Annotated in this window: 55 protein-coding genes and 5 pseudogenes; 34 read left to right on the top strand and 26 right to left on the bottom strand. The window is 39.4% G+C overall.

Annotated features, from left to right (window positions below; genetic code table 11):
* The first annotated feature begins 270 nt into the window (after window positions 1–270).
* The 5 genes from MN869_RS18835 to MN869_RS18815 are packed head-to-tail and all read left to right on the top strand — an operon-like array spanning window position 271 to window position 6,477.
* The gene (locus MN869_RS18835; protein WP_005202535.1) at window positions 271–1,524 is read left to right on the top strand and encodes an NRAMP family divalent metal transporter; all 1,254 of its coding nucleotides are present in this window, start codon (window positions 271–273) and stop codon (window positions 1,522–1,524) included.
* A gap of 35 nt (window positions 1,525–1,559) precedes the next feature.
* Window positions 1,560–2,324, top strand: a complete 765-nt coding sequence (locus MN869_RS18830; protein WP_005202537.1) for a 5-oxoprolinase subunit PxpA — start codon at window positions 1,560–1,562, stop codon at window positions 2,322–2,324.
* Window positions 2,325–2,326: 2 nt separating this feature from the next.
* Window positions 2,327–3,142, top strand: a complete 816-nt coding sequence (locus MN869_RS18825) for a putative hydro-lyase (RefSeq protein ID WP_085942817.1) — start codon at window positions 2,327–2,329, stop codon at window positions 3,140–3,142.
* 33 nt (window positions 3,143–3,175) lie between these two features.
* A complete protein-coding gene (locus MN869_RS18820; protein ID WP_005202541.1) occupies window positions 3,176–4,762 on the top strand; it encodes an urea amidolyase family protein in 1,587 nt (528 codons plus the stop codon).
* Window positions 4,759–6,477, top strand: coding sequence for a biotin carboxylase N-terminal domain-containing protein (locus MN869_RS18815; RefSeq protein WP_005202544.1), 1,719 nt, complete (start codon window positions 4,759–4,761; stop codon window positions 6,475–6,477). Before MN869_RS18820 ends, MN869_RS18815 begins: the two co-directional genes overlap by 4 nt.
* Before the next feature lie 84 nt (window positions 6,478–6,561).
* On the opposite strand, the gene pgaD is transcribed toward MN869_RS18815, so the two are convergent.
* Genes pgaD through pgaA form a run of 4 tightly spaced genes read right to left on the bottom strand, consistent with a single transcriptional unit; the run spans window position 6,562 to window position 12,552 of the window.
* Window positions 6,562–7,035: a poly-beta-1,6-N-acetyl-D-glucosamine biosynthesis protein PgaD gene (gene pgaD, locus MN869_RS18810; protein WP_005202546.1), complete on the bottom strand. Its 474-nt coding sequence runs from the start codon at window positions 7,033–7,035 to the stop codon at window positions 6,562–6,564.
* Window positions 7,032–8,276, bottom strand: coding sequence for a poly-beta-1,6-N-acetyl-D-glucosamine synthase (gene pgaC, locus MN869_RS18805; RefSeq protein ID WP_005314404.1), 1,245 nt, complete (start codon window positions 8,274–8,276; stop codon window positions 7,032–7,034). Before pgaC ends, pgaD begins: the two co-directional genes overlap by 4 nt.
* Complete coding sequence (gene pgaB, locus MN869_RS18800; RefSeq protein WP_005202549.1) at window positions 8,273–10,087, bottom strand: poly-beta-1,6-N-acetyl-D-glucosamine N-deacetylase PgaB; 1,815 nt, start codon at window positions 10,085–10,087, stop codon at window positions 8,273–8,275. The genes pgaC and pgaB overlap by 4 nt, the downstream gene beginning before the upstream one ends.
* The gene (gene pgaA, locus MN869_RS18795) at window positions 10,087–12,552 is read right to left on the bottom strand and encodes a poly-beta-1,6 N-acetyl-D-glucosamine export porin PgaA (RefSeq protein WP_005202550.1); all 2,466 of its coding nucleotides are present in this window, start codon (window positions 12,550–12,552) and stop codon (window positions 10,087–10,089) included. Before pgaA ends, pgaB begins: the two co-directional genes overlap by 1 nt.
* A gap of 1,534 nt (window positions 12,553–14,086) precedes the next feature.
* Here pgaA and MN869_RS18790 point away from each other — a divergent pair.
* From MN869_RS18790 to MN869_RS18780, 3 genes and pseudogenes are all read left to right on the top strand, one after another.
* Window positions 14,087–15,103, top strand: a complete 1,017-nt coding sequence (locus MN869_RS18790; RefSeq protein ID WP_005202556.1) for an AraC family transcriptional regulator — start codon at window positions 14,087–14,089, stop codon at window positions 15,101–15,103.
* Between the two features lie 524 nt (window positions 15,104–15,627).
* A pseudogene (locus MN869_RS18785) lies at window positions 15,628–17,973 on the top strand (TonB-dependent hemoglobin/transferrin/lactoferrin family receptor).
* Between the two features lie 224 nt (window positions 17,974–18,197).
* Window positions 18,198–18,482 carry a hypothetical protein gene (locus tag MN869_RS18780; protein WP_005202559.1) on the top strand — a complete coding sequence of 95 codons (285 nt, stop codon included), beginning with the start codon at window positions 18,198–18,200 and terminating at the stop codon, window positions 18,480–18,482.
* A 67-nt stretch (window positions 18,483–18,549) separates the two neighbouring features.
* Here MN869_RS18780 and MN869_RS18775 read toward each other — a convergent pair whose 3' ends face one another.
* Entirely contained in the window at window positions 18,550–19,476 is a 927-nt protein-coding gene (locus MN869_RS18775) for a LysR substrate-binding domain-containing protein (protein WP_005202560.1), read from the bottom strand.
* A gap of 118 nt (window positions 19,477–19,594) precedes the next feature.
* Between MN869_RS18775 and MN869_RS18770 the strand changes: the two genes are divergently transcribed.
* From MN869_RS18770 to MN869_RS18750, 5 genes are all read left to right on the top strand, one after another.
* Window positions 19,595–20,575, top strand: a complete 981-nt coding sequence (locus tag MN869_RS18770) for an MBL fold metallo-hydrolase (protein WP_026057490.1) — start codon at window positions 19,595–19,597, stop codon at window positions 20,573–20,575.
* 156 nt (window positions 20,576–20,731) lie between these two features.
* On the top strand, window positions 20,732–21,631 hold the full coding sequence (locus MN869_RS18765; protein WP_005202562.1) for a LysR family transcriptional regulator: 900 nt from the start codon (window positions 20,732–20,734) through the stop codon (window positions 21,629–21,631).
* A 144-nt stretch (window positions 21,632–21,775) separates the two neighbouring features.
* Entirely contained in the window at window positions 21,776–22,105 is a 330-nt protein-coding gene (locus MN869_RS18760; protein ID WP_005202563.1) for a hypothetical protein, read from the top strand.
* Between the two features lie 130 nt (window positions 22,106–22,235).
* A complete protein-coding gene (locus MN869_RS18755; protein WP_005202564.1) occupies window positions 22,236–22,859 on the top strand; it encodes a class I SAM-dependent methyltransferase in 624 nt (207 codons plus the stop codon).
* Between the two features lie 251 nt (window positions 22,860–23,110).
* A complete protein-coding gene (locus MN869_RS18750; RefSeq protein ID WP_005202565.1) occupies window positions 23,111–23,338 on the top strand; it encodes a hypothetical protein in 228 nt (75 codons plus the stop codon).
* Between the two features lie 191 nt (window positions 23,339–23,529).
* Here the strand turns inward: MN869_RS18750 and MN869_RS18745 are convergent, their stop codons facing one another.
* Window positions 23,530–23,760: a hypothetical protein gene (locus MN869_RS18745; RefSeq protein ID WP_004652770.1), complete on the bottom strand. Its 231-nt coding sequence runs from the start codon at window positions 23,758–23,760 to the stop codon at window positions 23,530–23,532.
* A gap of 293 nt (window positions 23,761–24,053) precedes the next feature.
* On the opposite strand from MN869_RS18745, the gene umuD reads away from it, so the two are divergent.
* Both umuD and MN869_RS18735 read left to right on the top strand, forming a co-directional pair.
* Entirely contained in the window at window positions 24,054–24,665 is a 612-nt protein-coding gene (gene umuD / locus MN869_RS18740; protein WP_005202567.1) for a translesion error-prone DNA polymerase V autoproteolytic subunit, read from the top strand.
* A 4-nt stretch (window positions 24,666–24,669) separates the two neighbouring features.
* Window positions 24,670–25,968, top strand: coding sequence for a Y-family DNA polymerase (locus MN869_RS18735; protein ID WP_005202568.1), 1,299 nt, complete (start codon window positions 24,670–24,672; stop codon window positions 25,966–25,968).
* 22 nt (window positions 25,969–25,990) lie between these two features.
* Here the strand turns inward: MN869_RS18735 and MN869_RS18730 are convergent, their stop codons facing one another.
* Complete coding sequence (locus tag MN869_RS18730; protein WP_005202569.1) at window positions 25,991–26,899, bottom strand: LysR family transcriptional regulator; 909 nt, start codon at window positions 26,897–26,899, stop codon at window positions 25,991–25,993.
* Window positions 26,900–26,997: 98 nt separating this feature from the next.
* Between MN869_RS18730 and MN869_RS18725 the strand changes: the two genes are divergently transcribed.
* On the top strand, window positions 26,998–27,594 hold the full coding sequence (locus tag MN869_RS18725) for an NAD(P)H-dependent oxidoreductase (RefSeq protein WP_005202570.1): 597 nt from the start codon (window positions 26,998–27,000) through the stop codon (window positions 27,592–27,594).
* 73 nt (window positions 27,595–27,667) lie between these two features.
* Here MN869_RS18725 and MN869_RS18720 read toward each other — a convergent pair.
* Window positions 27,668–28,303, bottom strand: a pseudogene (locus MN869_RS18720) (SDR family oxidoreductase).
* A 211-nt stretch (window positions 28,304–28,514) separates the two neighbouring features.
* Window positions 28,515–29,618 (bottom strand): MBL fold metallo-hydrolase, encoded by a 1,104-nt coding sequence (locus tag MN869_RS18715; protein ID WP_005202573.1) that lies wholly within the window; start codon window positions 29,616–29,618, stop codon window positions 28,515–28,517.
* A gap of 261 nt (window positions 29,619–29,879) precedes the next feature.
* On the opposite strand from MN869_RS18715, the gene MN869_RS18710 reads away from it, so the two are divergent.
* From MN869_RS18710 to MN869_RS18675, 8 genes are all read left to right on the top strand, one after another.
* A complete protein-coding gene (locus MN869_RS18710; protein WP_005202575.1) occupies window positions 29,880–30,527 on the top strand; it encodes a hypothetical protein in 648 nt (215 codons plus the stop codon).
* Window positions 30,528–30,544: 17 nt separating this feature from the next.
* On the top strand, window positions 30,545–31,510 hold the full coding sequence (locus MN869_RS18705; RefSeq protein ID WP_005202578.1) for a D-glycerate dehydrogenase: 966 nt from the start codon (window positions 30,545–30,547) through the stop codon (window positions 31,508–31,510).
* 111 nt (window positions 31,511–31,621) lie between these two features.
* Window positions 31,622–32,209 carry a 1-acyl-sn-glycerol-3-phosphate acyltransferase gene (locus MN869_RS18700; RefSeq protein WP_005202579.1) on the top strand — a complete coding sequence of 196 codons (588 nt, stop codon included), beginning with the start codon at window positions 31,622–31,624 and terminating at the stop codon, window positions 32,207–32,209.
* A gap of 125 nt (window positions 32,210–32,334) precedes the next feature.
* Window positions 32,335–33,777: a M48 family metalloprotease gene (locus MN869_RS18695; protein WP_026057491.1), complete on the top strand. Its 1,443-nt coding sequence runs from the start codon at window positions 32,335–32,337 to the stop codon at window positions 33,775–33,777.
* 59 nt (window positions 33,778–33,836) lie between these two features.
* Window positions 33,837–34,331, top strand: coding sequence for a GNAT family N-acetyltransferase (locus tag MN869_RS18690; protein ID WP_005202581.1), 495 nt, complete (start codon window positions 33,837–33,839; stop codon window positions 34,329–34,331).
* Window positions 34,332–34,393: 62 nt separating this feature from the next.
* A complete protein-coding gene (locus MN869_RS18685) occupies window positions 34,394–34,759 on the top strand; it encodes a GFA family protein (protein WP_005202582.1) in 366 nt (121 codons plus the stop codon).
* Window positions 34,760–34,799: 40 nt separating this feature from the next.
* Window positions 34,800–35,159 (top strand): hypothetical protein, encoded by a 360-nt coding sequence (locus MN869_RS18680; RefSeq protein WP_005202584.1) that lies wholly within the window; start codon window positions 34,800–34,802, stop codon window positions 35,157–35,159.
* A complete protein-coding gene (locus tag MN869_RS18675; RefSeq protein WP_005202585.1) occupies window positions 35,137–35,544 on the top strand; it encodes a hypothetical protein in 408 nt (135 codons plus the stop codon). Before MN869_RS18680 ends, MN869_RS18675 begins: the two co-directional genes overlap by 23 nt.
* Window positions 35,545–35,633: 89 nt before the next feature.
* Here MN869_RS18675 and MN869_RS18670 read toward each other — a convergent pair whose 3' ends face one another.
* Both MN869_RS18670 and rpsU read right to left on the bottom strand, forming a co-directional pair.
* On the bottom strand, window positions 35,634–36,080 hold the full coding sequence (locus tag MN869_RS18670) for a GatB/YqeY domain-containing protein (RefSeq protein WP_004808327.1): 447 nt from the start codon (window positions 36,078–36,080) through the stop codon (window positions 35,634–35,636).
* 29 nt (window positions 36,081–36,109) lie between these two features.
* Window positions 36,110–36,325, bottom strand: coding sequence for a 30S ribosomal protein S21 (gene rpsU / locus MN869_RS18665; protein WP_004652785.1), 216 nt, complete (start codon window positions 36,323–36,325; stop codon window positions 36,110–36,112).
* Between the two features lie 145 nt (window positions 36,326–36,470).
* On the opposite strand from rpsU, the gene tsaD reads away from it, so the two are divergent.
* The 3 genes from tsaD (at window position 36,471) to MN869_RS18650 (ending at window position 38,611) form a co-directional block, all read left to right on the top strand.
* Complete coding sequence (tsaD, locus tag MN869_RS18660; RefSeq protein WP_005202586.1) at window positions 36,471–37,478, top strand: tRNA (adenosine(37)-N6)-threonylcarbamoyltransferase complex transferase subunit TsaD; 1,008 nt, start codon at window positions 36,471–36,473, stop codon at window positions 37,476–37,478.
* A gap of 181 nt (window positions 37,479–37,659) precedes the next feature.
* On the top strand, window positions 37,660–38,163 hold the full coding sequence (locus tag MN869_RS18655) for a hypothetical protein (protein ID WP_005202589.1): 504 nt from the start codon (window positions 37,660–37,662) through the stop codon (window positions 38,161–38,163).
* Between the two features lie 124 nt (window positions 38,164–38,287).
* A complete protein-coding gene (locus tag MN869_RS18650; protein WP_005202590.1) occupies window positions 38,288–38,611 on the top strand; it encodes a hypothetical protein in 324 nt (107 codons plus the stop codon).
* Window positions 38,612–38,619: 8 nt separating this feature from the next.
* Here MN869_RS18650 and MN869_RS18645 read toward each other — a convergent pair whose 3' ends face one another.
* The 3 genes from MN869_RS18645 to MN869_RS18635 all read right to left on the bottom strand — a co-directional run bounded on the left by MN869_RS18645 (window position 38,620) and on the right by MN869_RS18635 (window position 40,810).
* A complete protein-coding gene (locus MN869_RS18645; RefSeq protein WP_005202591.1) occupies window positions 38,620–39,546 on the bottom strand; it encodes an EamA family transporter in 927 nt (308 codons plus the stop codon).
* Window positions 39,543–40,121 (bottom strand): TetR/AcrR family transcriptional regulator, encoded by a 579-nt coding sequence (locus tag MN869_RS18640; RefSeq protein WP_005202592.1) that lies wholly within the window; start codon window positions 40,119–40,121, stop codon window positions 39,543–39,545. Before MN869_RS18640 ends, MN869_RS18645 begins: the two co-directional genes overlap by 4 nt.
* Window positions 40,122–40,267: 146 nt before the next feature.
* On the bottom strand, window positions 40,268–40,810 hold the full coding sequence (locus MN869_RS18635) for an HPP family protein (protein WP_005183342.1): 543 nt from the start codon (window positions 40,808–40,810) through the stop codon (window positions 40,268–40,270).
* Window positions 40,811–40,901: 91 nt separating this feature from the next.
* Between MN869_RS18635 and MN869_RS18630 the strand changes: the two genes are divergently transcribed.
* Complete coding sequence (locus MN869_RS18630) at window positions 40,902–41,462, top strand: TetR/AcrR family transcriptional regulator (protein ID WP_005202593.1); 561 nt, start codon at window positions 40,902–40,904, stop codon at window positions 41,460–41,462.
* 64 nt (window positions 41,463–41,526) lie between these two features.
* On the opposite strand, the pseudogene MN869_RS18625 reads toward MN869_RS18630, so the two are convergent.
* The 5 genes and pseudogenes from MN869_RS18625 to MN869_RS18605 form a co-directional block, all read right to left on the bottom strand.
* Window positions 41,527–41,835: pseudogene (locus MN869_RS18625) on the bottom strand (DUF6670 family protein); the annotation flags it as partial.
* Between the two features lie 95 nt (window positions 41,836–41,930).
* On the bottom strand, window positions 41,931–42,692 hold the full coding sequence (locus MN869_RS18620; protein ID WP_243309060.1) for a hypothetical protein: 762 nt from the start codon (window positions 42,690–42,692) through the stop codon (window positions 41,931–41,933).
* Window positions 42,692–43,225, bottom strand: a complete 534-nt coding sequence (locus MN869_RS18615) for a putative phage tail protein (RefSeq protein WP_243309058.1) — start codon at window positions 43,223–43,225, stop codon at window positions 42,692–42,694. The genes MN869_RS18620 and MN869_RS18615 overlap by 1 nt, the downstream gene beginning before the upstream one ends.
* Window positions 43,225–43,404, bottom strand: a complete 180-nt coding sequence (locus tag MN869_RS18610) for a hypothetical protein (protein WP_243309056.1) — start codon at window positions 43,402–43,404, stop codon at window positions 43,225–43,227. Before MN869_RS18610 ends, MN869_RS18615 begins: the two co-directional genes overlap by 1 nt.
* Before the next feature lie 34 nt (window positions 43,405–43,438).
* Entirely contained in the window at window positions 43,439–44,191 is a 753-nt protein-coding gene (locus MN869_RS18605; protein ID WP_243309054.1) for a DNA adenine methylase, read from the bottom strand.
* A gap of 182 nt (window positions 44,192–44,373) precedes the next feature.
* On the opposite strand from MN869_RS18605, the gene MN869_RS18600 reads away from it, so the two are divergent.
* On the top strand, window positions 44,374–45,156 hold the full coding sequence (locus MN869_RS18600) for a hypothetical protein (RefSeq protein ID WP_243309053.1): 783 nt from the start codon (window positions 44,374–44,376) through the stop codon (window positions 45,154–45,156).
* On the opposite strand, the pseudogene MN869_RS18595 reads toward MN869_RS18600, so the two are convergent.
* From MN869_RS18595 to MN869_RS18565, 7 genes and pseudogenes are all read right to left on the bottom strand, one after another.
* A pseudogene (locus MN869_RS18595) lies at window positions 45,134–45,586 on the bottom strand (hypothetical protein); the annotation flags it as partial. The gene MN869_RS18600 and the pseudogene MN869_RS18595 overlap by 23 nt on opposite strands.
* A gap of 309 nt (window positions 45,587–45,895) precedes the next feature.
* The gene (locus MN869_RS18590) at window positions 45,896–46,198 is read right to left on the bottom strand and encodes a DUF2730 domain-containing protein (RefSeq protein ID WP_243309051.1); all 303 of its coding nucleotides are present in this window, start codon (window positions 46,196–46,198) and stop codon (window positions 45,896–45,898) included.
* Window positions 46,191–46,481, bottom strand: a complete 291-nt coding sequence (locus tag MN869_RS18585; protein ID WP_243309048.1) for a hypothetical protein — start codon at window positions 46,479–46,481, stop codon at window positions 46,191–46,193. Before MN869_RS18585 ends, MN869_RS18590 begins: the two co-directional genes overlap by 8 nt.
* Entirely contained in the window at window positions 46,478–46,978 is a 501-nt protein-coding gene (locus tag MN869_RS18580; protein WP_243309046.1) for a glycosyl hydrolase 108 family protein, read from the bottom strand. The genes MN869_RS18585 and MN869_RS18580 overlap by 4 nt, the downstream gene beginning before the upstream one ends.
* Window positions 46,979–47,057: 79 nt before the next feature.
* A complete protein-coding gene (locus MN869_RS18575; RefSeq protein WP_243309044.1) occupies window positions 47,058–47,519 on the bottom strand; it encodes a hypothetical protein in 462 nt (153 codons plus the stop codon).
* A gap of 50 nt (window positions 47,520–47,569) precedes the next feature.
* Window positions 47,570–47,953, bottom strand: a complete 384-nt coding sequence (locus tag MN869_RS18570) for a hypothetical protein (protein WP_243309043.1) — start codon at window positions 47,951–47,953, stop codon at window positions 47,570–47,572.
* A gap of 30 nt (window positions 47,954–47,983) precedes the next feature.
* The gene (locus MN869_RS18565) at window positions 47,984–48,448 is read right to left on the bottom strand and encodes a helix-turn-helix transcriptional regulator (protein WP_243309041.1); all 465 of its coding nucleotides are present in this window, start codon (window positions 48,446–48,448) and stop codon (window positions 47,984–47,986) included.
* A gap of 101 nt (window positions 48,449–48,549) precedes the next feature.
* Between MN869_RS18565 and MN869_RS18560 the strand changes: the two genes are divergently transcribed.
* The 5 genes and pseudogenes from MN869_RS18560 to MN869_RS18540 all read left to right on the top strand — a co-directional run.
* A complete protein-coding gene (locus MN869_RS18560) occupies window positions 48,550–48,783 on the top strand; it encodes a DNA-binding protein (protein ID WP_243309038.1) in 234 nt (77 codons plus the stop codon).
* 19 nt (window positions 48,784–48,802) lie between these two features.
* Entirely contained in the window at window positions 48,803–48,967 is a 165-nt protein-coding gene (locus tag MN869_RS18555; RefSeq protein ID WP_243309036.1) for a hypothetical protein, read from the top strand.
* The gene (locus MN869_RS18550; protein WP_032874621.1) at window positions 48,954–49,271 is read left to right on the top strand and encodes a helix-turn-helix domain-containing protein; all 318 of its coding nucleotides are present in this window, start codon (window positions 48,954–48,956) and stop codon (window positions 49,269–49,271) included. The genes MN869_RS18555 and MN869_RS18550 overlap by 14 nt, the downstream gene beginning before the upstream one ends.
* 905 nt (window positions 49,272–50,176) lie before the next feature.
* A pseudogene (locus MN869_RS18545) lies at window positions 50,177–50,557 on the top strand (regulatory protein GemA); the annotation flags it as partial.
* Window positions 50,558–50,569: 12 nt separating this feature from the next.
* Window positions 50,570–50,924: transcriptional regulator (locus MN869_RS18540; RefSeq protein WP_243309034.1), on the top strand; the 355-nt coding region annotated here is incomplete at its 3' end.

Here is a 50,924-nt window from a genome sequence, read left to right as displayed (position 1 = left end):
TGAACGGGAATAGTATCTATTTTTTGCTTTCATATAAGGAAGTTACCATACTTTTTAATATGCTTAACTTCCTAAGCCCCTAATTTTATATCTAAAAAGTCGTATTGTTCAGTTGGCTTGCATATGTTTTTATTTGAACGAGAAGATTTGATTACCCATCGCTGAGTGGGAGAACAGGGAATCTTTGTGATTTAAAAAGGGTTAAAGAAGATCGTTTATAAACAAAATGATGCTCTTGGATCAAGTCAAAAATCGCGTTATTGAGCTCAAATGGATGAGGAACGCATCAATATGTCTTTACTGAAATCTTCTTTGCTATCAGATCGCCAATGGGCCATTGTCGCCTCGATCTTTATGATGGCAACCTCTGCCATGGGACCCGGGTTTTTAACCCAAACTGCTGTATTTACAGTGAAACTAGGGGCTGCATTTGGTTTTGCCATTTTAGTTTCAATTTTGATTGATTATGTGGTACAGCAGAATATTTGGCGTGTAGTGACACTGACGCAAATGCGTGCATCCGATATTGCCAATAAGGCCTTACCAGGCAGTGGCTATTTACTTGCATTTCTGGTGATTCTAGGCGGTTTCTTCTTTAGTATCGGAAATATTGCAGGTGCTGCATTAGGTTTGAATGCATTGTTTGGTCTGGATATCAAATGGGGCGGTATCCTCAGTGGTGCATTGGCGATTTTGATTTTCGCTTCCAGAAAAGCCACGCTTGCGATGGATAAAAGCATGATCGTATTGGGATTGTTGAAAATCATCCTGATCATCATTGTGGCTGTGATTGTGATGCCGCCTGTTGGACAAGCGGTACAGCAAACCTTTGCGCCAGATCAGATTGACTTTGCCATTATTACCACCATTGTTGGTGGCACGGTGGGGGGCTATATCTGCTATGCAGGCGCGCATCGTCTACTCGATAAAGGTGCAGTTGGCCCTGAAAATATTGATGAAGTAGCAAAAGCTGCGACCAAGGGCATTGTCGTGGTTGGGATCATGCGCTATGTCTTATTTTTAGCCTTCTTGGGTGTGGTGGTGAGCGGTGCAAGCATAGATCTCGCTAGTCATAATGCCAATCCAGCGGCACAAGCATTCCAGTATGCTGCGGGCACATTTGGTTATAAATTATTTGGCCTGATCTTTTGGGCAGCGGGTATTAGTAGCACCATTGGTGCAGCCTATACCTCGGTTTCATTCTTTAGTGCATTTAAAAAGAATTTAACCCCAAAACAAAGCAACTATACCACCATCACTTTTATTGCCTTAGCCTTATTACTCTATGTGGTATTGGGGGCAACGCCAGCAGGTCTACTCATTTTTGTCGGTGGTTTTAATGGTTTAGTGTTGCCGATTGGCCTTACAATTTTTGTGTATGTTGCAGCTTGCCGTAGAGACTTGATGGGCAATTATAATTATCCAAAATGGTTAATTGTTTTAGGTGCACTCACCTGTGTATTGACGTGGTGGATGGGCTATATGTCATTTACGACCGTGTTTAACTATTTGACCAAACTTTAAGCCAGATAATCGTACAGCGAAAAAGGAATGATGCCATGTTTGTAGATTTAAACAGTGATTTGGGCGAAAGCTTTGGCTCATGGAAAATGGGCAATGATGACCAGATTTTACCTGTGGTGACCAGTGCTAATATCGCATGTGGTTTTCATGCAGGCGATCCTTTGGGGATTTTAAAAACGGTTGGTAAAGCCGTTGAATTGGGCGTCAAGATTGGGGCGCATGTGTCTTATCCCGATCTGGTTGGTTTTGGCCGCCGTAATATGGATGTGTCACGTGACGAACTGATTGCCGATGTGCTGTATCAAATTTCTGCACTGGATGGTTTGGCAAAAGTGGCAGGCTCAAAAGTGCAATATGTAAAACCGCATGGTGCACTCTACAACACCATTGCCCATGACCAAGCTCAGGCAGCCGCAGTGATTGATGCGATTAAAATGTACAATCCTGAACTGGTTTTAGTGGCTTTGGCGGGGTCGAACTTGGTCGAGCAGGCACGTGCTGCTGGTTTAAACGTGGTGTCTGAAGCATTTGCAGATCGTGCATATAACAGCGATGGCTCATTGGTATCTCGTCGTCTAGAAGGGGCGGTTTTACATGACTCGGCATTTGTTGCCAGTCGTGTAGTTTCAATGCTTAAAAATGGTGGGGTCGAGTCAATTGACGGTGTCTTTACCCCAATTCAAGCCGACACGATTTGCCTACATGGTGACACCGACGGTGCACTAGAAATGTCGGCAGCCATTAAAGCTGAGCTTGTGAAAAACAAGATTGAAATTCGCCCATTTGTAAACAAAGCATAAGGATGAGCACCATGTATAAGGATATTAAAGTCGATCCAGTTCAGCTTGAAGCCGCTTTAGATGCGCGTTTAAAAGTCCGTGCAGGTTTCGATAAACCGACAGCAGGGATGGCCGCGGGCATGACACAGGTGAATATGATTTCAGTGCCAAAAGCGTGGGCCTATGACTTTTTACTCTATGCGCATCGTAACCCGCAAAGCTGCCCAGTACTTGATGTGCTCGAAGAAGGTATCTATGCAACTCAGCTTGCAGCAGACTCAGACATTCGAACTGATTTCCCGCGCTATCGCATTTGGAAAGAGGGTGAAATGGTTGAAGAAGTGACTGATGCCAGCGAGATTTATAATGCCCATCCTGATTTGGTGACTTTCCTGATTGGTTGCAGTTTTTCGTTTGAAACCGCTTTGCAAGAAGCGGGGATTGAAGTTCGTCATATTCATGACAACACCAATGTGCCGATGTATCTCAGTAATATTCCATGCCAACCAGCAGGGCGTATTTCAGGCAATATGGTGGTTTCCATGCGACCAATTCCATCGCATCAAATTAGTGAAGCGGTAAAAATTACATCACGTATGCCAAGCGTGCATGGCGCACCTGTACATATTGGGCATCCTGAAAGCTTAGGAATTTTAGATGTAAATCAGCCTGACTTTGGCGATGCCTCTCGTATCGAAGCAGGTGAGATTCCTGTGTTTTGGGCATGTGGGGTAACACCGCAAGCCGCTGTTATGAACTCGAAAATTCCTTTTGCGATTAGTCATGCACCAGGTCATATGTTGATTACCGACATCCCTGACCGTGCTTGGATGGGCTAATTGGGCTAAAGAACCTTTAAAAAGGATAAGCAAATGCGTTTTTTATCGGTAAACGCCGATTGTTTTCTGATTGAGCTTGCGAGCCTCGAAGAAACATTGGCGTTGTACAATAAATTGCAACATACGCCATTGAATGGAATTAAAGACTTAGTCCCTGCTGCAAAAACAATTTTGGTTTTCTTTAATGAGATCGAAACTAATTTTAAAACGCTGGTTGCTTCAATTCAGAACCTCAAAATTGATGTTGGATTTGAGCGTAACAACCAAGAAGTGATTGTGCCGATTCGCTACGATGGCGAAGACCTTGCTCAGGTGGCAGAGTTGCAAGGGTTATCGATCTCGGATGTGATTAGAACGCATCAGCAAAGCATCTGGAATGTGGCTTTTATTGGTTTTGCGCCGGGCTTTGCCTATATGAGCAGTCCCGATCAACCATTTACCGATATCCCACGCTTAACGGTTCCGCGTAAAAAAATACCCTCAGGCTCTTTGGGTTTGGCTGGAAAATACTCTGGTATTTACCCCAAAGACAGCCCAGGTGGCTGGCAGTTGATTGGGAGCACATCGGAAAAAATGTGGGATTTAGAGCGTAAAAACCCTGCTTTGCTGTTACCAGGTATGACCGTACATTTTGAAGATGTCACGCATCGTCCAACCACAGTGACTGTACCACAGCAAATCACCCATACAGTTGAACCTCAACAATCGATACCGCTGTTTACGATCACTGCACCAAGTTTACAGATGCTGATTCAAGATGAAGGGCGCTTAAATCAGACCAAGATTGGTGTTGGAATGGCAGGTGCAATGGATTTATCTGCCATGCACAGTGCTAACCGTATTGTGGGGAATCCAACCGATACACCCGTTATTGAAGTTTTAAATGGTGGCTTAAAAGCCAAAATGCAGTCTGCGGGTGTTATTGCAATTGCAGGTGCTATTTCAAATATTCGTGTGAAATTTGCCGATGGTCAAAGCGCAGATTTTGCAAGCGATCAACCGATTGATCTGGACGCAGGCGATGAGTTTCAAATTCAGCCACCGACAGCAGGCTTACGAAACTATCTGGCAGTTCGTGGTGGTATCGATGTTCAGCCTGTACTGAATAGTGCTTCATTTGACAGTTTAGCGGTATTAGGGCCAGAGCCGTTAAAGCTCGGAGATACCATTTACCAAGGACAGATAAAGGCAGCCAACATTAGTGTCAATGAAGTAGGCAAAAGCGATTTGCCCAAAGCTGGCGAAGTGGTTGAGCTAGATATTGTGATGGGGCCGCGTACTGACTGGTTTGAACAAGATAGTATTGAACTGCTCTGTCAGCAAGAATGGTTGGTAACGAACGAAAGCAACCGAGTTGGGCTCAGATTGTCAGGTGAGCAGTCTCTAACTCGCAAAATTACACATGAACTGGAAAGTGAAGGCACATGTATTGGTGCTTTGCAGATTCCACCGAGTGGCCAACCTGTTTTGTTTATGAATGATCATCCTTTAACGGGCGGATATCCTGTTATTGGCTCTGTTGCTAAACACCATTGGGACTTGGTGGCACAGATTCCAGCAGGTTGTCACATCAAATTTAAAAAAATTGCCGAATTTACAGATTTTGAGAATGAAAGATGAAAAATGAAAAATTACTGATTGCCAATCGTGGTGAAATTGCCGTTCGTATTATCCATGCTTGCCGTGATATGGGAATTGCATCGGTCGCGTTATATGCTGATGACGACATTGGCAATATGCATGTGGAACTTGCAGATGAAGCATGGGGTTTGGCTGGTGCTAACGCCAGTGAAACCTATTTAAATATTGCTGCCATTATCGAGATTGCAAAGAAATCCAAGGCAACCATGGTGCATCCCGGTTATGGTTTTTTATCTGAACGTGCTGAGTTTGCCCAAGCCGTGATTGAGGCAGGTTTAAAATGGGTCGGGCCATCACCGAGTGCCATTGAAAAATTAGGCGATAAAATCGAAGCGCGTAAAATTGCGGCTTCAGTGGGCGCACCGTTGGTGCAGGGGACCCAAGACCCACTCAATAATGCAGAAGAAGCTTTGGATTTTGCTAAACAGTTTGGTTTACCAATTGCCATCAAAGCGGCATTTGGTGGTGGTGGCCGTGGCTTAAAAGTGGCATGGAAACTCGAAGAAGTTCAAGAGCTTTATGAGTCGGCAGTAAGGGAAGCAAAAGCTGCCTTTGGTCGTGGTGAATGTTTTGTTGAGCAATATCTAGATCAACCGCGCCATGTCGAAGCACAGGTGATAGCTGACCAACATGGCAATATTGTGGTACTTGGAACGCGTGATTGCTCGTTGCAACGTCGTAACCAAAAGTTAGTCGAAGAAGCGCCAGCGCCATTTATTAGCGATGAGATTTATCAGCAAATTTTAAGCTCGGCAAAAAACATTTGTCAGGCTGCAAACTATGTGGGTGCAGGAACAGTTGAATACTTACTGAGTCGTGACGGCAAGCTTTCATTCTTAGAAGTAAACACCCGTTTGCAAGTCGAGCATCCTGTTACTGAAGAAACAGCAAAATTTGATTTGGTGGTAGAACAAATCCGTGTCGCACAAGGGCATACCTTGTCGATTCAAGAAACTCCAAAAGCACAAGGCCATGCGATTGAGTTTCGTATCAATGCCGAAGACCCAGCACGTGGGTTCATTCCTGCATTTGGTGTGCTGAGCTTATTTGAAGCGCCGTTTGGTCATGGTGTACGCGTCGATACAGGGGTCCGAACTGGGTCATTGGTCTCCAGTCATTTTGACTCACTGATGGCAAAACTGATTGTGACGGGCCCAACCCGTGAAGTGGCAATTGCCCGTGCTAAACGTGCGTTAAAGCAATTTAGAATTGAAGGTGTAGCTTCGGTTTTAGACTTCCACCGTGCTGTACTCAATGAACCTGACTTTACCGATGAATTTAATGTACACACGCGTTGGATCGAAAATGACTTTAAACAAGATTTAAAGCCAACTAAACGTGGTATTCCAAACCATCAACAACCCATGTTGCTGAGCTATATTGAAATTGATGGCAAGTTACACCGTTTAGGTCTACCTGCGGGCATGTTTGCACAAGGCCCAGCAACCGCAATCCAAGCACAAACTGCCGAGCTTGAAGTGAGTGCAGAGCATTTACTGGCACCGATTAATGGTGTGATGAGTGCATGGAAAGTTACACAGGGTGAGCAGGTGACCGAAGGTCAGGTTGTCGCAATTATGGAAGCCATGAAAATGGAAGTGCCTGTGCTTGCACATCGAAGTGGGGTCATTCAAATCGTGGCAGAACAGGGAAACAGTTATCAGGTAGAATCGATTATTGGCATGATCGAATGATACTCGACACCAGTCGGTATGCTTGAAATTGAAGCGATGAAAAGAGGCAATTGATTGCCTCTTTTCATTTTCGTTCGTGAATATTTATCTCAGTTCATAGTCAGCTAAAATACCTTCCTGGTTATAGTGCAGTACAATGTTTTTTGAGCGTTGAATTTTGGATAGTTCATCCTTTGGAATCAAAAATCCCTCAGCAAGAATGGAATGGCTCACGTTAACCACTGTCGTTTTTTCCGTGTTTCGGTATCGCAACCAGTTATAGCTCGCCCATAACAACAAAGAGGCACAACAGATCATCACCATCAAGGCGAGCCAAAAGAAATTGTGGATCTGTACGCTCATCTGTTCTGCAAAAATATAGTTTTTGATCAGTTTACCTTGGTATAGCCATAAAAATATCGCCAATAACGGTAAAAATAGCAGTGTCCAGAGTGCCCAACCGATCCCTTGCAGCAAATAATGCGCGCCTTTGTTTTTTACATACCGATGTTGGTCGATATATTCAGGAATATCTAGCTGTGAAACATCCTCAATGATATTTAAATGTGATTTGTTCATTCGGCCTCACCTTTAAAACCACGATCTGGGCTGACCCATCTCGCTCTTTTGTTACGTGTAAATAAAGCTTTGGGAACAGCAAACACAGTTGTTGCTGCACCGAGCATCCAAAAAAACAGGGGATACCAAATCACCCAAAAGTAATTTCTAAGGAAACGGTTTCCGTCATATCGTTTGTCAATGAACAAGCTCACAAAAAATTGAATCAGACAGGTAATGGCTAGAATTACGCCGTACCACTGTGGAAATAATGATTTGATGTGCCATTCTGCGGATAGCGGAACAAACAACCCAAGGAAAAACAGGACAATGATCAGCAAAATGACATAGGCCCAGACCATGCTGATGATCGCTTCAAGCGCGACAGGCCACATTTTGAGTGCTGAAATCTTAAAGAGTTTGGGAAAATAGGTTTTAATGACTTCGACACCACCTTGAGCCCAGCGCAATCTTTGTTTCCACAGCCCCTTAAATGTTTCAGGCATATAGATGTAGCACAGCGCATTGGGAACATAGTGAATATCCCATTCAGCGAGCTGAAGTTTCCATGAGATATCAATGTCTTCAGTGATCTTATCTTCTGACCATAATCCTACTTGCATGAGTGCCGTTTTTCTAAAGCCTGCAATCACACCTGAGACTGTAAAAATACGTCCATAAGTCCGTTGGGCACGTTTAATTAAACCAATAATGGATGAAAACTCACCGACCTGTAGTTTTCCTAAAATACTGGAGCGATTTAAAATCCGAGGATTACCAGTCACGGCGCCGACCTGATTAAAAGCTGTGAGTTGATGCATCATCCAAATCGCAGCATGGGGATGCAGCAAGGCATCTCCATCAATACAAATCAAGTATTCATATTGGCTGACCATCATGCCTGAACGTAAGGCAAAAGCTTTGCCTTGATTTTCTGCCAGATGCACAACCCGTAAATCTGGATGTTCAAGCGCCAACTCATCTAAAATTTTTGCGGTATCGTCTGAACTGCCATCATTGACGGCAATAACTTCAAATTTTGGATATTGTGTTTGTAGTGCAAACCGTATGGTTTCTCGAACTTGAGCTTGTTCATTAAAACAAGGAATGATAATGCTGCATCCTTGTTCTGAAATCTCGGGTAATTGGTTTTGCTTATATTCGCGTTTAAAGTAGAACCATAAACCACCAACCATCCATGTCCATGCCATGACTAAGGGATAGATAAAGGCAAATAGGAAAAGAATTTCCATTAAGGTCATGGTTGTTCTCCATTTACGTGCTGCTGGATAAATGGATTGCGATAACTCATTGGACTGTCATTTAAACTGAGTGGTGTAAATAGTTGTTCATGTACCGCTTTTGCATTATCAAAACGGTAATTGCTTAAAACCAATTTTTGAATTCCATGTCTTTGTAAATTTAAATAGTGTTGCTGCAAGCGTTGTAGTTGCTTTGGCGAAGATGGATTGTGATTCACTAAAGTCACCATCAGTCTGGCTTTTTGTGAAGCAGTTAAATGACCCACTTGTTGTATAAATTTTTGATAGCTATTGATATTGTCTAGACTATCAATTTCAATATTCAATAAAGATACGAAGGGTAGATAGGTGTTAACAATTTGCTTTAGTCCCTGATCTGCTAAATCAGTCAGAGAGAGCTGTAAGATTAACTGGAAGGTATTACTTTGATTGAGATAAGGTGCGACAGCCACTTTTAGTTGTTGTGTTAATTCTACGATTTGAGCCTCTTTTTCCAGACAAGCTGTATTCACAACAGAGCTATAACGACAAGCCAGTTGCTGGTCTGTTTTTAAAATAATGCCATCCAGATTGGGATTATTTCGAATCAGATCTTTGCTTAAATCGATAACTAAATGCGCTTGTTCTGGGTCTGGGGCAATCGGCATCTGGGTATAAACTCGATGAAAAACCCGTGTTCGTGTCTGCCATTGGGTGCGGCTTAATATATCTTGAGCCAGTTTTAGATGAGTTGTTGGAAAGTAGCTCTGAGCATATGCAGCATTCTTTTGATCAGTGAATGCATTAACGATTAAAGTATTGGTTTTTAAGGCACTTAAATTATTTAATAAACTGCCTAACTGCTGATTAAACTGTGTATTGTCTTGTGAGAATTGAGCTAGGTCAAATTGTACAGCTCGAATAGGTTCATAATCTTGTAGTTGAGCGTATTCCATAAAACCAGTGAGTTGTTCACGTAGATTTTCAGCTGTTGGGTTATTTGAGATAATACCGCGTTGAAAGGTTGCGTCATTGCTGTCATTTAACTTTTCCGTCCCTAAACTAAAAGACAGAGGAAAACCTGCTTGATTGGCAATTTTAGTGACTTGTTGATTGACCGCACCATAGGGCCAAATGATTGCAAGCGGATCTATTCCTAATTTTTGCTGTAACACCTGCTTGGATTTCACCAGATCAGTGTAGATCCGTTGGCTATATTCTGACTCAGTTTCATAGCGTTTTTGAATCGGATCGTATTGTCGAGTCAAGGCGGCAGGCTTTTCATTTTTCTGCATATTGGCCAATAGGCCTTTATGCAAATCATGGCTATGGCTGGCAAACTCAACTAAACCTGATTTTTGGATATCTTGGAGTTGTTTCCAACTCATCAAATTATTTTGACCATAGGCTTCATAAGCTGCTTGAGTATTGCCTTCGGTCCAACTGGTCACCAAAGCAAAGACCACAGGGATTTGATATTGTTTTACTAAAGGATAAACATGGCTGTATCCGCTTAGGGCACCATCATCAAAACTAATTAAAACTGCATTTTTCGGTAATGGAACACCATGTTCCCGAGATGCCATAATTTGTTTGAGGGTAATTGGAGTCCATTCAGAACGTTTCAGCCATTCAAAAAACTGCACTAAGTTTTGGGTATTAATTGCATAGACATCTCGGTCGCCATTCTTCAAAACATCATCACGCACATCATGAAAGGTCAAACTGACAAAATGATGAGCGTCGAATTTAGCAGGTTCCGCTGCAACAAGATGAACTGGAAGCAGAACTGCACAAGCGGAGAGTATTTTAAAAATATTCAAAAAATTCATTAGAATCGCCCTCCAAAACCGAATAGGGCATAACTTTGTTTTTCATTGATGCCATCATAGGGATGTAGTTTCCAACCAACGCCATAATGCAATGCCCAGATCCGTGACAATTGCCATTCATGTCGATATTGCACATCAAAAATCGGTTTGGCAGCGTAATCCTGCTGCTGGAACAGTCCTGCATCAATAGAAATATTTTGATTAAAATGACGTTCATAACTTCGCCAAGTTAACCAGTCATGACTCATGTTAATCGCAAGGCTATAACTTTGTTTAGGGCTAAAATAAGCAACATTATCTAAACGATTTTTTCCTAGAAATGCAGAAAAGCCTGCTTGTGTGGTGTGATGAGCAGCTTGGAAAATACGTTGCTGGTAGTTTGCAAAAAAGTCTTGGCGTGTGTTGCCGTCACTGATCTTGGTATAGCTATATCCTGCATCGACTTGCCGGGATTCATGTTGTTGCCATCGAATTGCTGCGCCGTAAGACTGGCCATTTTCGTCTTGTTCAATGGCTTGTAACGGAATATTGGCTTGGGTGTTGATGGATAATGCGTACTGCCAATAATCATTGAGTTGGTGTGACCAATCTGCTCTTAGGCCTTGACGCTGACCCTCAGTATTTTGAGAGGCAAGCAGCACCAAATTTTTACCTTTGTCTTGCCATTGCAGGCCTAAACCAAAGCGTTGTTCTTGTAAATCACCATCGGCGTATTTTCCCCAAATATCTTGATGCTCAACCAAGAGGCGATAATTGTCTGTGAGCCAAGGTGAATATAAGGTGGTGTTGGATTCACGATCACCCGTTCCTTTGAGTGATTGGAGTAATTGGTTTTGCTCAGAGCGGCTACGTGAAAAGCGGCTTTCATGGCTCATACTGGCGTGATTACGATCATTCAATTCTTTACGACTTTTTATGACGCTGCTATCGTTTGGGTAGTCTTCAATAAGTGCTTGAGTTTGTTGCTGCCAAGCTTGGATATCGCCAAGTGCTTGAGTGTTTTGCATGACATTAATGCGTGTGTATTTTGATTGAGGTTGTAAACCATTTAAACGCTCAATCGTTTGTTGAGCTTGACGAGGTTTTTCGCGCCAACGTTGGATTTTGGCCAGGTCATTTAAAAATTGCGCATTATTCGGAGCTTTGGCTACGGTGTTATTTAGATATTGTTCTGATAAATCCAGGCGGTTGCGATAAGCCATATTTAAAGCCAGCAAAGACAAATATTCATTTCGATCTGCATGTACACTTTTGTCGACACCTTTCGCTTCACTGTATTCATATGTGGGAATCAGGTCATCAATGACGTGAATCAAGGTATTTGCATCTTTATATTTTTCTTGTTCGATTAATGCATAATAAAGTGATGTATACAGGCTGATATCGGGATAGTTTTTCTCCGTGAGCAAGCTGCGGTAGATTCTCTCGGCTTCGGCAGGTTGTTGATTTGCAAGGTATGTATTTGCAATCGCATGCCGTGTATAGGCAGGCATTTGTTCAACTGGTGGTACGGTGACTTGATTTAATAGGCTCAAAAGCTGTTGTGTTTTGCCTCGATAACTTAAGGCGTAGAGATAGTCATAATAGAAGCGATTAAACATGGCTTGATCAGCTGGAATCTGTTGCGCGATTTGTTCTGACTGCTTCAAGACTTGATCGAGTTGGGCAAAGCTTTTACGGTCACTTTCCGCACGGGAGGATAAATATTTCTGTTGTTTAATCGCTTCATTCACATGCTGTGAAAAGCCTCCGATTTTATTCTGCCAAATAAAATTCTGGTTTTTATCAGATAGGTGGTGCTTTGCAGAAAAAGCAGCTGTCATTTCATAGCTCCCCAGTGCCACCAAAATATTCAAATACTCATGTTGAATGGCTTCATTATTCGGTTGTTGGGTATAGGCCAACTGAATGGCTTGTAATGCATAAGTGTATTGTTGCAATAACCGATAAACATAAGCGGCTAAGACCAACTGTTCAGCATTCATTTGCGTTGTATCAAGATTCTTTAATTGCTGTGCTGCTTCAGTCGGTTGTTTATTTTCTGCAAATAGCGCCGCTTTAAGAATTGTGACCTGCATGCTGTTATGTATTTGATAAGGTTCAAATTTATCTAATAGTGCCAATGCTGCAGCAAATTGCTTTTGATCCCGTAAAAGTTTAACTGTTGCGAGTTGAGCATATTCTGGGAAGTGCCTTGGCTGAATACGTTGGGTTAAATCAGTTAGGGTCACTTGTGGCAGAGCTTGAATGCGTGAGGCAGATAATAAGTAGTCAGCTAGGATGTACTGTTGATCTGGGTACTGCCGCAATAAAGATTCAAGTGCTGTTAACCCTTGTATAGGTTGTCCATTCTTAATTTGCGAAACTGCTTTTTCTCTTAAAAAATCAGATGGATGTGCATGTGAAATATTAGACATAAAAAAAAATAACAGGCTGGCTGGAAAGAGAGTGTGAAAATTTTGCATAAAGTGTTTAAAGCGTATGTTAATTATCTTTTTTATTTTAATATGTGATTTAAATCACATATTGTTTTGCTTGTGTACGGCAATGTTGATTGGTTTTATTTAAATAAATATATATTAATCAGTATTTTATTTATTCATTGGTTTTCAAGATCTAGATTTTCACAGGGCTTTTATGTTTTTTCTGTCCATGCGTTTGTGTATTTTATGTTTTGTATTTGAGTCGTGTAGATTGAACAAAAAATATGAATAACTGAGTGGGAAAATAAGTTAAATAATAATATTTAAGATATATAGTTAAGTTTTAATAAATATATTTTTAAGTAAAATCATGTGATTGTATCATTTATTTGACATGTACATGTTTGCTCTAGATGAAGTATTGAGCCGACGAAAATCATAAATATAAATTAACTTTGCTTTTGCATTATAATTACAAAAAATAAACCTATTCTATTTTTAATTTAACTGCCTTTAACACTTTAAATATTTGTATTTTATATTTATTTAAGTTTTTTTATAAATTTTATTTTCAAAAAGTTAGCTACTTTGATGGGCTTTGTTGAAGACTTTTCTCAATAGTTGTTTTTGTATCTAATTGAATTTATATAATAAATATTATTTTGCTAAAGACGTTGGTAAACTGTTTTTTGAAAAAATGATAACTTTTGTGTATTAAATGCTAATTATTTTATGAGCAAAGGCGTTATTTTAACTTTTATATTATATAGCCAAGGTGTAAATGTGGTATATAAAAAAATTACAGTATCCGATTATCGGAAGATAAATAAAGGAAGTGAAGTTAAAGTAAGTAAAAAATATCTGAATTATAATTTGTTTTTTTTACTGGTCATGTGCTTGTGGAATTCAAATATTGGCTATGTTTTTCTGTTTTTGTATTTTGTGAATTATATTTTTGAGAAAATGAGTGATTACTACTTTTTGGTTGGATTTTCTTTGTTATTTAGCTTTGGCTTGATTGTTTCTATTTCCTTTTTAATGTTTATTGTTGAGCTTTTTTTTTCGTCAAAATAATTTTGAATTTATCGTATAGGGGAATAAACAGGACTTTAATCGGTCTTGATATGTTATAAATTTTTGCACCAAATTGAGGCGGTGTGTCGTCATTTTAGCGCTTTAAAATAATTAAAAATTTTTTGAAAATAGTCAGTATTCATAAATATGAAATAATGTAGATGATAAAAATGAAATATAAAAAATATAAAAATCTAATTGTTGAATAAAAAATCACTTTTAACTCTCCCTTTCGTGAAGAGACTTTTGCAATCTTGAAACTTTCCTTTAAATGATAAGTTTTTTTATAGAAATGATAATTTTTTTATTGAATTTTAAAGTAGATTTTGAGCATTATCTGTGATTGATATCACAAAAAATGGATTTTTTGCCGCATTAGTATGAAAAATGGAAAACTGGATTATCGTTAATTTTTAAGGTCGATTAAATAATGTACTTGTGTAACTGGTTTTTTGATTCCTTCTCTGAGGTGGGCTTTTAGATATGATATGAGTGGGGAGCAATGGTTTTGAGTCATCCTAATCAGGTTAAATTAATATCAAGTTCGATGCTTAATTTGTTGATTAATTTTTGTGTAAAAAATAATCTTAAAAATGTAAAATATTTGAGTGATTATAAAACAAGTGAACTGATTCCAATCGGGGAATGGATTGAACTATTAGAGGAAATTAATCAAAAACAGACTAAACCAACACTTGGACTAGAAATATCAAAATATACTCAACCTAAACATCTTGGTATTTTAGGATATATTGCTTCATCATGTGAAAATATATTAGATGTATTAAATGTATTTATAAAATACCAAAGGCTCTTTTGTGAGGCTAAGCCTGCAAAGATGTCTATTTCCGATCAGTTTATTGTCATTCGGTGGGGATTTGACCCTTATCTTAAAAATAATCATTTGGTAGATGAATTATTAATGGGGGTTTTTTATAAACTTTTAGATCAATTAGTACATCCGAATAGAATAGAAGTGAAAAAAGTCAGTTTTAGTACAGAGAAAACCAAATTTTTTTATAACTACGAAAATTTTTTTGGCTGTCCTATCGAGTTTGAAAGTGAAGATGTTGAAATATATATTTCCATGACCAGCCTTGATTTAGAGGTTTTTAATGCTGATCCTGTGTTAAATGATATTTTAATTAAGCAGGCAAATGTATTGTTGTCAAAACGTCCTAAGCTTGATCTTTTTGATGAGTTAATACAGAAAACAATTATTCAAGCTATAAGTAAGGGGAATATCAGCGTGGAGGAGGTTGCAAATAAATTGGGCTTACCAGCTCGGATATTTCAACTGAAATTAAAGCAGCAAGGATATACCTTCAAAGAAAGATTGAATCAGGTTCGTAGAGATTTGGCTTTTGATTATCTTGCCGATCTCAATTTGAGCATTCTGGACATTTCAATGTTATTGGCCTACCAAGAACAGACCTCTTTTATCCGGGCATTTAAGTCATGGACTGGGATGAGTCCGTTACAATATCGGAAGAAAAAAATTTTAAATCATCGTTCTTGATTCTGGCATGTTCCTACTGCAATGTTGCTGTGTAGGAGGTTCAACTTTAGGCCATCTAGCCAATACTTGTCCTAATCATCACTTATTGGCTATATATCAAAAGCATCATAAGTGGGGCACAAATCAAATTCTGAAAATAGTTAATCTCTACTTCAATGATTGAAACAAAAACAATTGCAGTACAACGGATGAGAGCATTTTAGATGTCTTAAAAATTCTATCGATCCATTTACATTTATTTAAATGCAAGTGATAATCAATATTGTTTGTGTCGTTTTATTGAATTGAATGAGATACCTTCCCTCAATCCTCCTCGACAGCAGTTGATTCATCGTCGTTCTCCACAGAGCGACGTCATACTGCTGTCAGACGCTAGTCAATTAGGTTTGCAGTCTGAATGATTTGGCGTTTGCTGCAAGCGCTTTATTGAAGCTTAATTTTTATTATTTTTTATATCGTTAAGACGTCGATTATTTTAGGACCTCGTTTAGGTTGCTGATGATTTTTATCTTCTGGTGAAGTTTATGTCCCAATCTCCCTCTCAAACAAAGGTGATTAAGCCTCTTGTACTGGCTATTGCTTTATCTATGTATGCCTCGACCATACCTGTTTATGCAGATAATACCAAGGTTGTTCTGGCAAACACCGTCACAAAAGTACCGACCGTACAAGACACATTGTCTAAGAGCAATGCTCAGAATCAAATTTATCAAATGACGCCAATTGTTGTACAGGCGGATAAGGAAGATACCATCCAGTTTGGTCAGAGTGTGTTAAATCAAAAGGCCATTGACCGTTATCAAGCCAACAATGTTGCACAATTGCTGGACCATATGCCAAGTGTGGGTTCGGCAGGTTCACCGCGACCAGGTGGGCAAACCATTAATATCCTTGGTATGGGCGGGGTTGAGGATGTTCCGATTACCTTGGATGACTCGGTTAAAAGTTTCGATAAATATCGACAAGGCTCAGTGTTTATTTAACCCGAACTGTTAAAGAAAATTACGGTCGATAAAGGTCCACATAATGTTGAAGTTGGAAATGGTGGTTTTGGAGGGAAAGTCACCTTAGAAACCAAGGATGCCGCTGATTTATTGGTTGATGATAAAAATATCGGTGCTTTTTTGAAATATTCGCGATTCTCCAATAATTCACAAAATACCTATACAGGTGCTGTGTATGGAAAGAGTGAAAATGGTGTCATGGATGGGATGTTCTACTATACCAATCGAGATAGTGGCGATGTTCAACGCCCTGATGGCAGCAAGTTTTTGTATTCTGCGCAGCAGCAGGATACGTATTTGGCCAAACTCAATTTTCATCCGACAGACAGCCAAAAAATTAGTTTGAATGCGATGCAAAGTGGGCATAAGGGCTGGGAACCTTTTGCAGCAATGCGTGATCAAGATGCCGTTCCAACAGAAGCGGATATTAAAAAATATGGATATGAGGAGGCATGGAAACGTCGTTTGGTCTATCGCGATCAAAACGATAGCAGCTATTCAGTTGGATATGAATTAAATCCTGAATCAAATCCTTATGTAAATTTAAAAGCAACAGCATCGTATTCAAAGACCGATCAACATGATCAAAGATTACCGAGCGTGACTGGATCGGCGGCTACACTGGGCAATGAAAGCTGGGTAACTTATACCAATACAGCGTTTAAGCTTAGTAATATCAGTGATATTACAACTGACTATGGCACACATAAATTAAAAGTTGGGGCACAATATCAAAAGATGGAGCAGAACTCACTCATCTATGATAAGAACAACGCCAAAAAACCAGACTATAATTTTGGTTATTATGAGCCAAATTATATGCCTTCAGGCAAACAGCAAATGTTGAGTACATTTGTAGAAGATCAATACCAGATTGATAATTTCACGATTACCCCATCGCTTCGCTATGATCATATTACCAATACAGGTCATCCAAACCGAGCATCACGTTATAATGACCCAAGTGCAGGGCATGATTATTCCAGCAAGACCTATACAGGCTGGTCACCACGTTTGGCCTTGGCGTGGAAGCAAGCAGATTATCTCACTTGGTTTGCCAATATCAGTAAAACATGGCGCGCCCCTCGTGTTGATGAGCAATATTATGTGCAATCGGCAATGACCTCTGTGCCATCAACCAGTCGCTATTTATTGCCTGAAAAGATGTTGGCGATCCGTCTGGGCAATGAAATGAATTTTGATGATATTTTTTCAGAACAAGACCATCTGCAAGTCCGGTTGACTTATCACCATAATCGGGGGGGCGATGAAATTTTCCGCAATCGATCAACCTTTTGTAAGGCACAAGCGGAAAATAATGCCAATGGTGGAAATGGCAGCATTAATGACTGTAATGGAAACTATAAGCATGGCTTTTACCGTAATGTCACTGACTATACCATCAAAGCCTATGAGGCCGAGATTTTCTACAATCAGCCGACTTGGTTCACAGGTTTAACCTATTCTTATATCCGTGGTCAACGTGATAATTCACCTGTAAACCCATGGTTTGAACAAAAAACATGGATGACGGATATCCCTCCGAAAAAAGCAACAGCAACCTTAGGTGTGAATGTGCCTGAGCATCATTTAACAATGGGCTGGCGAGGGATATTTGTTGCTAAACAGGATCGTAGCCTGTCTGATAATGATAAATCGATTGCAGCATCCTCTTTTTCATTACCCAAAACTAAAGGATATTCACTGCATGGTATTTATGCGGATTGGCAACCTGTTGGAGAAAAAGGGCCTACTTTAAATTTCTCAATCGACAATCTATTTAATCGAGACTATAAAATGTATTTAGGTGAATATATGACCGGTACAGGTCGTGATTATAAGCTCAGTATTTCACAGCGATTCTAGTGGTCGTAAAGAGTCGTATTTAGCGTGAATTTTAGCATTTATCCAGCGGGTACAGATGTGAAGGAGTATCTAAGCATCTGTACTTTTCATTTAGAATATAACAATGTCCTAATATGATTAAATATTTAAATTTTCACTAAATGATAATTTTTTAATGCTTTGATGTTAATTTTTCAGTGAATGCTTTTTATACAATAAAGGGAGCTTTTTGCAGAGCATTGATAATGAAAAAATGGATTTGCTTGACCTGTGGAAAGTACAAAAAAATTGACCCAGATAATTTGAAAACAGGCCAAATTGTTTTCTTTTATCAGTTTAAAATTGATGCAGAAGAAATTCAGAAAATAATAAAACACGGCATTATCTTAAAACGGAAAAACAAAATTTTAACCATATTGGATGAAGGAGAAATTTTTTACTTACTTGATCGGGATGTATATCCGATCGATGCACCTGTTGATTTTATTTATAATATGTTCGGAAAATGTAGCTGTTCCCTCCATGACTAATAAGAATAATAGCATTTTGATATTAAATAACATTATTGGGGATGACTGGGATCAAAAAAGGAACTACTTAGTCGCTTAATGCTGGATGTAGTGTGTGCCGTAATCGCGGAATTGAAAAATCTAAAAAGAGTTTTGTTGCCAATAAAATATTTTCTCGTGTTGGTATAAGTGCATTCACTAAAGATGCTTGAGGTGACCATGGCGAATCAGGTTTAAAGACATTTACAAATTGGCCAGAATTCAATTCATGAGCACATAAATACCAGGGCAGAACAGCAGCTCCCATGCCTTGTTGCACAGCCGATTTAAGTACTGACATATTGCCACAACTGATATAAGGCTCGAGCAATACTGTATTTAAGTCATTATTTTGACTGGTGAATATCTGAGAAGTTAGGTTCTTTTGCACGCCTAAAGCAATGAAATTTAACTGTTTGAGTTGTTCTGGAAGCTCAATTTTTTCTTTATCACTCATATAATCCTGACTGGCAACCAGTATCATCGGTAAATCACAGACAGGGCGAATAATTAAACTCGAGTCATTGAGGAGTTTGGAAGAGATTCGAAAAACCAGATCGACTTGTGCACTGATCAAATCAATATTGTGATCTGATGTGTTGATGATCAGGCGTATCTTAGGATATTTTTGTAAGAACAAATCAAGAATAGGCAGCAATGCTTCTTGTGCAAATGTTGAGGAACATCCGATTCTTAATGTCCCTTTAGGGTCGCCAGCAAGGTCTGTTGCAACCGCAAAAGCATTTTGTGCAGCTTGTTTTAATGCTTTTGCATGAATATAGACTTCTTCACCTGCTGGCGTCAGAACAACATTTCGGGTATTGCGATGTAATAAACGGACACCAATTCTATTTTCCAGTTCTGCAATATGTCGACTGAGTTTAGAGCGCTGTACGCCTAAATCACGTGCCGCAGCTGAAAATCCAGCATGCTCGACCACCTCAACGAATAATAAGAGATCATCCAGTTTTTGCATGGCGGCCCAATCCATTATTGTTGCTAATTTTAGGACAGTATATTGTGGATTTTGTGGGTTTTGTCAGAGGCCTGAACTTGTTAGATTGATCTCCGTGAAATCTATGCAGGGTTTGTCGGTGAGCACGTTTAAAAATCAAATAATTAGGGTATTTTTGAGCTATAAATTTTTTGTAGCATTATTGCTGTCATTGCCTCTAAGCCCTGTTTTTGCGAAAGATAATGGGATTGCCGTAGATCAATCTATCTATCGGAATCGTGCTGTGTTAGCGGATTTTACCGCGGCATCCTGTCCAGATAATCCAAGAAGCTTAACGCAAGTCAGAGGTAATCTGTACCGACATACTACGGGTGCAGGCTTAGCCGTACATAGCGGTTTAGTTTTGATCACTAAAGAAGGTGCTTTGGTGATTGATCCAGCGATGACCTGCACATCGACATGGCTAAAAGATGAAATCAAGAAACGTTTTGATGTGCCTGTAAAATATGTGGTTTATACCCATGCACATGCGGACCATATCAGTGGTGGGCAAATCTTTAAAGCAGATGGTGCAACTATTGTTGCTAATCAACGTAGTCTTGAACCGATCGTGGGGGAGAAGTTAGCCACAGCATTACCAGATCGCGTTTTTGATCAGGACATGAAAATTAGTTTAGGGGGCGAGGAGGTTTTATTACATTACGTTGCACCGAGCCATTCAGACAGTATGGTCATGGTACTGTTTCCAAAATATAAAGCACTGCAATGTACCGATGTGTGTGAAAGTAAAAGCATGCCATACAATGATTTTTTAGATTTTTATTACACAGGCTGGATTGATAGCCTGGATTGGGTGATCAAGCAAGATGTCGATTTTATTGATGTTGGACATTATAGCCCTGCCACACGTGAAGATCAGATCGCATTGCGTCATTATATTGTCGACTTGCATCAACAAGTTTTGGATTTGGTTCGTGCAGGACAGTCGTGGGATCAGCTCTATCGTAATGTCAAAGTTAGCCCCGAAGTTCAGGACTGGATCGGTTTCAGTACGATGAAAATACCGAATATTCAAGGCATGTATCGTTGGGTAGCCAATCATCGTCGGGGGAACTGGTAGCCATATGGTCAGATAAAATAAGGGCTTTTCTGTTGAAGCAGGAGTTTGTATCGAGTCTGATGATTTGGTCTGAATAGGCAAATTCATGTGATGCATTATGCTGAAATGTAAAACCAGTGATGGAATTGATTTGGAACGCGTCTGAACAACAGATGAATGAGTGTTAAAGTGTTAGAAATTAAAGATTTAGAAACGTTTATATATGCTGTTGAAAACTCTTCTTTAACTGTAACTTCAGAAAAGCTAGGTATTGATCAATCTACGGTAACCAAACGCATCAATAATATTGAGAAAAAACTAAAAGGAAAGCTATTCAATCGTAAAAGCCGACCTTTGCAGCTTACGCATTTGGGAGAGCAGGTATACTTTAAAGGTCGTTATATCCTCGAGCAAATGGAACAATTAGAGTATTTTCATCAGCAAGAGGTTCTTCCAAATCAAGAAAAAGTGAGCATCGGTGTTCCAATTACCTTGGTGGATGATCTCTCTGAATATATTTATGAAAGGTATAAGCACGACCATTATTTGACAGGTGTTGAGATACAAAGTGGTTGGGGGCGAAGTCTAATTCAGCGAGTCGCTGAGAGTGAGTTACCGCTTGCCATTGTGATGATTCCTTCCAATCTTAATCTTGCGAACCATTTATCTTTCTTGAACATTGGGACTTTACCTTTAGTCGTGGTTTCGGCCAGAACTGGCGTGAAAGAACATACCAGTTTGGAGCGATGCAGTAAGAAAGGTTGGGTGATCCACCCTGAAGGATGTTGCTTTAGAGAATGCTTAAATAAAGAACTAAAGGAACGAAAGTTGTTCCTATATGCCAATAAAGAAATCTTCGGGATAGAACCGCAGTTACACAGTATTTTAAATGGAGATGGTTTGGGGATTTTTCCAAAGCCGTTTATAGATCAGCACTCGGCATTTAACTCTGACCTTGAAATTGTGGCGCTCGAAGATTTTAATGTTAGTGTTAATGTAGGCATTATTTATGCTGATCAGCGTCATTTGAAAGAAGTGAATTATTTCGCAAAAATTGTGAAAGAGCGATACTTCTAGCCAGTTAGCATGGCAAAGATTGGACTTGCTCTTTTAAGAAAAAAGCTCAAATGCTGCAAATTGGGGGATAAGATTTAAAGCAATAAGCGTAAGCACACATGTTAAGATAAAGCATCAAAATTAAAAACAAGCTAGGGCTTGAGCATGAGAAGAACATTAGGTTTGATGTCTGTTCTGATCGCATCAACGGGGATTTTTGCAACTGAACTACCAGTGGAACAGCAGGGTGAGCGAGTTGCTCCTATTCATTCAGCATTACAAAAAAGCAAGGATTCTCTGATTAAACAGTCTACGAAAAAAGCAGATATTGATGAAGAAGTTGATACTCAGGCTTTGAAATTAGGTGGGATTCATCGTCGAGAAGATGCTAGACAATACCTTGAGTTAAAAAATGAAATAGAAGAGAGCCGTGAACAGCCCGATGATAAAACCAAAAATCAGAAAGAAATATCCAATGTGATGACACAGAAGTAGATTTTATTTGATGTCTGGGGACAAATTAATTCTGTAGCTATCAAGCTGTTCACGCCAGTGCCATAATCACCAGATAATTTTTCATTTCGCTGATGCTGGAGTGTCCGATTAGCGCTGAGAAGGAACTCAAATGAGCAGAAATTATTGGGAAGAAGTGTATCAATCCAAACAAGCTGACCAAGTGAGTTGGTATCAGCAACACCCAAGTAAAACAATTGAGTTGATGCAATCTCTGGATGTGCCGTTGCATGCCAAGCTGATTGATGTGGGCAGTGGCGCCTCTCTCTTGATTGATCATCTGCTTGAAGCTGGATATCAATCTTTATATGTGCTTGATTTATCCGAAACTGCATTAGATATAACCCGTGCAAGGTTAACTGCAAAGAGCTTAGACAGTCGCCATGTGCATTGGTTAGTTGCAGATGTGTGTACGGTTGCACTTGCGTCTCAATTTTTTGATGTGTGGCATGATCGTGCGGTATTTCATTTTATGCTGACAGAGATACAACAGGAACAATATCTACACAATCTACGTCAAACATTAAAGCCAAGCGGATATCTGATTTTGTCTACTTTTGCTGAAGATGGGCCAACACAATGTAGTGGCTTAACGGTAGAGCGTTATAGTTTGGCTAAGTTGAGTCACAAACTGGACAAGGATTTTATATTGCTACATCACGAGATAGAGCTACATATTACCCCTTGGGGCACAGAGCAAAAATTTCTCAATACGATCTGGCAATTCAGAAACTAATATTTTAAAAGATCTACCGCTCATTTAAATGATGACGAGAGGTGAATTATTTTGAAACGTTTTAAACGTAAATGTAACTCGATGGTTAATTAAATATTAACGGAATTTATAAATTAAAAGTTAATTTCAATGGCTTAGCGGTTTAAACAATAAAAAGATAATACTTATAACTCTTGTTACAACGATTTTATCGACAAGTTATCGAAAATTTCCCATAGTCCTATGAACCTATAGATATTGGGAGAACTGTTATGGATAAGATTACAGTCATCGTCAAGGACCAAGAAGAAAACGAATCGATTGTCGTTGCACAGCTGAATGATTTAGAAGATCGTGATATTCCTTTTTTTAAACGGGTTGAACATATTGAAGTAGAAGGAAATATCATTTTTCCGAATATTGACTTACTTTTTGAAAGTGATACTGACGGTAAAATTTATAAGTTGGTTGCACCTGTGAATGACAAAAGATTTATCTGAATTTAAACCGATGATTCAACCTTATAAAAAGGCCCACTGATGCGATTGCAATCTGTGGGTTTTTATTTGAGAGTATTAAAATAATGTACAAGTTGAAGCGTATTTAAGTTGAAAATAAAGAGCTTGTTGAGTGAGATCATGGTACAAGCTCTTTTTATAGCGCAAGGTCATATTGAATCGATATGTTTTTATCAATGAATGGGGTTAAGACCTTTAACAATGTCATTAAACTCTGAACCATTTAACCAAAAAGATTTCTTTAAAAAAAGTGTGGTCATAATACTTTCTGCGGCTTCACTATTTTGGTTGTCACAAAATAGTCCGTAGCTATCACCTAACACAGTATTGTTCTCGATCAGGCGAATAAAGAAAGCATGTTGTTCGTCAGCATAACCAAGAATAGCATCACGTCGATTGTTCATTTTTCATGTCTCCACATCAAAAATATTTGAATAAAACTTAACTGCTGAGAGATCAAATAGATTAATGAATTAGATCAATGGCTTAACATTTTTGAGCTGAGTAAAAATAAGATAAGTCATTCATTTAAAACATTAATTTTAGTTTGTCTTATACATCCTTGTCTAAGTTAAACAAGCTAAAATCTGATCTATGGATTCATTGTTATGCAAAATTAATTGTACGTCAACTTGAATTTGTAACTTTTTCAAGTTAAATTATTTGAAAGTATTTTAAGCTTGGGTAGGGGGAAGTTATGTCCAAAAAAACTGAATTTGAGCATGGAGGGGCAAGAAGCAATGCTGGGCGGAAGGCACAGTTCACTGAGCCGACCAAAGTCATCCGTGTTCCCGAATCTCAAGTTGATTTCATCAAAAATTGGTTACTGAATAATGTCAAAACTGGTACTCAAACTGATTTGACGACATCAATGAAAATACAGAATGTCCAAGCTAAGAATGATCGACTTTATCACATTCCATTGGCAACGGAACGTGTTGCCGCCGGTTTTCCGTCGCCTGTCCAAGACCATGTTGAACAAGCTTTAGATTTAAATGAATTTTTAATTCGTAACGAAAATTCTACTTTCATTGTGAAAGCAAATTCACTTTCAATGTTAGATGCAGGCATTGATATCGATGATCCTTTGGTGGTAGATCGTAGTCTTCCTGCCAAATCTGGGGATATTGTAATTGCCTTGATTGACAATGATTTTACCGTGAAGCGTTTAATGGTTGATCACCATTTCAGCCCACCTAAAGTGTGGTTAAAAGCTGAGAATCCTGACTACCAGAATATTTATATTAGCGAGGGACAAGAGTTACTGATCTGGGGTGTTGTGACCTATAACCTGAAACCGATGAGATAAGCCCATGAGTCTGCCACAACGTATTTTTGCTTTGATTGATGTAAATAACTGCTATGTTAGTTGTGAGCGCGTGTTTAATCCAAAGCTGGAAAATCGTCCTGTGGTGGTGTTGTCCAATAACGATGGTTGTGTGGTTTCCCGTTCTTATGAGGCGAAACAGCTCGGTATTCGGATGGCTGTGCCTTTTTTTCAGATTGAAGAGATTATTCAACGGCATCAAGTCGAAGTTTTTTCAAGTAATTATGCCTTGTATGCGGAAATGTCGCGCCGTTTCATGAATATATTGGGCAGCTTTGTCGATCCATGCGAGCAGGAAGTGTATTCAATAGATGAATGTTTTCTAGAGTTAACCGCCTATCAACAAAGTTATGATCTTACTGCTTATGCGCATCAGATTTTAGATACCGTCAAAAATTGGTTAGGCTTGCCGTGCTGTATCGGGATTGGTTATTCCAAAACTCAAGCAAAACTCGCCAATAATCTCGCCAAAACCCATGCCTGTTTTAATAGTGTCTGTAATATCGTTGCTGAAGATCCCTGCGTGATTGAAGATTTGTTGCAGCATATGCCCGTAGGGGAAGTGTGGGGTGTGGGTCGTAAGATTCGACAACGTTTGGAAAAAATGAATGTCTACTCGGTGATGGATTTGCTGCAAGCAGATGCAAAAATGATGGGAAAGTATTTTTCAGTGCTGATGGAAAATACCGTCAAAGAATTACAAGGTATGGCTTGCTTAGAACTTGAGGATGTTGTGACAGACCGTCAACAGGTGTTGAGTAGTCGTTCATTTGGACAGCCGATTCAGGAGAAAAGTGATTTAAGTGGCGCACTGACTGAATTTAGTTTACGTGCCATAGAGCGCTTACGCCATCAGAAACTATTATGTAAGGCGGTTGGGGTAAGTATTCGTACTAACCGCTTTAATAAGGATCAGTATTATCGACCTTATACGGTCGTCTATTTGCCTGACTACAGTGATGATCGTTTAGAGATTATCAAAGCGGTACAGCAGGGGCTTGATCGCATTTTTCAAGCTGGGCATCGTTATAAAAAAGCGCAAGTGATCTTGTTAGACATCATTCCGCAACATAGCCATGCTGTGGATTTATTTCATGATACCGATGAACTGATTGCTCGTCGTAACCTCTCTACAACTTTCGATGGAATTAATGAAAAGTTCGGACGGGACACCATGACGTTGGGGCGTTTAATCACCCCTCATGGGAGGGCATGGCGTATGACGCAAAATCATAAATCACCAAGTTATTTGACTAATTGGGATCAAGTTTTAAAGATTGGATAATGATTTTTGTATAGATGGGTGGTTAATTGGCACTGAGCTGAGATGGGAATACCGCGACCAACAGATCAATGGCTAAACGCGTTTTAAGTGGCATATAGCTTAAAGCAGGCCAAACCACATGAATCGGGAAATCGACACTGGAAAACTCTGCCAATACCTGAACTAAACTGCCATCCTGTAGTTCTTTATGAATCAGCCAGTCAGGAAGCCATGCAATTCCTTGATCTAATAACACTGTATTTTTAATCGCCTGCATATCATTTAACAGCAATTTTGCTTTGGGTTTGATGGCATACAGTTGTTTGTTTTTATCTTGAAGATGCCATTTCGGTGGGGACCCAGAATAAGGATAAGCAATGGCCGTGTGCTGTTGTAGATCATCCAAGTCCTTCACTGTGCCTGATTGCTGTAGATATTTGGGTGTGGCACAGAGTAGCATCCGATGATCGCCTAGCTTTCTCGCAATCAAATGATGGCTATCTGGTAAAGCGCCGATACGAATAGCTAAATCAAAACCATCTTCGACCAAATCGACAGTTCGGTCATTAAAAGAGAGTTCTACCTGCAAATCAGCATGCTGTTGCGCCAGTTCAATCATCATTGGGGCAACATAGAGTTGTCCAAACAGAACTGGGGCCGAAATTCTTAATAAGCCCGTTGCACTGATTTTACCCTGATCCAACAAGCTTTCAGCGGCATGGATTTCTGCAATAGCACGCTGACTGTGCTCATAAAACAGCGTACCTTCGGCTGTTAAGCTGAGGGTTCGAGTAGTACGCTTAAATAAAGTCACGCCCAAACGTTGTTCTAAACGCGCAATGCTTTTACTCACAGCCGAGCGGGTCAGATGTAGTTGTTCAGCAGCATTGCTAAAGCTTCCTGCCTCGACCACCGTCACAAAGATTGAAATCGTACTCAGCTCAGTTTGCATGATTGTAGAATTTTTGGAATCAATTCACTGAAATAGTATCACTACTGGCGATTAAAATGTAATAGTAAGATAGCTCCATCAAGATATGGAGAACAAACATGGCGAAAGTGTTGGTATTGAAATCAAGCATTATGGGTGATCAATCACAGACGAGCCGTTTGATCGATGCATTTTTAAAACAACGTGCAGAAGCAGGCGTACAGGATGAAGTAATCATTCGTGATTTAACCACGCTTAACTTACCTGTACTGGATGCTGAAATTTTCCATGCACTGCGTGGTGCAGAACACGTTGCAGCGCCGATACAAAAGATTGTCCAGTTATCGGATGAGTTGATTGCAGAACTTAAAGCAACGGATCTATTGTTGATCGGCGCGCCGATGTACAACTTGAATGTGCCAACACAGTTGAAAAACTGGTTCGATTTGGTGGCGCGTGCCCGCCATACTTTTAGATATACCGAAACTTATCCTCAAGGTCTGGTTGAAGGTGTCAAGGCAATCGTGATGAGCAGCCGTGGTGGTATTCACCTTGGGCAAGTGACGGATGCAGTAACGCCTTATCTACAGTCTGTTTTAGGCTTAATGGGGATTCATGAAGTGAGCTTCGTTTATGCGGAAGGTCTGGATATTCCTGCTTTAAAGGTGGATGCATTAAAAGATGCACATCTAAAAGCCCAACAGGTTGCTGTTTAAAAAAATACCCCTTACTACCGAGACTTGGTAGGATCGGACACGCAGGGTGCCTGTTTGTCCGATTTTTTCATATTTAGATGAAATAAGGTTGATCGGCATCTGAGTGTGGTTTATTGAGCCCTAAGTTTTTTCTAGAGGCTAATGCTGGCGTTTGAATAATTTTCACCACGAAGGCAGCGACACTTTTACGTGAGATGACCGTGCCTTTAAAATGCTCATGGCGTTCCGTTGTTTCATAGTCAATTTCATCTTCATCCATGAGTCACGCCGCACGCAAAATACTATAATCCAGATCAGAGGCTTCTAATAAATCTGCTGCTTTACGATATGGGCCAAGGTATTTGCCGATTTCATTGCGATTCCATTCACCAAATTTACCTTTGACTTCATCATAAATGCCTAAGGAGTTGATCAGAATAATACGTTTAACGCCTGCGCCGTGCATAGCTTCAATGATATTCTGTGTTTGCTGTTCTAATTCACCAGCAAGGTTGGCATAAACAATATCTTGACCTTGGACGATCTGTTTTAATTTTTCCAGATCTAAAACATCCGCTTCAATGACTTTTGCATTGTTCGGCAAATCAGTGCCTAATTTTTTTGCATCACGGAGTAATAGCGTTTGAGTCAGTTCAGGCTCGTTGGCTAACATGTTAATGACCCATTGAGCAATTTGACCTGATGCGCCAAGAATTAATACTTTTTTCATTTTGAACTACCTTTATTTCACTTTTTCATTCAAGAAAACACATGTGAATGTCATTTTCTTGATCTTTGATGATTTTATTTAAGCTTAAAAATACGAAAAGGATTGACCTGAAATGCTCAGTTGTTTGCCTAATTTGATGAGCTTGTCGATTTTTGCAGTATCCATAAAAAAGCCCCATCGAAATGAGGCTGATATAACAATTATGATTGAATTAGCGAATATTCTTCCACCACTGTTTAAACGGTTGCTGTTCATTATCCAGCTCAACCAATTCTCCAATCATCGGCGTCGCAAGGCGATATTTTCTGCTTTTTGAATATTCAACAATACGGGTAATCGGTTCATACCAAGCATGCTTGGCCAAACTGAATTTTGAATGGTGTACAGGAATCATATTACGCGCATTCAGTTCTTCAGTGGCTTGGGCAACCTCATCAGGATGGCAATGTACTGAACGCCAAGCGGCGTCATATTGCCCATTTTCCATTAATGCCCAATCAAAGGGACCGTATTTCTGTCCAATCTCGACAAAGTGCTTGTCATAACCACCATCACCGGTGTAGAAAATCTTTTTATTCGGGGATTGAATCACGAAAGAAACCCATAAATTCTTACCACCATCAAAGGCACGTCGTGAATCATGATGGGTGGTTTCAGTGATAATGCTAATCCCATCATCAAACTCGATTCGATCACCCCAATCTCGCTCGATCAGTTTATTTTTGGGATAACCCCAGTATTCAAAGTGTTCACCGACGCCTAGACCAGTAATCACGTATTTAACTTTGTCTTTGAGTTTAAGTGCCGTTTCATAATCTAAATGGTCATAGTGATCATGCGAAATCAGCAAATAATCAATCTCAGGTAAATCCTCAACCCGATAGATATCAGTCCCTTTATAGGCGCGTGTGCCCCAAGGGAAAGGAGAGGCTTTGCCACTCATAACAGGGTCGATCAAAAAGGTTTTACCATGCAACTGCATAAATACCGATGAGTGTCCAAACCAGATCATGACATCTTGTTTTGGATCAAGAGCAAGTAGATTGGTTTTAATGGAAGGAATGGGATCAATCGGATTACGATGAGGAATGGTTTTAATAAAGGTTTTATAGAGTTCAACCGCAATACTAGAGCCTTCGCTCATGCCTGATTTTTCAATTAAATTTCGAAATTGACCTTGGCGATAGTTGGGAGAGCTTTCAATGACTTGTAGTCGTTCACCAGAAGGGATTCTACCGAATAAGGGTTGTTGTGCATATATAACACTCGCTGCAATAAGCAGGGCCACGGCGATCGCAACAAAAAGAATAAGCATAAATGGAGTCAACCTTTTCATTTGAGCATTCGATACGATATTAATAAAAACTAAAAGCGACAAAATGATGAAATATTGTCTAAAAGTCGATGAATGAAAACTTGCCTATTGTTATTGAATATTTGCCTAAACGAACGAGAATTGAATGTGTATTGATGTGATTGAGCAAAAGGAAGTCATTTAGCAGGACTTGGTTTATGCTAGACTATGCAAGGTTACAGTGTTGTAAATCACTGTGAGTCAAGACAACGAGTAGGTAGCATGATCGGGCAGCAAAGAAACATATTGGCAACTTTAGGAATAGATGTTTGGATTCCTAGAGAAGTGGTATGTCAAAAAAATACTGCACCGAACCTATGGCGAGATCAAATTGTTGAAGAAGCTTCGCAACCGTTGACACCGATATTAGATGTCGTACCAACGCCAAAAGAAATTCAAGTTGCATCGCGACCAACATTAGCGATCACTGAAAAAGAAATTCCTCAGCCTACAGAAATTATTGCCAAGCCTGTTGTAAAAGAAGCTGTTGTTGAAAAAGAACAGATTGTTATTACAACGCAGATTCAGGCATTTGAACTGCAAATGTATGTTTTAGAAAACTGTGCCATTTTGTTGGAAAGCAGTCAGCTCAGCGATGCACAAAGGCAGCTCTGGCAAAATATTCAAAAGGCACGATTGGGTCAATACGCAGAGTTGAAATGGCCATTTCCCTTGGCTGCATTTCAAGAGAGCAGAGGACTACCATCCTATATTCAAGGCTTTCTGGATGCTACTGCAAGCGGCAGAAAGATATTATGCTTAGGTCAACTGGACTTTATTCAGCATTCTAATATATTACATTTAGCGAGTTTAGAAGAAATGCTGGCTCAACCTGTCTTGAAAAGACGATTGTGGCAGCTCATGCAATAAAGAACGGAAATCGAATCATGAAGAAAGTCGTTGTATTCAGCCAAATAGATCAGGACGTGATAGCGCAGTTACAGCAAGATTATCAGGTGGTGGTGCTCAATCCTAAGCTTGGTGATATCAATGAACAGATTCGGGCCGAAGTCGTTGATGCCGATGCCATGATAGGTGCAGGGCGTTTACTCAATGAAAGCAACTTAGCACCTGCACAAAAACTTAAAATTATTTCGACCGTGTCGGTTGGCTATGATAATTATGATGTCGCCTATCTCAATCAAAAGAAAATTTGGCTTGCCAATACGCCACACGTTTTAACGGAAACCACAGCCGATCTAGCCTTTAGCTTGTTACTGAGTGCCGCACGTAAGATTCCACAATTAGATGCTTGGACTAAGCAAGGGCAGTGGAAGCGTACCGTTGCGACGGAACAATTTGGGGTAGATGTTTTCGGCAAAACCCTTGGTATTATTGGCTTGGGTAATATTGGAGCCGCGATTGCCCGTCGTGGTTTTTATGGTTTCAATATGAATGTTTTGTACCATAATCGCCGTGAAAAGATTGAGGTGGCTCAGGCCTTCAATGCACAGTATCGTGATTTAGATCAGTTATTGCAGCAATCTGATTTCATTGTAGTGGCCGTTGATTTGAATACTGAGTCTAAAGCACTGATTGGTGCAGAACAGTTTGATTTAATGCAGAAACATGCAGTGTTTGTGAATATTGCTCGCGGTTCGGTGGTGGATGAACATGCATTGATTGAAGCATTACAGCAAAATAAAATCTTTGCCGCAGGTTTGGATGTGTATGCCAAGGAACCACTACAAAGTTCTCCATTATTTGAGCTAGCAAATGCCGTGACTGCACCACATATCGGTTCGGCAACTGCTGAAACACGTCAGAAGATGGTCAACCTTGCCTATCAGAATTTGATTGATGCATTAGAAGATCGTACACCTCGCTATTTAGTGAATCCGAAGTTTGAATAATTGCTTACAATGCTGATCATTTGATTGCTGCATTATTGTGCGGCCTCATCTTTTTAAATTGATTAATATTGGTACACTTGCGCCCTTTGTGACTTCGTCTTGGGGTGTCTGGTGTTCGAGAAATTAGCTGAACAAAGTTTGGGTTTAATGGGCTGGGAAATTGACAATCATTGGGATTTAAATATTGACCAATGCGTCATGATTGCGGCCCCGCATACCAGCAATTGGGATGCTTTATATGCCCGTTTAGCATTGAAAGCCTTGGGTGTTAATGTGCGCCTGACCATCAAAGACAGTTATATGAAATTGCCATTTGGTCCTTTTGTGCGTGCAATGGGGGGGATCGGTATTGATCGTCGTGCCAAGCATGAAGGTCAAGAACGTCCAAGTATGGTTCAGCTGATGAGTGATTTATTTAAGACGCACCCTAAGTTAGTCATGCTAGTGACTCCAGAAGGAACGCGTGCTAAACAAGAGCAATGGAAAACTGGTTTTTATCATTTGGCAATAACAGCGGGTGTACCGATTGCACTTGCGTATATGGACTATGCCAAGAAAAAAACAGGTGTAGGAAAAATTGTTTATCCTACAGGGGATTATGAAAAGGATATGACCGAGATCATGTCTTTTTATGCCACGATCAATGCGAAATTCCCAGAGAAATTTAGTGTAGATCAGCGTTACGTCGCGGCAGAGTAATTCAGTCGATTTCAAAAATCATAAAGTAAGGCGGGATTTTCCTGCCTTTTATAACACTTTGTTGCAAATTTCTCCTTTTTTCAATGCTATATTAAATTTCTTTATTAAAATCATAGAGAAACCACTTGAGATCGTTCCTGCTCGCCTGTGGCCTTTTCGCCACAACTCAACTGAGTCACACTGAGGTTTTTTTGCCTGCGCATAGTGCTGGGCAAACAGAAGTGCCTGAAATTGGCAGCGGTATAGGTTTACTCGATCAACAAAAAGAAAAATTTATTGGCGAAAAAGTCTATCGTGAAGTACATCGTCAAATGCCAACGGTGCAAGATGCATGGTTGGAGGATCAGTTCTTGCAGGTCTTTTCAGGTATTTTAAGTCAGACTCAACTTGGTCAACCGATTGGCTTGGTGATTATTAAAGATCCTCAAATTAATGCCTTTGCCGTTCCTGGTGGTTTATTTGCATTGAATACAGGTTTGATTACTTCAGCTAAAAATCTGGATGAGATTGCTGGGGTTATGGCGCATGAGATTGCACACGTTGCACAGCGACACTATAGCCGCTCTCAAGAAGCATTTAAGGGGCAAGGTTTGCTTGCATTGGCGGGGATTCTTGTTGGGGCTGCCATTGCATCTCAAGCCGATGGCAATGCGGGTGCAGCGGTAATGATGGGGACCCAAGCGGCATTGATGGATAAGCAGTTGAGTTATAGTCGTAATCAGGAACGTGAAGCGGATCGTATCGGGATGCAGTTTATGTATGCTGCAGGTTATAACCCACAGAGTATGGCAGATTATTTTGAAACCATGCATCGTGCCACCAGTCGTGTTAGCTTTTTACCAGACTTCTGGTTTACCCATCCTTTAACCACTGAGCGGATGAGCGAAGCACGTTTACGTGCTAATCAATTACCGAAAGTGAAGTCAAAAATTTACGATCTCGATTTTGAAATTTTAAAACTCTATACCTTAGTGGTTTCAAGTCAGGCCACTGAACTTCAATTACAGTCAATGGCAAATCAAAAAAATACAGCTGCACAATTGGCATTGAGCAAGTTCTATCTTGAACAAGGTGACTACGCACAAGCACAGGCCAATTTGGATTTAGTAAAGCCGAAACTCAAGAATCATGTGCTGATTCCTTTGATCCAAACTGATATTTATTTGGGCCAAAATAAGTTAGATCAGGCCTATGCCACAATTAATCCGATTCAAAAGACCATGCCGGAGAATAGAGCCTTGTCCTATAAGTTGGCGGAAGTTTTGATTCGCCAAGGGCAAGTTGCACAGGCACAAACTTTGGTACAACGCTTTATCCACAAAAACCAGCGTGATATAGAAGGCTGGCAATTACTGCAACAAGCCACCAATTTAGATAAGAGTTCACCATTACAAGCAGTCAATGTATTGGGTTATCGTGCAGAGGCAGAGTATTGGTCGGGTTACGAAGAAAATGCAATTAAATCGATGTTACACGCACAACGGTTGGCGAAAGGGAATTTAGCCATGTCAGCCAAGATTGATGCGCGTTTAAAACAGATGCAAGATGAACGCCGTATGCGACTGTAATCGACTTCCTTAGTTGATATTTACTGAGACGTATTCAGTTTAGAAAGAGTAATAACGATATGGAAATCAAACTAGAAAAATTTCATAGGCATGACTTTAAGCTTTATTACCAACTGGTTGGAAATGAAAAAGTTATGGCGATGATTACAGAAAGAGCGATTCCTGAAGAAGAGGCGATGAAAGATTTTCAGTTGCTTATCGTCAATAATCGATTACATCCGAAATTTGGTCATTTTAAAATATTAGATGTGAATACTAATGAATATATAGGCTTAGCGAAATTGGAAATCAAAAACTTGAATGACAATGAGGTTGAGTTGGGGTATATGCTTTTACCAAGTTATTGGGGAAAAGGTATAGCTCGTAAAGTTAGTCAACAGCTACTGAGTGATGCCAAAAAGCAAAATTCAATTCATCGGATATTTGCGATTATTGACCCTAACAATATCGCATCACGTAAAATTTTAACAAGTCAGGGATTCATTCATACAGCGTTCAAAGATTATGATGGGCTTGCTGGTGAAATACTTGAACTAAAGCAGAGCCTTATTTAACTTATATCAAACCATAAAACTTAAAGACGACTTATATTTATAAAACTGAGGGGAAAATTGTTATGATCAAAGGGCAATGTTTGTGTGGTGCTGTGCAGTATCAATATCATGCAGAAATTGAAAACAGCATTTTATGTTATTGCAGTCATTGCCAACAGGCACAAGGTTCAATTGCAGGGTGGAACAGCCCGATTGAGCAAAGCAAATTTGAGTTAATTTCTGGGCAAGAGCAACTGAAAGAATATTTTCATACAGTTAACAAGGCGCGTGTATTTTGTCAAAATTGTGCCAGTCCGCTCTATTCTTATCGAAAGGATTTGCCTGATGTAATTCGTTTACGCCTAGGCACTGTGACAGAAGGTAATATACCCGCACCGAAGGAAGAATTTTTTCTGGAGCATAAACCAAAATTTATTGAATTAAGATAAGATGACGTGCGTAAGCAATTGCTGAGAAGTTAGAACATTTATGAAGAAAATTTTAGTTTTTATTTTTGCGATCAGCAGTGTGGGGATCAGCTCAGCAGCATCGATTGAGCAATATGCAAACTCAGTGGATAAAATTCGTGGTGTATATGCACAGGATATCCGCAGCTTTTTACGGAGTCTGAATCCACAAACGTCACAATTTACGCCTGAGCAGCAAGCAAAGTACTGTCAGATTAATCAGCGTTATATTCAGGATATGTCTGATGCGATTGAACAAAATCGTTCATCATTACCAACGCAATATGCCAACATGAGCAAGCAGGATTTAATCAAGCAGGTGGTTGAATCAAAAGAAATGCAAATGCTTGCGAAATATAATGTTCAGTGTGATTTTAAATAATATGGTGATATCAGAACAGCTTGAAAATATTTTTACAGAAGAAATTGTATTTAAAGATGTAAGAGGCCACTTGGTGGGTTTCTTAAAAGAATCAAAAGCGAAAACTATCGTTTTAAATTATGATGATGTGGGCGAAAAAGTCACAAATAAGAGTTGTATAGATGAAATAGATTTTAAGATTGAAGCGATTGTTTACCAAAATAATTGTCTACTTGGATATAGTACTGTCAGAATATATGTAGCTTTAGGTGAATGTCATATAGAAAAAGCGAGTGGAGTCGTATCTTCAGAATTGGGAAATTTAATTTTGTATTATAGTATGGACAGCGTAGAAGAAGGCGAAATATACGCATATTCTTCAGATCTTATTTATCAGTCTACTTAAATTTGCTGATCTGTAAGTAAATATAAATAGATCTAGTAAGACAAAAAAGTGTTTGGAACTAACACAAAAGTAAGCATTAAAATTTTGGCTTAGCTTAATTTTGCTTTAATTTTAGCAGATACTTGTGCAGGATCGGCACGCCCGGCTATGATCGGACGTAGAGAATTCATCACCTTACCCATATCTTTCATGCTAGTAGCTTCTTGAGCAGCAATCGTTTGCTCAATGATGGAATCAAGTTCTTCCTCAGTCATAGCTGCTGGTAGAAATTGAGAAATAACCTCAACTTCGGCTTGTTCCTTACTAGCTAAATCATCTCGACCAGCGCCAGAAAAGGCCTTGATCGATTCTTTACGTTGTTTAATTTGCTTTTCAATGACCGCAAGAACCTGAGCATCGTCAAGCTCAATGCGCTCATCGACTTCGATTTGCTTAATTGCTGCTTGTACACCACGAATAACCGTTACTGTTGCCATATCTTTGGCACGCATTGAATTTTTTAACACGTCAGTAATTTGGTTTTTTAAAGTATTCATAGTCTCTTCAGCAGTCAATCACAAATTAATTAGTAAAGGCGAGTAGTACGTACAGATTCGCGAGTCAATTTCTTTTGATAACGCTTAACTGCAGCAGCTTTTTTGCGCTTACGTTCTTGAGTTGGTTTCTCATAGAATTCGCGCTTACGAACGTCAGCTAAAACACCCGCTTTTTCGCATGAACGTTTGAAACGACGGATAGCTACGTCTACTGGTTCGCCTTCTTTCAACTTAACTTGTGGCATGTAAAATCCTCTAAGATGATGGATAAGATCTAACGCACTATTGCACTAGATCGCAAGTGAAGGTCAGTATTTTACTCATTTACAACTCAGATCACAAGTCTATAATAGCTCAGATATTACTTTTGATCGTTGTAAAGGCAGTTTAATGATTGTTTTGGGCTTAGAAACTTCGTGTGATGAAACTGGGTTAGCACTCTATGATAGCGAGCTCGGCTTACGTGGACAGGTTCTATATAGCCAGATTAAATTGCATGCCGAATATGGTGGCGTCGTTCCTGAATTGGCTTCACGTGACCATGTTCGCAAGATGATTCCTTTGATTAATCAACTGCTTGAGCAAAGTGGTGTCAAAAAACAAGAAATTGATGCAGTTGCCTATACTCGTGGTCCTGGACTGATGGGCGCACTAATGACAGGTGCTTTATTTGGCCGCAGTTTGGCATTTGCATTTAATAAACCTGCGATTGGTGTGCATCATATGGAAGGTCATATGCTTGCACCATTACTTTCGGAAACTCCACCGGAATTTCCGTTTGTGGCTTTATTGGTTTCAGGTGGGCATACTCAATTAATGGCGGCCTATGGCATCGGTCAATATGAATTGCTTGGTGAATCGATTGACGATGCAGCGGGTGAAGCCTTTGATAAAGTCGCAAAAATGATGAAGCTGCCTTATCCGGGCGGTCCAAATATTGCGAAGTTAGCCTTGCAAGGTGATGCAAAAGCATTTGAATTCCCAAGACCAATATTGCATCAAGGTTTGGATTTTTCTTTTAGTGGTCTTAAAACTGCAGTTTCAGTACAACTGAAAAAGTTAGGTGAAGAAAATCGTGATGCGGATGTGGCTGCATCTTTCCAAGAGGCAGTTGTAGATACACTCGCTAAAAAATCAGTGAAAGCTTTAAAACAAACGGGTTTAAAACGTTTGGTGATTGCTGGCGGTGTCAGTGCAAATCTGCGTTTGCGTGAACAATTAGAAACTTCACTGGCAAAGATCAAGGCACATGTTTATTATGCCGAGCCCGCATTGTGCACAGACAATGGCGCCATGATTGCCTTTGCTGGATATCAACGTTTAAAAGCAGGGCAACATGATGGTTTGGCGGTGACGACAACACCAAGATGGCCAATGACTGAGTTACAACCAACCTAAATGCAACGCATTCTTCTAAATTGATCCTTAGATTATGGATCAATTTAGACCATTCTTATATTTAAAAATCAAATTCTTGATTTATGTACATGGCAAAGAGTTAAAGTCGACGCTATCGTATTAGAGTATTGGATAAATTATTTATTTTTGATGAGCTAAAACTCATTGTGGAGTACAAAAGTTGAAAATTTCTTATATTTTTACATGTGGCCGATTAGAGTCTTTATTTAAGATTCTCTGCCTCACTCAACAAGGTGAGAAAAAGGTCGAGTCAAAAGAAAAAGTCGTTGAACAATATAGAAAAGATATCGCTTTAGGGCGTCCTTTTGAAGAAACTGAACTTTATCAAATAATTGAAAAAAGTGAAGAAAAAATTGTCATTAATCGCTTGAGCAATATTCTTCGAGAAAAACCTACTCAGCAGAAGAGTAGCTTTGATGCAGACGAATATAAGACAGGTGCATGGTCTGAGTTTAGTGATTATAAGCTGGCAGTTCGATTTTCAAATGCGAAAACTGAGTTAAGTGAAAAACACTTTGCGAAAACTGGTGAATACATGACCAGTCGTGGTGTCGCAAAATTGACAGGTTTCAATCCAAGCAACATTAAGAATATGTTGCATCATAAAAGAAGTGTAGTGAGAAAAATGCTCACCACATTGGAAAAATTAGCCAGAGAGTATTGATCTTTAAATCTTGAAATGGATGCAGAGGAAATCTATTGCTCTGCATCTTTTATAATTAATATTTTAATTATCAAATAATTATATTGTATTTTTTTAATAATATATAAATAAAAAGGAGTGAATCATGTGGGTGGTTAAAGCAGCCAATGGCTGTGCATGGTTAAGTATTCTGCTTATTATTGCGGCTACAGGCTTTTCAATCTATGTTCTCAGTATTCCATGTACAACGGATCGAATCTGTGAAATGCCCCCAATTCATTTATTCTTTTTTTTGGTACTGTTGGTCTCGACTGTTTGTAATCTTATTGGCATGGTACTGTCTGCGATAGCAAAGGATGGCGAGCAACCCGTTAAAGAATCAGCAAAAGCAGCATTGTTCTTTAACGGGAAAGTGATTGCATTTAACTTGGTATGTACAATATTCCTACTTTTTATTTTAATGGTCTAGAACATCTTTTAGCTGATTTGTTTTGAACGATCTGCTTTTGACAATACTGCCAGACAAACAAAAATCAAAGCCATTCCAATCCAACCAATCGGGGCGAGTTGTTCACCGACTAATAATACTGCAAACAAAGCGGCAACCAGTGGTTCAAACAAGGTCAGTGTGGTCGCGGTACTGGCTGAAATGGTCTTTAAAGCATAGCCAAATAACAGATAACCGAGAAACATCGGGATCAGCATCATATAGCCCACAACATACAAATTCACAGGTTCATCAAACAGGTTTGAACCCGTAAAAAATAATGTCGGTAGTAAGATTAAAGCACCAAAACCAAAAATTAATCCCATAGATGCTTTTGAGTCGACACCACGATCAATCATCTTTTTTGCAGCCCAAGAATATAACGAATAGGTTAGGGCTGCGATCAGTCCAAGAATAATGCCAATGCTTTTTTGGTCTGCCGCAATCGTTTGTGCAGATGCTTGGGAGTGTGACTCTCCTAGAGAGAGCAGCAAGACACCAGCGACGCCAAAGATAAAGCTGATAAACCACTTGCCAGACAGTGCTTTTTTATCAAAGAACTTCTCCAGTATTGCCGTAAATAAAGGGGCTGATCCGATTGAAACTACTGTACCAATGGTAATCCCTGCCATACGCATCGACGAATAGAAAGCCAGTGGATAAATCGCAACCGAGACCATGCCAATCAACAATAATGGATAGTAAGAGCGAATTTGAGGTAAATGACTGCGGATATTTTTATGGGCCAATAAAGCTTGTAATAAACCACCGCCGCCCATTGCAATTGCGCCAATCGCTAAGGGACTTAGATTTGGAGCATAAGAAGCGGCTGTGCCTGTCGTTCCCCATAAAATAGAGGCAATGAGGACGGCAATAAAACCAGAATGAGCACTGAGGCGAAAAGAGGTGCTACTCACTTTGAAACCTCTTGCGCTAATAGGCTCTGAACTATTTGTTTTGCAGCAAATACTTTGTCACTTGAACTTTCTAAACCGGCACGGGCAATCGAACCCTCCAAGATAAATGAAATCAGTAGTGCCAGTTCTTTGACTCGTTGTGGGTTGGTGCTGAGCTGCTGTAAATGACCCGCTAAAATCGCTTCAATTTCATCTTTATGCTGTTTAACCGCCAAACGTTCAGGACTATGTGCAGGGAATTCTGCGGCTGCATTGAGTAGGCCACAACCACGAAAGCCTTTTTCATAAGCAAATTCTGCGTGATCCTGATAAGCATCAAAAACCGCCAAAATACCGTCAATCGGGGTTTGGATTTGAGCTTTTCTCTTTTCATATAAATCCAGCCATTCTTGATGGCGAGCTTCGATGTAGCAGGTGATCAGATCTGATTTGGTGGCAAAATTATTGTACAGCGACATTTTTGCCACATTGGCTTTCTCTGTAATGCTATTGATGCCTGTATTGCTAATGCCATCGTTATAAAACAATGTAGAAGCTGCATCCAAGATTTTTTGTTTTGCTGATTTAGTGTTCATAGTAAAAAATTATTTATGTATACCGATCTACCTAATTTTATTGAAAAGTAAATTATTTGCAAGGGGAAATTGGAATTTCATTGAATTTAGATGAACAGGATGGCATCGATTAAAACGCTGACATTACGCTTTAATCGATAGATGGATTATTCAATATTTTTCTTACTGTGGATAAAAGCCAATCCATACACAGGCCATTTCTTCTCGGATTTAAGGTTATTGACCAACCATGCCACCATGACGAGTGCAATAGAGCCTAATAACACGGGGAAAAATAAGAAACTCCATTGGTATTGAATGGTATTGGCTGTTAGCAAGATCACCAATGGATTTGCGCCAGCAGGTGGATGAACACAACGCAGAAGTTGCATGGCTGCGATGGCACAACCGACAGAAAGCGCAATGCTCAAAGCTGATGTACCAAAAACTTTAAGAAACAGTAAGCCAATAAATGCTGAGACAAAATGTCCCAAAATTACATTGCGAGGTTGAGCCAAAGGCGATTGCGATACGGCATATAAGATGACACAGGTTGCGCCAAAAGGAGCCATGATAAATAGATTGTGGGTGAATTTACTGAGCAGGATTAAGATCAAGATGCTTAAGGTGCCGCCAATTAAACTTCTTATAATATCAATGGATTGGGGTAAGGGAGCAAGATGTTCTCTACCGTTGAATAAAGATAACATGGTGATCTCACGACTGGGTTGCTTTATGGCGATAATAGAACTAAAATTATAAATAGTACAGATCTGTACTATTTTAAATGAGTAAATCTTTATGTCGAAGTCTGCTGATAAAATTTTGCATACCGCAGAAAAATTATTTTATGGAAATAGTTTTGTTGGTGTCGGGGTCGACCTTATTCGAGATGAATCTGGCTGTTCAAAAACCACGATGTACACCTATTTCAAAAACAAAAATCAATTGGTGAAGTCAGTCTTAGAAGCACGTGATGAAAAGTTTAGGCAGCGTCTATTGGATTATGTGGCGGAGGCAACAGGGCGAGAGGCATTGAACAGGTTGATCGATTGGCACTTATTATGGTTTCAAGAAGATAACTTTAAAGGATGTTTATTCGTCAGAGCTGTGGCTGAGTCGCATTTGGGTGATCAAGACATCATCTCTGTGTCTAAAGAACATAAAGTTTGGATTAGAAACTTGATTACGGAATATTTGCAATCTTATTCAAAAACAGAGATGTTGGTTGAAGTGACGTATACGCTGATTGAAGGGCTCATTAGCCGATTCTTGGTCGAAGGTTATGATGCAAAGGTGGCAGCCGAGATCAAGGATTCAATTAACCAATTGATTGATACTTTGAACCCTCAGAGCAACTAGATTGCAAAGGGAAATGATGAGCCTTTGACGTTTTAGCAAAGACTCATCAACGTGTTCAGTTTATTTAATCCTTAAATGCATTCTGATCTTCTACATCCACATATTCGATATAACCACGGCCTTGAACAGGGGTATTTAAATATTCACCTGTGAAGGTATAAGCACTGGCATAGCCAATGCCATGACCATAACGGAATGGACTATCAATTTCTGCGGTAATATCTAAAACTTTCTGATCAGCATCATCCTTGACGGACCAAGAGAACAATTGCGGTAAGCGCATTTTCTTACCACTTGGTGAAACATAGTCATCGACTTGATGTGCAATCACCTTGAATTCGACATTGGTATAGACTTCAGCAGGCATGTCGGTGATGCGCGCCGAGATAATTTACGCAGAATTTTGAGATAAATCGAATAAATAATAGTTTCACCATTTGAAACCATTTTTCATAATTTAACCAGTCTCTATGCAGTACGTCGCCAGCGTAAATCAACAATAGAAGGCTGTACAATATTATGAGCTACACCACCGCCAATCATTTTAGATTTCATCGTACCGTAAGAATCTGACGAACTATCATTTGCAAACCCACTTGTTTCACCTTCATAAGTCCAGTCGCCATCTGTTGCAACATAACCAGCTCTAAACATTTTTGTTTCGGCTTGGTGCTGTGGTAACTCGTTAACCGATAAAGTATGTTGATATTCTCCAAATATTGTACCAATAGCCTTAGTCCAAGCTGGATCACTTGCTTGTGTTGATAAACCAACTGAGGCTCTACCTTCACCATGTCTGACCCAAGTCGTACCACTGAAGTGGCTGTTTGGATTAAAGTTTACAGCGAACTCAATGATTACACCAATAGGGTAAATTCGATCAATGATCGTACTAGCAAAGGTTTCGAGCAATGAGATGCGTTGAGATAGTTGATTATCAGCTGTGCCTCTCGTAGTTGCCTCGTTATCAATCTTCTGTTGTGTTGCAGAAGCCAAAGCCACCACATCATCTTCAGTCGCTAACAACTGAAAAAGCTGATCGCGTTGACCAGCATTTAATGTACGGCCATTCTTTTCAAGTAAAGCACACAGCTCTTCCTGAATGTGGTTGAGCCAGTCTGGTGTCAAGTATGTTGCATCTTGTCCAGAAATATCATTGTTGTCATGAAAACCTGCCTTACCAGCTCCATTGATGTTCGGACGTGCATTACTGCTATCAATTCGTTTCATTAGATCACCTCGATGTCATAGCGCATGTACGCTGGTAAATAGTTTTCGATAATGCAGTTGATGTCTGCATTAACTGGCGCTTTCAGCTTGAGTTTGACTTTGTAGCGGAGCACGTCTGTATTGACAGGAGAAGTACAAGGTGCTGTACATTGCATCGGCTTGTAGTTCACCAGTTCAAGTAAAGTAATGCCGAATTGCGCTAAAAGTTCTTTTACATACAAACGACTTAATACGTTTTTCTTATCCATTACCCACTTTAGGGTCTGAATCCGTTCTTGCACGGTCTTCGTTGCATTTAATGTGCATTTAAGTGGTAAACCATAATCACGTTCATATTCGGGCAATAACTCGACTGGAATATCCGTAATGATATTTAGCAATCGCTTTGCATCTAGATCGGCTTGAGCAAATGCCAGTGCATGCGCGTATATGTCCTTTGCTAATGTTGTCTTAGCTGAAGTGTCATAAACGCCAGCTGGCAACAGTTGACGTAAAACCAAGGCATATAAGTTTGCAGACTCTTGTAAATTCATCACGAGCCTCGCGTTACATTTAATGTGCCAAGTCTTAACCAACCTGTATGAAAGACATTGACCGTAGGTTCGACGTTATGGCTTGGAGTTAATACTAGGTCTGTAACACCAGATAAACTCAAGATACGACCAAACAATTGGCTATATGAATACTCGGCAACAGGCTTTAATTCAGCCATGTAATTTTTAATCATTGTCTTCACAGAATCTAAATCAACAGTACCAGTGACCACTGCGGATAGCCCCAACTTTACCGACACAGTAATTAATTTTAGTAGTGCTGATATTCAGGTCTGCGAAAGCATTTCGAATGTCAGGATGATCATTTATGGACAACATGACCTTGCTTTGACAGGTTTTCATCAGCTCAGCCATTTTCAAATAATGATCCCATCCAAATTCCACACCATAGCCTGCAAGCTTCCAGTATGGAGGATCAGCATACATAAAGCTGTGGGGTCTATCGTACTTCTTCAAGCAATCATCCCAGCTTAGGTTCTCAACAGTGACACCTGATAGCCTGTAATAAGCATCAGTCAGTTGATCTTCTATCCGTAGAAAGCTAGGTGCTTTCGCTGTCGTTGCAGTTCCGAAATTCTGTCCTGTCGCTTTACCTCCGAAAGCTGTGTGCTGTAAATAATAGAATCGTGCTGCTCTCTGAATATCAGTCATCAAGTCAGTACTTGCCGCTTTTAACCACTCAAACATCTGACGGCTAATAATTGCCCATTTGAATTGGCGAATAAATTCTTCAAGGTGGTGTTGCACAACTCGGTACAAGTTCACCAGCTCACCATTTACATCATTGATAACTTCCACTTTTGATGGCTGCTCACGCATAAAAAACAACGCTGCACCACCTGCAAACAATTCAACATAACACTTGTGTTCTGGCATTTTTTCGATCAATTGCGACACCAGACGACGTTTTCCACCTACCCAAGGCACAATTGGCTTGGTTTTCATGTTTTCACCTACTGCAAAAGCTTTTCATTTTCTGATAGCCTCGAATTACTCTGTACAGGGTAACGAGGCTAAGCCTGCGGTAGTCACTTACCAAAGGGGGCGATTCTTGTTGGAGCAAGGATCGTCACCTCGTTTTGAATTATTAAAAAGTTTTTTCTATAAAATTAGGGGGAAATATTTCCATGTCTTTTGATGAAATAAAAAGAGATGTCAATCAATTTAAAAGTGAGCATCCTTTTGTTTTTTATTTTCTAACTTTTTATTTAAGTGGGCTTTTTATATACATTGCTATTTATTTAATTTTTTATGCAGATTTTAGTCAAGGAATGTCACTGAATGAAATTGGAGATTTTTTAGCTGGAACATTTTCACCTTTAGCCTTCTTATTTTTATATTTAGGTTATAGGCAAAATAGCAAAGCCTTACACATTCAAGCTGAAGAATTGAGACAAAGCACCGAAGCATTACAATTACAAGTTGCTGAAATGAAAGAGTCTGTAGAACAACAAAGAATCATGGGTGAACTTCAGCAAATAGAGATCAATGAAAGACATACTTCAGCAGCACCAATATTTACTGCTTATGGTTCAATTGATGTATCACGTGTTCCAACAGGTTCAGGCTATGAAGAAGAATTTATTTTCAAATTAAATTTAAGTAATCCTAGTGAAAATGATGCTAGGCACTTAAAAATTAATATTGGAGGGAATACTGAATTTCCATATGAGATTTTCCCAAAAAATACTTCAAAAACATTTAGCTCAAAATTGACACAAGAAGAAATTACAAAATACAAATCTAAAGAACAAATTGAGCGAATAATTGATATTGAATTTGATAATGTATTTGGTCGTCGTTTCTCCAATGTTTTTATATTTGAATGTTTATTTGACAATAGCACTCCTAAGCCATTTACACAAAATTTAGGTATATCAATATTAGTCAAAGACAACCAGCCTCACTGAACCATCCATCATAATCATCGCTATTCATTTCCAACTCTTCACGAGTTGGAAGTCCTATAAACTCAATAGGACTTGATAGGTGCAGACTGGCAAACCAGCCAAGAATCATTGCCACTGCGCCATCGCCATGACGGTATAAATCAGGGTCTTTTAAATCTTTTTTCCGTGCCTTGGATACCATGTGAATGCCATCAACTTCCTCAATCGCTGAGCAGTCATTTTTGAGATTGTCATCACGTGGCAGATCAATCATATCTTCTTCAAATGCGGTCACAAGCTTTGGAGTCCACAGACCGTACCAGTTCCGACTCAATTTAATTTGATGAACCATGTGCTCACCAAATTTTTCAGCTGTATCTTCAGCCAGCGTTTCACCTGTACCAGTCGCATCCATAGCAATACCACCAAAACGTGGTAATCGCTCCAACATATCCGACTTAATCCGCAGCCATTCGACTTGATGCTTCATCAGAACACCAGCATCGAATGGATTTAGATTATTCGGGATATTACGTGCGCTTTCAGGAAGTTCATCCCAATCAACCACACGAACAGTATCTTGCCGAGGTTTTAATGCTGTCATTATTTAATACCTAATACTTTTTCACGCCAGAACTGAATTTGCTCTGCACCCATAAGGTACTACTGTTAGCACGATAACTAGGAAGTTCGTTAAGGCAACGCAAAATCACAAGACGAGCCTCTTCGATTAGTTTGTCTAAATATTTTTTAGTCATGATCACTTACTCTTATCAATCAAATGAGATTCGATACGTGTAACAGCCTTATCAACTTTCTCAACAGAATTAGCGATACTTCCAATATTGGCTGTTAAAACTTTAATATCGCCCTCAATTTCGGCTAGTTCTTCTTTGGATGGCATATCCTTAATACTGTTTTCGATCTGAATTACACGTACACGCAATTCAGCTAGTTCTTGTGCGGAAGCGCTATATTTTTTGATTACCCATCCATAAATCCCAATAGCCGTGACAACCAACCAATTAACTTCAGCAAAACCGAGCTTTAAAAACTCAAACATTCTTTGCTCCATTTTTCCGTTTTGTTTGATTTATCAAGCGTGCAGCGATACCAACTATTGCTTGAATCGCTGTGACGTAGTACTGGATATTGTCTGGCAGTGCAGCAATAACTTCTGGGTCTAAATTTGCGAAAAATGCCTGTGTTCCAATGATGCTTGCAAAGGCAATATTGCTAAATAATTTCCAACCTTGATTGGCGTTGGGAATGAGCAAACCTTGACTTTCATCTTTCACAGGTAATAGGCTCTTTTCTTCTGTATCGTTCTGAGTATGTTTTTTCATCGCATATCATCCGCAGCATAACGTAGGTTGCCAGAAACACGACTCATCCAACCTTTGCCAAATGTGTTGAAGGTTTTGATACGTGTATAGAAGAGAACGCGTTCTGCATTGAAAAGATTGATAAGAGCAAACTGAGGTTGTTTACGAATTTCATTGAGGGTAATTGCGCCAACAATGCCGTCATCTTTTACACCCAAGGCACGTTGCAGAATCTTTCGAGCATTGACTAAGCCATGATTAACGCCAGCATCGAAATATTGGAATGCGAAAGAATAAGGGAAGCTATCGCAACTCAAAGCATCCCAAAATTGATTTTTATAAATTCGCTCAACCATATCCATTGGAATATTTTTCATTGAGCCTTTGTACCCATAATTTTGCGCTGTTGCCTTGGTGATACCGTAATTGGTTTCGCCACCAGGATCGGAGGGATGATTGACATATCCACCCTCATGTAGGAGCACTCGTTTTAGAGCGTCTTGAAATGTTTTAGCCACAAAAAAAACCTCATCAAATGATGAGGCTAGTTTGTATTTTTGAGACTTTTTATATTAGGCGGAAAGGCTTCCGTTTATTTTATTGTTTAGATTCAATCTCTGCTAAGCAATCCTTTTTAGCTTGATTGTAAGATTCTAAAAACATTTTTTGAGTGCGGTCTTTGTACTCTTGGGTTGTAGAGAGATTTGAATATTTGGCATTCCACATCTCACGTGCAAATGAAGCCATTGAAGTACAAAATCTATAATCATTTGATAAATCAGTAATACCATAAATTCTCTCAGCATCTTCAACCAATGAATTATATTCACGACTATGTTGAGCTACATCGGGGGTATATTCCAAATTTACAGTTGAATCTTTAGCCTGAAGTTTGTCAATACGATCTATAAACTGCTCTGTCTGCTCTAAACTGATTGTTTGTAATACAACAGAATCATCTGTTCGAGCATTATTATTTTTTAAATAATAAAAAGCACCTAATAAACTTACAACGATGGCAAGACCAAGCCATTTTAACCATTCAAAATCTTTATTCACAATTTATTTCTCAAAATAGCAAAAAATCAATAAAACAAATTTATATAAAATCACTTAGATGATTCATCTAAGTCAGTCGCAATTTTTAATAGCAGTAAAGAAGATAAAAAGAAAAAAATCATGAAACCACTAGGTAAAAAGTGAGTCGAAATTAATAAACAAGTAATTGAAAGAAATGTACAACCATAAAAAAAATGGGCTCTAGCTTTTAAGATTGCCTTTTTCTTTTTTTGGGCAATCATTTCATCGTGATGCCAAACATCACATCCACACCGAACGCACTCTCTTGTAGCCACCCAAGTTGATTTCCAACATTGTGGGCATTCTCTTGCATTTGGATGGTCATTTGGCGGTGGTTCACATACACCAACATATTTATCTCCATCAATATGATCACCGCCAAAATTTCCATTAAAATTATTAATTGAACTCATCAATAACCCTCTAAACTAACTACCATAAAATCAATGCTTATCCCCATTCACAAAATCCCCCCCGAAATTTCCATTAAAATTATTCGTTTGCCCTTCATTTTTATTATCAATTTTTGCATTTTTACCATTAAGTTGATTGATAACACCAGTATTTGTCTCATTATTCACGACACCTTTTGTCGCTGTGTTATTTTCTACCCCCAATAACAACATTAATAATTTATTTTTTAAGTTCGAATCAGCTTGTCGATATTTATCAATTAAAACAGTTTCATCTTGAGCTAATCCATTCTGTGTTCTTTCTCCCGTTAAAACAAACAAAAGATCTACACCAAGAATCTTCAATAAAGCCAATTTATCACTTGGGATCGCAATCTCTTTTTCCCATCTTCCAACAGTTTTAACTGTGACTTCTGCTTGAGCTGCAATTACTCCCTGCGACAGTCCAAGGCGATCTCGTTCACTTTTTAATCTATTAGAGACATTATTGTCCATACTTACCCTTTACAAAAGGACATATATGTCCTATCGTTTACTCAATAGGTGAGAATATTCACCAAATAAACCAAAACTTTCACTAACAAGGAAACACCTATATGAGCAAGGTCAAAACAGGTGAACAAGTCAAACAAGACTTTATTGCATGTGGTGACACCATTCATGCGTGGTCAGTCCGAAATAACTTCGATCCAAGTGAAGTTTACCGCGTCATTAATGGCTACAACAAAGCAACTAAAGGCAAAGGCTTCCAAATTGCTGTAGCTCTTGGCATGAAAGCCAAACCATCAATTAACGCTAAAAATAGCACAATTTACCCTAACTTTGCATAACAACAATAAGGACAACTCAATGAAGAAAGACGATTTCATTTTGACATTTGTATTCATCTTTGTTGTGACGTTTGGCTATTTCGGTTGGTTTATGGCTGAACTCGACAATCAGGCGCTTCAACAACAGATCACAACGCTTAAATACGACAATGAAATTAAGGGGCTAGAAAATGAGCACCGTTAAATCAGCAGAAAAAGTTCTCAAAGTCTTAAAGGCTCTAACAGGACATAGCTTGTCAGGTGTAACAAATCAAGAGCTAGCCAAGCAACTTGATGAACCACCAGCACAAATCACCAGAGCATTACAAACACTCGCGGCTGAAGGCTTAGCGCAGCAGCTTGATGATGGCACATACGCGCTGGGTAATCGTTTTGTATCAGTCGCACATGCACATACACAAGAGATTGAAAAAGCTCAAGGCAGATTATCAGAGCACTTACAACGTGTGTTTGCAGGCGTAAATCAAATCAATTCGGGGAATAAATAATGAAGGATGTAACTCAAAATCAACTCGCCCAATTGGAGCAAACGGTATCAGTTGAACAGATTCAACTTTCAGAAAAATTGGGCGCAATAAAAGCAACCTCTTTTATTAAAAAATTGGTAACCGTTACCGAAATTAAATTGTTAGCTGAAATCAAGGAATCTAAACAATACAAAGGCTTAAAGGTATTTAATGGCTTAGGTGAACTGGTAACAGTTACCACTTTTGAGGAATTTTGCAAGCATATTGGTATGAGCCGTGAAAAAGTTGATCAAGATATTTTAAACCTTTCAACTTTTGGTGAAGAATTCTTAGAAACCAGTCAACGTATGGGCTTGGGCTATCGTGACTTGCGTAAACTTCGCAAGCTACCTGAAGGTGATCGTGAGGTCTTAATCAACGGTGAATCAGTCAAAACTGAAGACCGTGAAAGCTTGATTGATCTCATCGAAGAGATGTCAGCAAAACACGCCAAGGACAAAGAAAAATTGAACAAGGAAGTTGCTGAGCTTAAATCTAATGATCAAGCCAAAGAGCAGCTTCTTCAAAAGAAAGATCAAAAAATCAATCAACTCGACAGCAAGCTTTCCAAGCTAGAAAGTCCAGCTGAAATCAAAAAACGCGCTGAAACAGAACGTGATCAGTTTGCTGCCTCTGCAATTAAAACCCTACACGATGCATGTCAGGTTATGCACAACGCTACTGCGCGTTTTAGAAACCAAATCAATGATGTGATTGAGGCTATTGAAACTCATGAGCTTTATGACATCCAACAATCACTTGAAGCAAATGTCATTGCAGCATTTCAACAGATTGCACAAACGTCTGTTGAGTTCGGTATTCAAATTAACTTTGAAGAAATGGTTACACCAGAATGGTTAGCTGATTCACTTGCTGACGTTCAACCCGTAGACGATGATGTCTATCGTGACATTCTCAAAAGTACGACTGGTAAAGACAGTTCTAAACTATTAACACCAGCCCAGCTTGAAGCTGTACTGGATCGTTTAAAACAACTTGGCTTTACTATTGAATCAAAAAATAAGGATGACTTCAAAAACTTAGCAAATGACGCACAAAGCAAACTAATTCGACACTTATGGCTTCAGCTTCATGCAGCTGGTGCAGTAAAAAATGGCAGTGAAATTGCCTTGGCTAAATTTGTTGAAAATCGTGTTGATGTAAGTGCTTTGCAATTTTTGAGCAGCAAACATGCAGATATGATCATCAATCATTTACGCCAATGGTGCAAACGTTGCGGTATTGAACGTGTCACTCTGGAAGCATAGGAGGTCTATATTATGGCTTATCGTCCACACATCACAGATGCCCAACAGGTTTTCACAGACGATGAGATCATTAACTTGATGCCTAAAAATTTTATCTTCATTGCACGATTGATTAAGGTCGAGAATGCACTGAATTTAATTGATGCCTTTGGTGGTACTAAAGTTTTCATTCCAAAACGTCAGGCATTAAACGTCCATTCTGAGCTTGCTCAAGTAATAGGCTTGAACAGACTCCAACTGCTTGCAGATCAGCTCGGTAATGAGACCATTGAAGTCCCAATGGGTACACCAATCACCGTTGCTATGCGAAACCGAGCGATCCGCGAACAAGCTCCAACGATGTCAAAAGAAAAGCTTGCTCGTAAAT

This window comes from Acinetobacter sp. NIPH1876 (genome assembly GCF_022808535.1).
In the GTDB taxonomy this organism is placed as follows: domain Bacteria; phylum Pseudomonadota; class Gammaproteobacteria; order Pseudomonadales; family Moraxellaceae; genus Acinetobacter; species Acinetobacter higginsii.
This window is presented reverse-complemented; position numbering and strand designations above follow the sequence as displayed.

What these genes read in the sequence shown, in the direction of transcription:
- MN869_RS18715 (WP_005202573.1), bottom strand. Translation starts at nt 29,618, where the DNA reads ATGCTTATTCTTTTTGTTGCGATCGCCGTGGCCCTGCTTATTGCAGCG.
- MN869_RS18555 (WP_243309036.1), top strand. Translation starts at nt 48,803, where the DNA reads ATGAAGAAAGACGATTTCATTTTGACATTTGTATTCATCTTTGTTGTG.
- MN869_RS18835 (WP_005202535.1), top strand. Translation starts at nt 271, where the DNA reads ATGGATGAGGAACGCATCAATATGTCTTTACTGAAATCTTCTTTGCTA.
- MN869_RS18830 (WP_005202537.1), top strand. Translation starts at nt 1,560, where the DNA reads ATGTTTGTAGATTTAAACAGTGATTTGGGCGAAAGCTTTGGCTCATGG.
- MN869_RS18690 (WP_005202581.1), top strand. Translation starts at nt 33,837, where the DNA reads ATGGAAATCAAACTAGAAAAATTTCATAGGCATGACTTTAAGCTTTAT.
- MN869_RS18590 (WP_243309051.1), bottom strand. Translation starts at nt 46,198, where the DNA reads ATGTTTGAGTTTTTAAAGCTCGGTTTTGCTGAAGTTAATTGGTTGGTT.
- MN869_RS18570 (WP_243309043.1), bottom strand. Translation starts at nt 47,953, where the DNA reads ATGAGTTCAATTAATAATTTTAATGGAAATTTTGGCGGTGATCATATT.
- MN869_RS18610 (WP_243309056.1), bottom strand. Translation starts at nt 43,404, where the DNA reads ATGGCTGAATTAAAGCCTGTTGCCGAGTATTCATATAGCCAATTGTTT.
- MN869_RS18675 (WP_005202585.1), top strand. Translation starts at nt 35,137, where the DNA reads ATGTTCAGTGTGATTTTAAATAATATGGTGATATCAGAACAGCTTGAA.
- MN869_RS18620 (WP_243309060.1), bottom strand. Translation starts at nt 42,692, where the DNA reads ATGAAACGAATTGATAGCAGTAATGCACGTCCGAACATCAATGGAGCT.
- MN869_RS18780 (WP_005202559.1), top strand. Translation starts at nt 18,198, where the DNA reads ATGAAAAAATGGATTTGCTTGACCTGTGGAAAGTACAAAAAAATTGAC.
- MN869_RS18755 (WP_005202564.1), top strand. Translation starts at nt 22,236, where the DNA reads ATGAGCAGAAATTATTGGGAAGAAGTGTATCAATCCAAACAAGCTGAC.
- MN869_RS18820 (WP_005202541.1), top strand. Translation starts at nt 3,176, where the DNA reads ATGCGTTTTTTATCGGTAAACGCCGATTGTTTTCTGATTGAGCTTGCG.
- MN869_RS18600 (WP_243309053.1), top strand. Translation starts at nt 44,374, where the DNA reads ATGTCTTTTGATGAAATAAAAAGAGATGTCAATCAATTTAAAAGTGAG.
- MN869_RS18725 (WP_005202570.1), top strand. Translation starts at nt 26,998, where the DNA reads ATGGCGAAAGTGTTGGTATTGAAATCAAGCATTATGGGTGATCAATCA.
- MN869_RS18685 (WP_005202582.1), top strand. Translation starts at nt 34,394, where the DNA reads ATGATCAAAGGGCAATGTTTGTGTGGTGCTGTGCAGTATCAATATCAT.
- MN869_RS18710 (WP_005202575.1), top strand. Translation starts at nt 29,880, where the DNA reads ATGATCGGGCAGCAAAGAAACATATTGGCAACTTTAGGAATAGATGTT.
- MN869_RS18825 (WP_085942817.1), top strand. Translation starts at nt 2,327, where the DNA reads ATGAGCACCATGTATAAGGATATTAAAGTCGATCCAGTTCAGCTTGAA.
- pgaC (WP_005314404.1), bottom strand. Translation starts at nt 8,276, where the DNA reads ATGACCTTAATGGAAATTCTTTTCCTATTTGCCTTTATCTATCCCTTA.
- MN869_RS18550 (WP_032874621.1), top strand. Translation starts at nt 48,954, where the DNA reads ATGAGCACCGTTAAATCAGCAGAAAAAGTTCTCAAAGTCTTAAAGGCT.
- MN869_RS18790 (WP_005202556.1), top strand. Translation starts at nt 14,087, where the DNA reads ATGGTTTTGAGTCATCCTAATCAGGTTAAATTAATATCAAGTTCGATG.
- umuD (WP_005202567.1), top strand. Translation starts at nt 24,054, where the DNA reads ATGTCCAAAAAAACTGAATTTGAGCATGGAGGGGCAAGAAGCAATGCT.
- MN869_RS18585 (WP_243309048.1), bottom strand. Translation starts at nt 46,481, where the DNA reads ATGAAAAAACATACTCAGAACGATACAGAAGAAAAGAGCCTATTACCT.
- tsaD (WP_005202586.1), top strand. Translation starts at nt 36,471, where the DNA reads ATGATTGTTTTGGGCTTAGAAACTTCGTGTGATGAAACTGGGTTAGCA.
- MN869_RS18640 (WP_005202592.1), bottom strand. Translation starts at nt 40,121, where the DNA reads ATGAACACTAAATCAGCAAAACAAAAAATCTTGGATGCAGCTTCTACA.
- pgaB (WP_005202549.1), bottom strand. Translation starts at nt 10,087, where the DNA reads ATGAATTTTTTGAATATTTTTAAAATACTCTCCGCTTGTGCAGTTCTG.
- MN869_RS18745 (WP_004652770.1), bottom strand. Translation starts at nt 23,760, where the DNA reads ATGAACAATCGACGTGATGCTATTCTTGGTTATGCTGACGAACAACAT.
- MN869_RS18680 (WP_005202584.1), top strand. Translation starts at nt 34,800, where the DNA reads ATGAAGAAAATTTTAGTTTTTATTTTTGCGATCAGCAGTGTGGGGATC.
- MN869_RS18635 (WP_005183342.1), bottom strand. Translation starts at nt 40,810, where the DNA reads ATGTTATCTTTATTCAACGGTAGAGAACATCTTGCTCCCTTACCCCAA.
- MN869_RS18650 (WP_005202590.1), top strand. Translation starts at nt 38,288, where the DNA reads ATGTGGGTGGTTAAAGCAGCCAATGGCTGTGCATGGTTAAGTATTCTG.
- MN869_RS18705 (WP_005202578.1), top strand. Translation starts at nt 30,545, where the DNA reads ATGAAGAAAGTCGTTGTATTCAGCCAAATAGATCAGGACGTGATAGCG.
- MN869_RS18760 (WP_005202563.1), top strand. Translation starts at nt 21,776, where the DNA reads ATGAGAAGAACATTAGGTTTGATGTCTGTTCTGATCGCATCAACGGGG.
- MN869_RS18735 (WP_005202568.1), top strand. Translation starts at nt 24,670, where the DNA reads ATGAGTCTGCCACAACGTATTTTTGCTTTGATTGATGTAAATAACTGC.
- MN869_RS18560 (WP_243309038.1), top strand. Translation starts at nt 48,550, where the DNA reads ATGAGCAAGGTCAAAACAGGTGAACAAGTCAAACAAGACTTTATTGCA.
- MN869_RS18670 (WP_004808327.1), bottom strand. Translation starts at nt 36,080, where the DNA reads ATGAATACTTTAAAAAACCAAATTACTGACGTGTTAAAAAATTCAATG.
- MN869_RS18615 (WP_243309058.1), bottom strand. Translation starts at nt 43,225, where the DNA reads ATGAATTTACAAGAGTCTGCAAACTTATATGCCTTGGTTTTACGTCAA.
- pgaA (WP_005202550.1), bottom strand. Translation starts at nt 12,552, where the DNA reads ATGCAAAATTTTCACACTCTCTTTCCAGCCAGCCTGTTATTTTTTTTT.
- rpsU (WP_004652785.1), bottom strand. Translation starts at nt 36,325, where the DNA reads ATGCCACAAGTTAAGTTGAAAGAAGGCGAACCAGTAGACGTAGCTATC.
- pgaD (WP_005202546.1), bottom strand. Translation starts at nt 7,035, where the DNA reads ATGAACAAATCACATTTAAATATCATTGAGGATGTTTCACAGCTAGAT.
- MN869_RS18775 (WP_005202560.1), bottom strand. Translation starts at nt 19,476, where the DNA reads ATGCAAAAACTGGATGATCTCTTATTATTCGTTGAGGTGGTCGAGCAT.
- MN869_RS18750 (WP_005202565.1), top strand. Translation starts at nt 23,111, where the DNA reads ATGGATAAGATTACAGTCATCGTCAAGGACCAAGAAGAAAACGAATCG.
- MN869_RS18730 (WP_005202569.1), bottom strand. Translation starts at nt 26,899, where the DNA reads ATGCAAACTGAGCTGAGTACGATTTCAATCTTTGTGACGGTGGTCGAG.
- MN869_RS18630 (WP_005202593.1), top strand. Translation starts at nt 40,902, where the DNA reads ATGTCGAAGTCTGCTGATAAAATTTTGCATACCGCAGAAAAATTATTT.
- MN869_RS18765 (WP_005202562.1), top strand. Translation starts at nt 20,732, where the DNA reads ATGAGTGTTAAAGTGTTAGAAATTAAAGATTTAGAAACGTTTATATAT.
- MN869_RS18565 (WP_243309041.1), bottom strand. Translation starts at nt 48,448, where the DNA reads ATGGACAATAATGTCTCTAATAGATTAAAAAGTGAACGAGATCGCCTT.
- MN869_RS18815 (WP_005202544.1), top strand. Translation starts at nt 4,759, where the DNA reads ATGAAAAATGAAAAATTACTGATTGCCAATCGTGGTGAAATTGCCGTT.
- MN869_RS18605 (WP_243309054.1), bottom strand. Translation starts at nt 44,191, where the DNA reads ATGAAAACCAAGCCAATTGTGCCTTGGGTAGGTGGAAAACGTCGTCTG.